General features: G+C 73.9%; 37 protein-coding genes. 16 read left to right on the top strand and 21 right to left on the bottom strand.

The features are described from left to right. Nucleotides 1–193 precede the first annotated feature (193 nt). From ACH47X_RS11325 to ACH47X_RS11315, 3 genes are read right to left on the bottom strand one after another with little or no spacing between them, the layout of a single operon-like run. Nucleotides 194–1,597: a UTP--glucose-1-phosphate uridylyltransferase gene (locus ACH47X_RS11325; protein WP_397404269.1), complete on the bottom strand. Its 1,404-nt coding sequence runs from the start codon at nucleotides 1,595–1,597 to the stop codon at nucleotides 194–196. 10 nt (nucleotides 1,598–1,607) lie between these two features. Next, on the bottom strand, nucleotides 1,608–2,228 hold the full coding sequence (locus ACH47X_RS11320) for an L-threonylcarbamoyladenylate synthase (RefSeq protein ID WP_036959699.1): 621 nt from the start codon (nucleotides 2,226–2,228) through the stop codon (nucleotides 1,608–1,610). Between the two features lie 10 nt (nucleotides 2,229–2,238). Beyond that, complete coding sequence (locus tag ACH47X_RS11315; RefSeq protein WP_397404266.1) at nucleotides 2,239–3,234, bottom strand: threonine/serine dehydratase; 996 nt, start codon at nucleotides 3,232–3,234, stop codon at nucleotides 2,239–2,241. Nucleotides 3,235–3,329: 95 nt separating this feature from the next. Between ACH47X_RS11315 and ACH47X_RS11310 the strand changes: the two genes are divergently transcribed. Next, nucleotides 3,330–4,250: a LysR family transcriptional regulator gene (locus tag ACH47X_RS11310; RefSeq protein ID WP_397404264.1), complete on the top strand. Its 921-nt coding sequence runs from the start codon at nucleotides 3,330–3,332 to the stop codon at nucleotides 4,248–4,250. Between the two features lie 48 nt (nucleotides 4,251–4,298). Continuing rightward, nucleotides 4,299–4,757, top strand: coding sequence for a hypothetical protein (locus ACH47X_RS11305; protein ID WP_397404262.1), 459 nt, complete (start codon nucleotides 4,299–4,301; stop codon nucleotides 4,755–4,757). 23 nt (nucleotides 4,758–4,780) lie between these two features. Here ACH47X_RS11305 and ACH47X_RS11300 read toward each other — a convergent pair whose 3' ends face one another. Further along, complete coding sequence (locus ACH47X_RS11300) at nucleotides 4,781–5,353, bottom strand: DinB family protein (protein WP_397404260.1); 573 nt, start codon at nucleotides 5,351–5,353, stop codon at nucleotides 4,781–4,783. Nucleotides 5,354–5,694: 341 nt separating this feature from the next. Here ACH47X_RS11300 and ACH47X_RS11295 point away from each other — a divergent pair, with 341 nt between their 5' ends. Further along, complete coding sequence (locus ACH47X_RS11295; RefSeq protein ID WP_397404258.1) at nucleotides 5,695–6,699, top strand: hypothetical protein; 1,005 nt, start codon at nucleotides 5,695–5,697, stop codon at nucleotides 6,697–6,699. A 15-nt stretch (nucleotides 6,700–6,714) separates the two neighbouring features. Here ACH47X_RS11295 and ACH47X_RS11290 read toward each other — a convergent pair whose 3' ends face one another. Continuing rightward, a complete protein-coding gene (locus tag ACH47X_RS11290; RefSeq protein WP_397404256.1) occupies nucleotides 6,715–7,677 on the bottom strand; it encodes a DMT family transporter in 963 nt (320 codons plus the stop codon). Between the two features lie 440 nt (nucleotides 7,678–8,117). Between ACH47X_RS11290 and ACH47X_RS11285 the strand changes: the two genes are divergently transcribed. Continuing rightward, complete coding sequence (locus ACH47X_RS11285; RefSeq protein ID WP_397404254.1) at nucleotides 8,118–9,995, top strand: HNH endonuclease; 1,878 nt, start codon at nucleotides 8,118–8,120, stop codon at nucleotides 9,993–9,995. Between the two features lie 79 nt (nucleotides 9,996–10,074). Here ACH47X_RS11285 and ACH47X_RS11280 read toward each other — a convergent pair whose 3' ends face one another. Then, nucleotides 10,075–10,821, bottom strand: coding sequence for a pyridoxamine 5'-phosphate oxidase family protein (locus tag ACH47X_RS11280; RefSeq protein WP_397404252.1), 747 nt, complete (start codon nucleotides 10,819–10,821; stop codon nucleotides 10,075–10,077). A 140-nt stretch (nucleotides 10,822–10,961) separates the two neighbouring features. Between ACH47X_RS11280 and pdxR the strand changes: the two genes are divergently transcribed. Then, nucleotides 10,962–12,290, top strand: coding sequence for a MocR-like pyridoxine biosynthesis transcription factor PdxR (gene pdxR / locus ACH47X_RS11275; RefSeq protein ID WP_397404250.1), 1,329 nt, complete (start codon nucleotides 10,962–10,964; stop codon nucleotides 12,288–12,290). 29 nt (nucleotides 12,291–12,319) lie between these two features. On the opposite strand, the gene ACH47X_RS11270 is transcribed toward pdxR, so the two are convergent. The 7 genes from ACH47X_RS11270 to ACH47X_RS11240 form a co-directional block, all read right to left on the bottom strand. Beyond that, nucleotides 12,320–14,179, bottom strand: a complete 1,860-nt coding sequence (locus tag ACH47X_RS11270) for an ABC transporter ATP-binding protein (protein WP_397404248.1) — start codon at nucleotides 14,177–14,179, stop codon at nucleotides 12,320–12,322. Next, on the bottom strand, nucleotides 14,176–16,116 hold the full coding sequence (locus ACH47X_RS11265; RefSeq protein WP_397404245.1) for an ABC transporter ATP-binding protein: 1,941 nt from the start codon (nucleotides 16,114–16,116) through the stop codon (nucleotides 14,176–14,178). Before ACH47X_RS11265 ends, ACH47X_RS11270 begins: the two co-directional genes overlap by 4 nt. Nucleotides 16,117–16,228: 112 nt before the next feature. Beyond that, complete coding sequence (gene ddaH / locus ACH47X_RS11260) at nucleotides 16,229–17,008, bottom strand: dimethylargininase (RefSeq protein ID WP_397404243.1); 780 nt, start codon at nucleotides 17,006–17,008, stop codon at nucleotides 16,229–16,231. Nucleotides 17,009–17,017: 9 nt separating this feature from the next. After that, a complete protein-coding gene (locus tag ACH47X_RS11255; protein WP_397404241.1) occupies nucleotides 17,018–19,690 on the bottom strand; it encodes a GNAT family N-acetyltransferase in 2,673 nt (890 codons plus the stop codon). Between the two features lie 8 nt (nucleotides 19,691–19,698). Then, on the bottom strand, nucleotides 19,699–22,272 hold the full coding sequence (locus ACH47X_RS11250; protein ID WP_397404239.1) for a GNAT family N-acetyltransferase: 2,574 nt from the start codon (nucleotides 22,270–22,272) through the stop codon (nucleotides 19,699–19,701). Further along, nucleotides 22,187–23,686, bottom strand: a complete 1,500-nt coding sequence (locus tag ACH47X_RS11245) for a lysine N(6)-hydroxylase/L-ornithine N(5)-oxygenase family protein (RefSeq protein WP_397404237.1) — start codon at nucleotides 23,684–23,686, stop codon at nucleotides 22,187–22,189. The genes ACH47X_RS11250 and ACH47X_RS11245 overlap by 86 nt, the downstream gene beginning before the upstream one ends. Next, nucleotides 23,683–25,368, bottom strand: coding sequence for a pyridoxal phosphate-dependent decarboxylase family protein (locus ACH47X_RS11240; protein WP_397404235.1), 1,686 nt, complete (start codon nucleotides 25,366–25,368; stop codon nucleotides 23,683–23,685). Before ACH47X_RS11240 ends, ACH47X_RS11245 begins: the two co-directional genes overlap by 4 nt. 210 nt (nucleotides 25,369–25,578) lie before the next feature. On the opposite strand from ACH47X_RS11240, the gene ACH47X_RS11235 reads away from it, so the two are divergent. Beyond that, nucleotides 25,579–26,493: an SDR family oxidoreductase gene (locus ACH47X_RS11235; protein WP_397404233.1), complete on the top strand. Its 915-nt coding sequence runs from the start codon at nucleotides 25,579–25,581 to the stop codon at nucleotides 26,491–26,493. After that, complete coding sequence (locus ACH47X_RS11230) at nucleotides 26,493–27,089, top strand: TetR/AcrR family transcriptional regulator (protein ID WP_397404231.1); 597 nt, start codon at nucleotides 26,493–26,495, stop codon at nucleotides 27,087–27,089. The genes ACH47X_RS11235 and ACH47X_RS11230 overlap by 1 nt, the downstream gene beginning before the upstream one ends. Before the next feature lie 42 nt (nucleotides 27,090–27,131). On the opposite strand, the gene ACH47X_RS11225 is transcribed toward ACH47X_RS11230, so the two are convergent. Together ACH47X_RS11225 and ACH47X_RS11220 are read right to left on the bottom strand one after the other, a co-directional pair. Beyond that, nucleotides 27,132–27,878, bottom strand: a complete 747-nt coding sequence (locus ACH47X_RS11225) for an SDR family NAD(P)-dependent oxidoreductase (protein WP_397404229.1) — start codon at nucleotides 27,876–27,878, stop codon at nucleotides 27,132–27,134. A 25-nt stretch (nucleotides 27,879–27,903) separates the two neighbouring features. After that, complete coding sequence (locus ACH47X_RS11220; protein WP_397404227.1) at nucleotides 27,904–28,830, bottom strand: alpha/beta fold hydrolase; 927 nt, start codon at nucleotides 28,828–28,830, stop codon at nucleotides 27,904–27,906. Between the two features lie 102 nt (nucleotides 28,831–28,932). Here ACH47X_RS11220 and ACH47X_RS11215 point away from each other — a divergent pair, with 102 nt between their 5' ends. Both ACH47X_RS11215 and ACH47X_RS11210 read left to right on the top strand, forming a co-directional pair. Continuing rightward, nucleotides 28,933–29,718: a TetR/AcrR family transcriptional regulator gene (locus tag ACH47X_RS11215; protein WP_397404225.1), complete on the top strand. Its 786-nt coding sequence runs from the start codon at nucleotides 28,933–28,935 to the stop codon at nucleotides 29,716–29,718. Continuing rightward, on the top strand, nucleotides 29,715–30,233 hold the full coding sequence (locus ACH47X_RS11210; RefSeq protein WP_397404223.1) for a GNAT family N-acetyltransferase: 519 nt from the start codon (nucleotides 29,715–29,717) through the stop codon (nucleotides 30,231–30,233). The genes ACH47X_RS11215 and ACH47X_RS11210 overlap by 4 nt, the downstream gene beginning before the upstream one ends. On the opposite strand, the gene ACH47X_RS11205 is transcribed toward ACH47X_RS11210, so the two are convergent. The 3 genes from ACH47X_RS11205 to ACH47X_RS11195 form a co-directional block, all read right to left on the bottom strand. After that, entirely contained in the window at nucleotides 30,212–31,150 is a 939-nt protein-coding gene (locus tag ACH47X_RS11205; RefSeq protein WP_397404221.1) for an aminoglycoside phosphotransferase family protein, read from the bottom strand. The genes ACH47X_RS11210 and ACH47X_RS11205 overlap by 22 nt on opposite strands. Further along, nucleotides 31,147–31,713 carry a hypothetical protein gene (locus ACH47X_RS11200; RefSeq protein ID WP_397404219.1) on the bottom strand — a complete coding sequence of 189 codons (567 nt, stop codon included), beginning with the start codon at nucleotides 31,711–31,713 and terminating at the stop codon, nucleotides 31,147–31,149. The genes ACH47X_RS11205 and ACH47X_RS11200 overlap by 4 nt, the downstream gene beginning before the upstream one ends. Nucleotides 31,714–31,818: 105 nt before the next feature. After that, nucleotides 31,819–33,852, bottom strand: a complete 2,034-nt coding sequence (locus tag ACH47X_RS11195) for a SigE family RNA polymerase sigma factor (RefSeq protein ID WP_397404217.1) — start codon at nucleotides 33,850–33,852, stop codon at nucleotides 31,819–31,821. An 80-nt stretch (nucleotides 33,853–33,932) separates the two neighbouring features. Between ACH47X_RS11195 and ACH47X_RS11190 the strand changes: the two genes are divergently transcribed. Together ACH47X_RS11190 and ACH47X_RS11185 are read left to right on the top strand one after the other, a co-directional pair. Further along, complete coding sequence (locus ACH47X_RS11190; RefSeq protein ID WP_397404215.1) at nucleotides 33,933–34,682, top strand: YqjF family protein; 750 nt, start codon at nucleotides 33,933–33,935, stop codon at nucleotides 34,680–34,682. A gap of 258 nt (nucleotides 34,683–34,940) precedes the next feature. Beyond that, nucleotides 34,941–35,780 carry a hypothetical protein gene (locus tag ACH47X_RS11185; protein WP_397404213.1) on the top strand — a complete coding sequence of 280 codons (840 nt, stop codon included), beginning with the start codon at nucleotides 34,941–34,943 and terminating at the stop codon, nucleotides 35,778–35,780. 25 nt (nucleotides 35,781–35,805) lie between these two features. On the opposite strand, the gene ACH47X_RS11180 is transcribed toward ACH47X_RS11185, so the two are convergent. Then, a complete protein-coding gene (locus ACH47X_RS11180) occupies nucleotides 35,806–36,033 on the bottom strand; it encodes a hypothetical protein (RefSeq protein ID WP_397404211.1) in 228 nt (75 codons plus the stop codon). Between the two features lie 82 nt (nucleotides 36,034–36,115). On the opposite strand from ACH47X_RS11180, the gene ACH47X_RS11175 reads away from it, so the two are divergent. After that, nucleotides 36,116–36,871, top strand: a complete 756-nt coding sequence (locus ACH47X_RS11175) for an alpha/beta fold hydrolase (RefSeq protein ID WP_397404209.1) — start codon at nucleotides 36,116–36,118, stop codon at nucleotides 36,869–36,871. Here ACH47X_RS11175 and ACH47X_RS11170 read toward each other — a convergent pair. Then, nucleotides 36,840–37,394 (bottom strand): DUF1990 family protein, encoded by a 555-nt coding sequence (locus ACH47X_RS11170; RefSeq protein ID WP_397404206.1) that lies wholly within the window; start codon nucleotides 37,392–37,394, stop codon nucleotides 36,840–36,842. The genes ACH47X_RS11175 and ACH47X_RS11170 overlap by 32 nt on opposite strands. Before the next feature lie 51 nt (nucleotides 37,395–37,445). Between ACH47X_RS11170 and ACH47X_RS11165 the strand changes: the two genes are divergently transcribed. After that, complete coding sequence (locus tag ACH47X_RS11165; RefSeq protein ID WP_397404204.1) at nucleotides 37,446–38,084, top strand: hypothetical protein; 639 nt, start codon at nucleotides 37,446–37,448, stop codon at nucleotides 38,082–38,084. 116 nt (nucleotides 38,085–38,200) lie between these two features. Further along, on the top strand, nucleotides 38,201–39,049 hold the full coding sequence (locus ACH47X_RS11160) for an alpha/beta fold hydrolase (protein WP_397404202.1): 849 nt from the start codon (nucleotides 38,201–38,203) through the stop codon (nucleotides 39,047–39,049). Here the strand turns inward: ACH47X_RS11160 and ACH47X_RS11155 are convergent. Beyond that, the gene (locus ACH47X_RS11155) at nucleotides 39,033–40,298 is read right to left on the bottom strand and encodes a hypothetical protein (protein ID WP_397404200.1); all 1,266 of its coding nucleotides are present in this window, start codon (nucleotides 40,296–40,298) and stop codon (nucleotides 39,033–39,035) included. The two genes, ACH47X_RS11160 and ACH47X_RS11155, sit on opposite strands and share 17 nt — an antisense overlap. 114 nt (nucleotides 40,299–40,412) lie before the next feature. On the opposite strand from ACH47X_RS11155, the gene ACH47X_RS11150 reads away from it, so the two are divergent. Together ACH47X_RS11150 and ACH47X_RS11145 are read left to right on the top strand one after the other, a co-directional pair. After that, nucleotides 40,413–41,849, top strand: a complete 1,437-nt coding sequence (locus ACH47X_RS11150; protein ID WP_397404198.1) for an FAD/NAD(P)-binding protein — start codon at nucleotides 40,413–40,415, stop codon at nucleotides 41,847–41,849. Nucleotides 41,850–41,898: 49 nt separating this feature from the next. Beyond that, nucleotides 41,899–42,963 carry a hypothetical protein gene (locus ACH47X_RS11145; RefSeq protein WP_397404196.1) on the top strand — a complete coding sequence of 355 codons (1,065 nt, stop codon included), beginning with the start codon at nucleotides 41,899–41,901 and terminating at the stop codon, nucleotides 42,961–42,963. The last annotated feature ends 132 nt before the right edge of the window (nucleotides 42,964–43,095 follow it).

Raw genomic sequence — 43,095 nt, 5'->3', positions numbered from 1 at the left:
CGCTGCCCGCGCGGGTCGCCGCGATGGCGGACACGTGGCGCACCCCCCCGCGGGGCGGACACCCGGTCCCGGGAGCGGAACCCGCCGAACAGGATGGTCGGTAGAAGGTCAGGTGGTCGGCAGCTCGAGCTGCCGACCACCTGACCTTCTACCGATCACCTGATGTCTCACCGACCGCACGCGCCAGCGTGAGTCAGAACCCGTCCGCGCCGACCGTCGCGCCGTCCGGGACCGTGCCGCCGTCGCCCGCGAGTGCCGCCTTGCCCTCGGCCCGCACACCCGACCCGAACGTCCAGTCGCCGCGCACGGTGAGCGAGTCGGCGTCGCGCAGCGACGGCGCACCCGCGGCGAACCGCTGCGTGAAGCCGTCGATGAGCTTGTAGTGCGCCTTGTCGAGGTCCACCAGCGGCGCGGGCGCCTGGGCCTCGAGCAGGTAGTCCGGCGTGAGGGTGTACACGTCGGAGCGGAGCACCAGCAGGTCGTTCGTGGTCTTGACCGGCAGGAACCGGGACCGCTCGACCTCGATGGCGGTGGCGCCCTCGAAGACGGCCACGGCCGCGCCCATGGCGGACTCGATCTGCACCACCGCGGGCGAGGACGGGTCGGAGGGGTCGACCGTCTTGTCGTTGCGGATCAGGGGCAGCTCCAGCACGCCGCCGGTCCGCTCGAGCTCGTCCGCGAGCGCCTGGAGGTCGAACCAGAGGTTGTTGGTGTGGAAGAAGGGGTGCCGGGTGGCGTCGAGCGACGCGGCGGCGTCGTCGGGGTGGGTCTGCGCGGTCTCACGCTGGACGATGCGTCCGTCGGCCTTGCGGACCACCAGCTGGCCGCCCTTGACGTCGGCGGCGGTCTTGCGGCACAGCTCGGCGGCGTAGGGGGCGCCGGAGGCGGCGAACCAGCCGGCGATGGTCGCGTCGGGCGTAGCGCCGAGGTTGTCGGAGTTGGAGACGCACATGTAGCGGAAGCCGGCGTCGAGGAGGGCGACGACGACGCCGGAGGCGTGCAGGGCCGGGTAGAGGTCACCGTGGCCGGGCGGGCACCACTCGAGGTCGGGGTCCTTCTCCCAGGTGACGGGGGTGAGGTCCGAGGCCAGGAGCTTGGGCTCGCGGTTCTGCAGGAAGTCGACGGGCAGGCCGTCGACCGCGAGGTCGGTGTAGCGCTCCAGGGCGGCCAGCGAGTCCTCGCGGGTGCGGAAGGAGTTCATGAACAGGAGCGGGAGGCGGGCGCCGGTGGCCTGCCGGGCGGCGCGGACCTGGCCCACGATGATGTCGAGGAAGGTGAGGATCTCGCCGCCGCCGGGTGCCTCACGGACGGGCAGGAGCGACTTGGCCTTGTCCATGCCCATGGACGTGCCGAGCCCGCCGTTGAGCTTGAGCATCGCGGTCTTCGCGAGGGCGGCGGCCGCGTCGTCGGCGCTGATGGTCAGCTCGGCGCGGTTGGGGATGTCGACGAGGGGGTCGATGTCGGTCTCGCGGATCAGGCCGGTCTCGCCGGACTCCAGGAGGTGGTAGAACCGCGTGAACGTGTCGATCGCGGCGGGTACGACGCCTGCCTGGGTCATCTTGGTGCGGGCCTGCTCGAGCCCGGTGGGGTCGGTCATGGCCCCCAGGCTATTCGAAACGGGTGGGGTCGCCGGCACCTTCTCGGACGACCTGTGGATAACCGTCGGACCAGTCGACGACCGTCGTCGGCTCGGTGCCGGCGTCGCCGCCGTCCACCACGGCGTCGAGCACGTGGTCGAGCTCCTCCTTGATGGTCCAGCCGTCGGTCAGGGGCTCGGCGTGGTCGGGCAGGATCAGGGTGGAGGACAGCAGGGGCTCGCCGAGCTCGCGCAGGAGCGCCTGGGTGACGGCGGAGTCGGGGATGCGCACGCCAACGGTCTTCTTCTTGGGGTGCGCGAGCCGGCGCGGTACCTCCGCGGTCGCGGGCAGGATGAAGGTGTAGGGCCCGGGCGTGGCGGCCTTGATGGCTCGGAACGCTGAGTTGTCGAGCTTGACGAGCTGGCCGAGCTGGGCGAAGTCCGCGCACACGAGCGTGAAGTGGTGCTTGTCGTCGAGCCGCCGGATGCCGCGGATGCGGTCCGCGCCGTCGTGGTAGTCCATCCGGCAGCCGAGGGCGTAGGAGGAGTCCGTCGGGTAGGCGATGAGCGCGTCGTCGCGCAGCATCGCGACCACCTGCCCGACCGCGCGCGGCTGGGGGTCGACGGGGTGGACGTCGAAGTAGCGGGCCATGCGGCCGAGCCTAGTCGGGTGCGGGCCCCTCAGCGCGCGCCAGAGCGCGGCGCAGTTCCTCGGCGCTGGCGTTCCCACCTGTGCAGACGATGCCGACGCGGCGGCCGGCGAACCGGTCGGGGTCGGCCAGGACCGCGGCGAGCGCGGCAGCTCCGGCGCCCTCGGCGACCGTGTGCGCACCCGTGAGGTACAGCTCCTGGGCGAGCGTGATCTGCTCGTCGGTGACGAGCACGAAGTCGGTCAGGTGGCGCCGCATCAACCCCTGGGTGACCTCGAACCCGCAGCCGACGGCGAGGCCTTCCGCACGGGTGGCGTTCGCCCGTTCGACGAGCGCGCCCGAGTGCCAGGAGTCGTGGGCGGCGGGCGAGGCTGCGGACTGGACGGCGATCACCTCGGTGCCCGGCGCGACGGCGGCCGCGACCAGTCCGGCGGCGGAGGCGCCGGAGCCGCCGCCGACCGGGACCACGAGCACGTCGAGGCCCGGTGCCTGCTGGAACATCTCGAGGTACAGCGTGCCGACGCCGGCGATGATGGCGGGCTCGTTCGCGGCGCCGACGAGCCGCGCCCCGGAGGCCTCGGCGAGCGCGGTGGCCCGCTCGCGGGCCTCGTCGAACGTGGCGCCCTGGAGCAGGACGTCGGCGCCCTGGTCGAGGACGGCTCGCAGCTTGACGGGGTTGGGGTCGTCGGGCATGACGATGGTGCACGCGGTGCCGGTCAGCCGGGCGGCGTAGGCGACGCCCTGCGCGTGGTTGCCCGTGGAGTAGGCGACGACGCCGCGGGCGCGCTCGGCCGCCGTCATCCCGAGCAGGAGGTTGCTGGCGCCCCGGGCCTTGAAGGCTCCGGTGCGCTGCTGGTTCTCGTGCTTGACGACCACGTCGGCGCCGGTGGCCCGGGTCAGGTCCGGGTACTCCCCCACGGGGGTGCGCACCACCGTGCCGTCCAGACGCGACTGCGCGGCGAGCACGTCGGCGATCGTGACGTCAGGACGGGTCTCGACGAGCTTCATGAACCCAGCGTGACCCGCCCATGACCCATAGGTCCAATACCTGTTACTTCGACTTTCGATCGATGGAGCCTATCTTTCTGCGCTAACCTGGGGGCATGACCGCAGAGCTCGACCTCACCCGGCTGCGCGTCCTCGCGGCGGTCGCCCGTACGGGCTCCGTCACGGCCGCGGCCAAGGAGCTGCACTACGCGCAGCCCTCTGTGAGCCACCACCTGTCCCGCCTGGAGGCCGACGCCGGCATCCCGCTGCTGCAGCGGCACGGCCGCGGCGTCCGTCTCACCGAGGCCGGGCGCCTGCTCGCCAACCGCGCCGAGGAGATCCTCGGCCGCGTCGAGGGTGCGCGCCGCGAGCTCGACGCCCTGGCGGGCCTGCGCGCGGGACGCGCCCGCCTCGCCGCCTTCCCCTCGGCGCTCGCCACCCTCGTCCCCGACGCCGTCGCCCGGCTCGTGCAGGAGCACCCCGGTCTGTCCGTGGGGCTCGTCGAGCACGAGCCACCGGACGCCGTCGCCGCCCTGCAGTCCGGCGCGGTCGACGTCGCGCTGGTGTTCGAGCACATGGACGTGCGGCACGCCCGCTCCATGGACGACCTGTCGCGATTCGAGGCGACGACGATCCTCGACGAGCAGGTCAACCTCGTCACGGCCGCGGACCTCGACGCCGCACCCGGCCCCGGCGTCGTCCCCGACCTCAAGGCCCTGGACGACGCCGACTGGATCGCGGGCTGCGAACGCTGCCGCGCCGACATGGTGGCCCGCTGCGCTGCCGTCGGCTTCGCGCCCCGGATCGCGTTCGAGACCGACGACTACGTGGCCGTGCAGGCACTGGTCGCCGCGGGCGCCGGCGTGAGCCTGCTGCCCGGGCTCACCCTGCTCGCGCACCGGCACCCGGGCATCGCCACGGCTCCCCTGCCGGGCGCGAAGCGGCGGGTCATGGCCCTCACCGTCGGCCCGCCCGCACCGCCCGCCGAGGCACTGATTCGGCAGCTCGTGGCAGCAGGCGCTAACGTCCCGGTGTGACCCCGGCCACCACACCGAGCCCCGAGACCTGAGGGCGGACCCGGTCCGATGCTGCTCGTCTCGACCTTCTTCTACTCGGCCGGCGCCGCCGTCGCGGCGTTCATGGCCCTGGAGGCCTACCTCGCGGTGGCCGCCGCCGACCAGACCTACCCGAGCGTCGTGCTGGCCGCGGTGGCCGCCGTCGGGCAGATCACCGGCAAGCTCCTCTGGTACTGGGCCGGCGCCGGGACCACCCGGTTGCCCTGGCTGCGCAGCAAGCTGGAGTCGCCCAGGATCGAGGCCGCGATGACCCGCTGGCGCGGCCGCACCGAGGGCCGCCCCGTCTACACCGGGCTGGTCCTGCTCACCTCGGCGTTCGCGGGGCTGCCGCCGTTCATGGTGATGTCCGTGGTCGCGGGCGTGCTGCGCGTGCGCATGTGGTTGTTCGTCAGCACCGGCCTGGTCGGCCGGTTCCTCCGGTTCTGGATCGTGCTGGAGGCCGCGGACCTCGCGTGGCTGCTGTTCTGACCCGGGCCCGGGAGCTTACGGCGCTACAGGTCGGTCGCGCCGTCCAGGGCCTCGCGCAGCAGGTCGGCGTGGCCCGCGTGCCGGCTGTACTCCTCGACCATGTGCACCAGGATCCAGCGCAGCGTGATGCGCCCGCCGTGGCCGGCATGGCCCGACGGCCGCGCGACCTCCTGGTCCAGGCCCGCGCCGACGACCTCGTCGAGGATTCGCTCGGAGGCGGCCACGGCGTCGTCGAACAGGGCGACCAGCTGCTCCGGGGTGTCCGCGAGGGCGCTGTTCCAGTCCCAGTCGCGGTCCGCGGACCAGTCGACCGTGTCCCACGGCGCCGCGGGCTCGCTGCCCCGCAGGCGTACCGAGAACCACACGTCCTCGACGTAGGCGAGGTGCTTCAGCATCCCGGCCAGCGTCATGGTCGACGGCGGGTGCGGCGTGCGCAGCTGCTCCGCCGTCAGGCCCGCGCACTGGCGCCGGATCGTGGCCCGGTAGAAGTCGACGAAGGACCGCAGCATCGTCACCTCGTCGGCCGCGGCCGGCGGGTCGGTGCGCTCGATCTGGTCGATCTCGGCGCGGGACGCGGGGCTGATCCTCGTGCTCATGCTGTCCTCCGTGCTGCTGGTCCCCACGCTGCTGGTCCCCATGCTGCCGGCCTCCGAACTCGAGCTGCTCTGCGAAGTCATGGGGCGACCGTACCGATCGCCAGCACGTGCTGGCTCATGTCCGTGGCACCGGGCGTCGAGCGCGAGCTGGCCGCTCGGGTGCCGGCCGTCGTGCCGCGCATCGTCGTCGCTGTCCACCATGCCGCGACGGTGGCGAGCGCCCTTCCGGGGTCGCCAGGTGTTTCCGGGAGGAAAACATTCGGGTGAAACCGATGAGCCGAATCGTTACATATCTAGTACGCCCCTTTTGCTCGGAGTGTGAGCATGGCAACATTCGCCAGGTGCACCTGATCCGAGAATTCGCACCTGACGCCTACGAGTTCGCGCTGTCGTCCTGGTCGTGGATAGGGACGGGTGACAAGACCCCGCGCTTCGCCTCCTGCTTCGGCGACCTCTTCCTGGAGTCGCACGACGGCTGGTGGTTCCTCGACACCGTCGAGGGCACGCTGGAGCGCCGGTGGGGCTCGATGGACGAGATGTTCGCCGACCTCGAGACCGAGGACGGCCGCGCCGAGTACCTCCTGGAGGAGACGCTCAACGCCGCGCTCGGCCAGGGCATGCGGCTGGGCGACGACGAGGTCTTCGCGTTCCTCCCGCCGCCCGCGGTGACGGGCACCATGTCGGTGGACTCGCTGGCGCCACTCCGGTTCGCGATCGCGGCCAACCTCGCCGGGCGGATCCACGGCGAGCTCAACGGGGTCCAGCCAGACGCCGGGGCGTCGGCGCTGTTCGCGGCGCAGAACCAGGCGGCGCAGGGGCTGACCGGGGCGACGCCGTCGTTCGACTCGCCGAACCCCCCGGCCGACCTGTGGCAGCCGGCCGCGCAGCAGGTGAACACGGGCGCCTACCCCGCCTACCAACCGGGCCACGACGCGCGGCAGGCGGCGGCGCATCCCGCCGGATACCAGACCGAGTACGCGGCCGGAGCCGAGCTGGACTACCGGGGCGGGCAGCAGGGCTACGACCCGGGGGCCTACGGCGCCGGGGCAGGTCAGGGGGCGTACGGGGCCGCGCCCGGTTCGCACGCGGCCGGCGCCGCGGGGACGCACTCGGTCGGCGCCCCGGACGCGGGTATGGCTGCGGCGCCCCGGGGATACGTGCCGGCAGGTCCCGACGGGTACCGCGCCTACGACTACGAGGACAACGCCCACACGCTCGACTCGGGCCAGTTCAGCCAGTACATCGCGGACCAGTACAACACCGGCCAGATCACCGCCGTCGACCACGAGACGCCCGTCCCGCCCCAGCCCAGGCTGCGGCAGGACGGGCGTTGGTCTTACGCCTGAGGTCCTGAGCACCGGCTACAGGTCCGGGCTGGGTCCTGCCGGGCCTGGTCCGTTGTGGGCGGGACGGTCCGGCTCGGGTTCGTCCAGGCCGGCCACCGCGGCGAGGATCAGGACCGACCCGGCGATTCCCGCCGGCCCGAGCCGCTCCCCCAGCACGACCGCCGCGGCGACGGCCGCCGTCACCGGCTCCACCAGGGTCGCGACCACGGCCGCACCGCTGCGGGTGCTGCGCAGCCCCGCATAGAAGAGCCCGTACGCGAGGGCCATCGTGAACACGCCGAGGTAGGCGAGGGTGCCGAGCGCGGCCGGGTCGCTCGTGACGAACGGTCCACCACCGGCCAGTGCCACCGGGACCAGTGCGACGGCGCCCGCCGTCGTCGCCACGGTGGTCAGGGCGAGCGGGTCGACGGCGGGCGACGCCAGCAGCGTGCCGCCCAGCGCCGTCGTCCCGGCGTAGACCGAGCCGGAGGCGACGGCCAGCAGCAGGCCGAGCACCGGCCGGCTCCCGACGGCGTCGGCCCCCGCGGCGGCGCTGACCAGCACCAGCCCGGACAGCGCCGCGGAGACGACCAGCCCGAGGCGCAGGGTGCTGCGCGGCGGGGCGGTCCGGCGTCGGGCCCGGACGAGGTCCGCCCCGGCGAGAAGGACCGGGGCGAGACCCAGGCTGACGACCGTCGCGACTGTGACGCCCGCGGTGGCCACGGAGCCGAAGTAGAGTGCCTGATAGGCGCCCGTCCCCACCCCGACGACGACGGCGCGCACCGGATGGGCCCGCGCCAGCGCCACGAGCTGCGGCCCCCGCCGCAGGACGGACGAGGCGGCGACCAGTGCGACGGCCGCGATCAGCATGCGATACGCGCTGACCGTCAGGACGGACATCGACGAGTGGTCGCGGAGGATTTCGAGGGCGAGGCCGCCGGTGCCCCACAGGACTCCGGCGAGGCAGACGAGCAGCAGCCCGACTCGAGTTGATGACATGTGTGCTCCTGGCCGGTCGCGCCTGGCACCGGCCCGTTCCGAGGGACTTCCGAGGACGGGGATCGTCACGGAGCACGCCTCGTCGCCGGCCCGTGCGGGCCGGTCGCGGTGCCGCTCCGGTCAGGCGACCGGGGGCGGGAGGACGGAGAAGTTCGGAGCCACGGACGGGATGCTAGCAGCGGTGTTGCCGGGTGAGGGTGGGTGTCTCGGGTGGTTTGTGGTGGGTGCGTGGGCGTCGGTTGGTGGCCGTGTCGGTGAGCACGCGTAGGGTCTCGTTCGGGTCCGGGGCGTGGCGCCTGGTTGCCGGCTGATCCGGACACTGCGGCTGCCCGGCCGGTTGTCCACAGCTTTGGAACTGGAGATGCGGCCAAGGCTGAATCGAACATATATTCGATGCTTGGAATCGCGATCGACAGCTTTGCCGGACGAAGGGGGTGTACATGGAACGGGATCTGAACGGCAGCGCGAGCGACCAGGGCGGGGTCGGCGTCGTGGAGCGCTCCTGGCGGCAAGCCTGCGCCGGGGATGTCGCACTGCACACCGCGACGGACAACGTTGCGGAGGGCAGCGGCGGTGGCGAGTCGACGATCTCGCTGACCCCCGGCCTGAACTGGGGTGTGCTCCCGGCGGACGGCGAGGGCATGTTGCCCGCGGCGAGCTTGACGTGGGTCGGCCACGGTGTCGTCACCGGCTCCGCGGTTGGCAGCCTTGGCAGCACCGGTTCAGACACTGCGGCCCCGACCGCTGTTTCGGCCGAGCAAGACATCTCCGCGTCGCCGATGGGTGCCGCGCTGGTCGCCGTCCTGGCCGATGTCGAGGTGGCGGATGCCGGTGACGGCGAGCTGGTGGACGTCGCGGCGCGCTGGCAGGAGGTGATCTCCTGGGCCACCGCGATGCAGTCACGCGCTGCCGGCGAGATCGCGCGACGCCGAGGATGGACGGAGGAACACACCACCGCGGCCGCAGAGGTCAGCGCGCGGCTACGCGTGCCACAGACCGACGCGAACAAGCTCATGGCCCGTGGGAGCGGCCTGGCCGAGCACCCCCAGGTCATGGACGCCCTGCACCAGGCCCAGATCGACGTCGCCAAGGCCGACATCCTGCTGCGCTCCGGCAACCCCCTGACGGTCGAGGAACGCGACCGGGCGATCACCCTCTACCTGCCCCAGGCGCCGGACCGCACGCGTCGATGGCTGCGCGACAAGATGAACCAGTACGCCACCCGCCTGCACGGCACCGCCGAAGTGGTCAGGCAGGCGATGACCCGCCGCGCGGTCTACCTCGACCCCGCCGACAACTCCATGGCCTGGATCAGCGCCAACCTGCCCGCCACCGACGCGGCCGCCGTCTGGGACGCGATCGACACCGCCGCGCACGTCATCCGCCGGACGCCCGGAACCACCCGCACCCTGGCCCAGGCCCGCGCCGACGCCTTCGTGGCGATCACGACCGGGCGGGTCGTCGTGCCGCCACGGGCCGAGTGCGCGCCCGAAGCCGCAGCGCCGGACCCGGGCGCAGGTCCGGCGGAGTCGGTCCTGCCGCGTACCACGATGCCCGCCACCGGCTGCACCTGCGGGGGTTGCACCTGCGACGGCACCTCGATCCGGGTCGTCGCGGTCAAACCTCAGGTCCGGGTCACCGTGCCGGCCACCATGCTGCTCGGCCTGGACGACTCTCCCGGTCACCTCGACGGCTACGGCCCGATACCGGCCGACCAGGCCGCACGGATCGCCACCGACGCGACCTGGCAGCGGATGCTGACCGACCCCGTCACCGGGATCCTGACCGACTACTCCACCACGAGCTACCAACCCGGCAAGGTCCTGCGCCAGGCAGTCACCGCGCGGGATCAGACCTGCTGTTTCCCGCAGTGCGACCGACCCGCACACCGCGCCGATCTCGACCACATCCAGCCCTACGACCACGCACCGGACCGCACCTCACAAGAGTCCGGCGCGCCAGGACAGACGCGCGCCGGGAACCTGCAGCCGCTGTGCCGCGCACACCACCTGGCGAAGACGCACGACGGCTGGGACGTCACTCGCGATCCCAGGACCGGAACCACCACCTGGACCGCCCCGACAGGTCACATCTACAACAGACCACCCGCCCAGGCTGGGCGCGCCATGGCTGACGCGAAAGCTGCCGCTCTGGACGCACCAGGTCCGACCGAGGCCGACGTCACCAGCCTCACCGACGACGTCCGACACTTGCTCGGGAACCGGGAGCAGCCCGCCCAAGGCCGCTCAGCTCACTCCCCAGCCGATCGAGCTGCCGGCCCCAACCCGCCCAACGTGTCGGACGAGCCGCCGTTCTGAACAGGCCCCCACATGAAGCCTTGACCCGCGCTCCAGATGGCCACGGGCACGCAGCCGGCACAAGTTCTTCCTCGCGCGGCTAGACCCGCCCGAGCTCCGCGGCGCGGCGCAGCACGAGCTCGGGCACCTCGTCGGAGACGTAGTCCTCGGTGACCGGCGGCGAGGCGACACGGCGCACCGGCACCAGCCCGGCCCACCCGTCGAGCTCCAGGTCGCCCGGCTCGAGGGTGGCCCCGCCCTCGCGCTGCTTCATGGAGGCCTCGGCCAGCGGCAGCGCGATCACGACGGTTGCCGCGAGCTCCTTGCGGGTCGGCGGCCGCAGGGTCGCGGACCGGCCGGGGACCATGTGGTCCACGATCAGGTCGAGCGCCCGACGCCGCTCCCCCTGGTCGGTCACCCGTCGCGGCCGGCCGATCACGACGGCCGACCGGTAGTTCATCGAGTGGTGGAAGCCGGTCCGCGCCAGGACCAGGCCGTCCAGCTCCGTGACCGTGACGCACACGTCGTGCTCGAGCGCAGGCGCCAGCCAGCCCGCCGCGACCGATCCGTGCAGGTACAGGGTGCCGCCGTCGTCGGGCCCGGCGGGGTCGACGCCGAAGGCCGTGGGCAGGACCACGGGGTGCGCGCCCGCCACGACGCCCAGGTGCGCGATGAGCGCGTCGTCGAGCAACGCCATGAGCCGGCGCCGGTCGTCGACCTGCCGGTTCCGGCCGCGGGTCGGCGTCGTCCGGGCCGTCGGCGAGAGCGTGTCGGTAGCCGGTGCGGCAGGAGGTTCGGCGCCGGGACCAGGCGATACGGAGACGGAGGAAGGCTGGGACGTCGTCATGCCGTTAGCCTGGCCCCGAAGTGGCCCACGCACACGGGCCAGTTCGCCACCACTTGAACAGGCCACTACCCAGCGACCACGGCCCCAGCGGCCCGCTGACATCGCTCCGCTCCCGAACCGCCCACGCCGAAAGCCAGCCCATGCTCCCCGTCCGGCTCGACCGCGCCCGCGCCGAACCCCTCCCCGCCCAGCTCGCGGCCGCGGTCCGCGCGCTGGTCACCGACGGGACCCTCGGCACCGGCGACCGCCTGCCCTCCAGCCGCGCCCTGGCGACCGACCTCGGGGTGTCCCGCGCCGTGGTCGAGCAGGCGTACGACCAGCTTCTGGCCGAGGCCTGGGTCTCGACCCGGCGCGGCGCCGGCACCTTCGTCGCTTCCGGGGAGACCCTTCCGACGCAGCCCAGCACTCACCGGCCCGCCTCCCGGGAGCCGCAGTACACCCAACTTGACGCGGGCACCCCCTGGATCGACCCGCGGCACCTCGCGGGCTGGCGCCGCGCGTGGCGGGAGGTCTCCATGGCCAGGCCACCCCGCGGCTATCCCGACCCGAGCGGTCTGCCCGAGCTGCGCGAGGCCCTGGCGGAGCGGCTCGCCCGCACGCGCGGCCTGACCGTCGCCCCGGACGAGATCCTGCTGACCGCCGGCTCCACCGACGCCCTGCGCCAGCTCCTGGGTGCGCTCGGCCCGGGAAACGTCCTGGTCGAGGACCCCGGCTACCGCGCCGCCGTCGAGTCGATCCGTATGTCGGGCCGCGTCGTCGTCGACCATCCGGCCCTGGCCCCCGTCACGGACCTGACCGGGTGCGCGGCCGCGTACGTCACGCCGGCGCACCAGCATCCCCTCGGCCGGGTCATGCCCGCCGCGGACCGGCTCGCCCTCCTGGCGGCGGCCCGGGCCGCGGGCACCGTGGTGGTCGAGGACGACTACGACTCCGAGTTCCGGTACGACGTCGCCCCCGTACCAGCCCTGGCGGCCCTCGACCGGTCGCAGGTCGCCTACGTCGGCACCGCGTCGAAGTCGGTCAGCCCGAGCCTGCGGCTCGGCTGGCTCGTCGCCCCGCCGGAGGTCCACGAGCGCCTGCTCCGGCGCCGGGCGATCACGCACGACACCCCGCCCTGGACCAGCCAGCGCGCCCTGCTGACCCTGCTTCGTGACGGCTGGGTCGACAAGGTGGTGCGCACCGCCCGCCGCGTCTACGCCGACCGTGCGCCCCGGGTCGCGGCGGCGCTGGAGCCGCACGCCGCGCTCGCCGGGCCGCTGGCCGGCATGTACTCGACCTGGCACACGAGCGCCGCGGCGGCGCGGACGGCGCGGACCTCCGCCCGCGCCGCCGGGTTCGACGTCCGGCTCCTTGCGGACTACTGCCGCAGCGCACAACTGACAGGCCTCGTGCTCGGCTTCGGCGGCGTGACCGACGCCGAGCTCGACCGGGCGCTGGAGGCGATCGTCAGCGGCCTGCGTGGCCGCTGACGATCATCCCCGGAGCCTGGACGAGCACCTCACACCAGCGAGTCCTGCCACGCCTCGTGCAGCCGCGCGTACCGGCCGTCGCCCGCGATCAGCTCTGCGGGCGTGCCGTCCTCGACCACTGCGCCGTGCTCCATCACGAGCACCCGGTCGGCGATCGCGACCGTGGAGAGCCGGTGCGCGATGATGATTGCCGTCCGGTCGGCCAGCAGGGTCTGCAGGCCTCGCTGCACCAGCCGCTCACCCGGCATGTCGAGGGACGATGTCGCCTCGTCGAGCACCAGCACCGCCGGGTCGGCGAGGAACGCCCGCGCGAACGACAGCAGCTGCCGCTGCCCGGCCGAGACCCGCCCGCCGCGCTTGTTCACGTCGGTGTCGTACCCGTCGGGCATCTCCATGACGAACTCGTGCGCACCCACGGCCCGCGCCGCCGCCTCGATCTCCTCCTGGGACGCGCCCGGCCGGCCGAGCGCGATGTTCTCCCGTACGGACCCGCTGAACAGGTACGCCTCCTGCGTGACCATGACGACGGCGCGCCGCAGGTCGGTCGACGAAAGGTCGCGCACGTCGATCCCGTCCAGCCGCACGGCGCCGGCAGACGCGTCGTAGAAGCGCGTGACCAGCTTCGCCACCGTTGACTTGCCGGCGCCCGTGGTGCCGACCACGGCCACGGTCTGCCCGGCCGGGATGGTGAGGTCCAGGTCCGTCAGCACCACGGGGCCCTCGCCGTACTGGAACCGCACGTGGTCCAGCCGCAGCTCACCCCGTGCCTGGCCGCCGGCCGGCGCGAGCGGCGTCGGGTTCGCGGGCTCGACGACGGTGGGCTCCTCGGCGAGCAGTCCGGAAACCTTCTCCAGCGCCGCCGTCGCGGACTGGAACGCGTTGTAGAACATGCCGAGCTGCTGCACCGGCTGGAAGAACCGCTTGCAGTAGAGCAGCACCGCCGCGAGCACGCCCACCTCGAGCGCCCCGTCCAGCACCCGCCAGCCGCCGACCGCGAGCGCCGCGACGACCGTCAGGTTGCCGATCAGGATCAGGCCGGGCTGGAACCGGCCGTTGACGCCGAAGATCTGCAGGTTGGCGTCGCGGTAGTCCTCGCCGAGCTTGCCGTAGTCCGCCTCGGTGGTGGGCTCGCGGCGGAACGCCTGGACGGCGCGCATGCCGGTCATGGTCTCGACGAACTTGACGATGAGCCGGGCCGACGCCGTCCGCTGCTCCCGGTAGTACCGCTGGGACATGCGCTGGAACCAGCGGGTCAGCAGCCAGGCCGGGATGAACGCGACGGCGAGCACGAGGCCGGAGCGCCAGTCGATGAGCAGCAGGCTCACGAAGGTGAACACCATGAGCAGCAGTGAGGAGACGACGCCGGTCAGGCCGCCGTCGAGCAGCTCGCGCAGCGCCTCCAGGTCGGAGGTCTGTCGGGAGATGATGCGGCCCGAGGTGTACGACTCGTGGAACTCGAGCGAGAGCCGCTGCGTCTGGCGGAAGACCCGGCGGCGCAGGTCGAGCAGCACGGCCTGGGCGATGCGCGCTGCGGCCCGCACGTAGGCACCGGCCGCGACGCCGCCGAGCACGGCCGCGACGAGGTACCCGGCCCCGGTCAGGACCAGCGGGGTGACCGAGCCGTCCTGCAGGGCGGGCACCGCCTTGTCGATCGCTACGGCCACGAGCCATGGCCCGGCCACCTGGCCGAGCGTGGACGCGACCACGAGCACGGCGGCCCAGGCGAGGGCGCGCTTGTGCGGGCGCAGGAGGTCGCCCAGCAGGCGCATGGACCGGGAGCGGACGGCGCGCGACGCCTCCTTGCCGAGGCGTGTCTCGTCGTCCGCGGCGGCGTCGGTGGGCCGGCGGCGACCGGACGTCGCGGTGGTGTGATCCGTGGTCGTGGTCATGACAGCGCCTCCTGGCTCTCGGACTCGGCGTTCCGGGGACCATCACTCCTGGGATCGGAGGGATCCGGCGGCAGGTTGTCCCCGTCGTGCGCCTCGTAGTCCTGTTCGAGGCTGGAGATGATGTACCGGTAGTGCGGGTCCGTCGCGAGCAGGTCGTGGTGTGTGCCGACGGCGGTGATGCGGCCGCCCTGCAGCACGGCCACCCGGTCGGCCAGGGCCACCGTGGACGGCCGGTGCGCGATGATCAGGCTGGTCGTGGCCTGCAGCACGTCCCGCAGCCGGGCGGTGACGGCCTCCTCGGTGGTGACGTCGAGGGCGGACAGCGGGTCGTCGAGCACGAGCACCCGCGGCCGGGCGGCGATGGCGCGGGCCAGCGCGAGCCGCTGTCGCTGGCCGCCGGACAGTGACATGCCTTCCTCGCCGATCCGGGTGCTGACGCCGTCGGGCAGGTCCAGCACGAACTGGGCCTGGGCGACCTCCAGCGCCTGGGTCATGAGCGCCTCGCGCTCGGCCTCGGGCAGGTCGTCGCGCACGCCGAGCAGCACGTTGTCCCGTACGGAGGCGGAGAACAGCGTCGGGTCCTCGAAGGCGACGGCGACGCGTTCGCGCACCTGGGCGCGCGTCATGTCGCGCACGTCGACGCCGTCGACCTCGACCACGCCCGCCGTGACGTCGAAGAGCCGGGGCGCGAGCATCGCGAGGGTCGACTTGCCGGAGCCCGTCAGGCCGACCAGGGCGGTGGTGGTGCCGGGCGGCAGCTCCAGGTCGACCTGGTCGAGCACGGGACGGGCCGCGTCGTCGTACCGGAAGGTGACGTTGCGGAAGGCGACGTGCCCGCCGGTATCGCCCGTGGCGGGCGGTAGGTCCGCGGGCCGGGCCGGGTCGGTCAGGGGGTTGACCGTCTCGATGACCTCGAAGAACCGGTCGACGGCGGTGCGTGCGTTGAGCGTCATCGACAGCGTCATGCCGAGGTCGACGACAGGCCCGTTGATCACGGCGGTGGTGGTGAAGAACGCGACCAGCGCACCGAGCGTCATGTCGCCCTGTGCCACCAGGTAGACGCCGACCACGAGCGCGACGCCCTGCGTGACCTCGGGGATCACGCGTAGCGCGGTGGTCAGGCCGGCGTCGGTCGTGGCCTTGCGGATCTCGGTCTCGCGCAGCTCGGAGGCCTGGTCGGTGAACGAGTCCAGGGCGTCGGGGCCGCGGCCGAACGCCTTGAGCACGCGGATGCCGTGGACGGACTCCTCGACGGTGGTGGCGAGGTCGCCCGACTGGTCCTGGGAGAGCCGCGAGATCTTGCGGTACTTGCGGGAGAACCGGAACGCCAGGATGGTCACGGGGATCGCGCCGCACAGGAAGATGATCCCGAGCCAGCCGCCGGTGGCCACCAGCAGGCCGACACCCACGACGATGGTCACGAAGCTGACCACGAGCTGCAGGATGCCGAACACGAGCCAGCGGCGCAGCAGGCCGAGGTCGCCCATGATGCGGCTGAGCAGCTGCCCGCCGGGCCAGCGGTCGTGGAACGCGACCGGGAGGTCCTGCAGGTGCTTGAACAGCGCCATGCGCATCACGGCCTCGACGCGGGTGCCGGGGAACATGACGAGCGTGCGGCGCAGGAGGATCAGCCCGGCCTCGCCCACGCCGAGCGCGGCGACGAGGACGACGGACCAGATCAGGCCCGACCAGTCGTGCTCGCGGGCACCGGCGGTCAGCGGACCGTCGGTGACCCACTGCAGCACGCGCGGGATGGCGAGCGCCATCAGGCTGGCGCCGAGGGAGGCCGCCAGTCCCCCGACCAGGCGCGGCAGTGCGGGCCGGACGTAGGGGTGGAGGCGACGGATCGACGCGAAGGTGCTGCGCTCCGCTCCGGGCGGGCTACTGGGGTCAGAAGAAGGATCGGATCGATTCGAGCGTTCGTCTGTGGGAGGCATCACAGCCATTATCCCGCCGGGCGCAAGTTGTTAGTTTCGGTAAGCACCTTTCCGGCTGTGACCTGCACCACAACAGTCCGGGCCGACGGCGGGGCGTCCCTCGGGCCCGGATTCAGCGCACGCGCACGGACAGGCAGGTCACGCAGCCCTCGAGCTTCTCGAACTCGCTCACGGGCGTGGTGCGCACGGTGAGCCCCCGCTCGCGCAGCAGCGCGGCGGTCCCGGGCGCCCCCTCGGACAGCAGGACGGTGCCCTGGTCCAGCACGACGACGGCGGTGCCCTCGGCCTCGGGCACCGCCAGGAAGGTCTCGAACACTGACGGGTCGTCGACCAGCGGTGGGTATCCGATCACGGTGCCGTCCGGCAGCGCGGTGACGGCCGTCTTCAGGTGCAGCGCCTTCGTGACCGGCACTTCGACGACGGTCCAGCCGCGCGGCTCGAGCAGCACCCGCAGCTGGGCCGCGCCCTCGGCGTTGGTGCGCAGCGTCCGGCCCACGTAGGCGGTGCGGCCGACCTTGAGGATGTCGCCACCCTCCAGGGTGCCCGGCTCGGTGATCTCGGCGACCTCGCGCCCGGTCGCCGCGGCCACGGGCCGCATGGACTCGATCTCGCCGCGCCGGGACAGGGCGCCGGGCCGGGTCAGGACCACCAGGTCGTCGAAGACCACCACGGTGTCCTCGACGAACACCCCGTCAGGGTGCTGGTCGGCGGCGGGCAGCTCGTGCACCGCCCAGCCCAGGTCGCGGAACACGTCCACGTACCGCGCCCACTGCGCCGCGGCCAGGGCCGCGTCGACGGGGACGCGCTCGAGGTGCGTCAGCTCGCCGTCGGCCAGTGCGGGCGACGGCGGGCGGACGAGCAGGGTGCGGTGCGCGGGCTCTGTGGTGACCATCCCGCGACGTTATCGCTCCAGGTACGCCATCCGCGCGACCTTGGGCCCCTGCGGCGACTCGAACGAGACCACCTCTCCCGCGGTGAAGCCCATGACCTGCATGCGGCGCAGCGCCTTCTCGTTGTGCGCGTCCGGCTCCCCCACCAGGCGGCGGGTGCCCGGCCCCGCGAAGAGGAACTCGCGCATGGCCGGCCCGAGCACGGTCCACGGGCCCTCGGGCGCGCCGTGCCGTGCGACCGGGCCGCGGCTGCCGAGGAAGAAGTGCAGCCCGAGGTCGCCCGGGCGCACGTCGTAGGCGGTGCCGATCGGGTCGTGCTCCGGGTGGTAGGCCTGCACGAGCACCACGGGCTCGTCGTCCCAGCGCACGAGGTAGGCGTGGTGGGTCTCCAGGGAGTCCACGAAGGCGTAGGTGTCCCGCACCTCGTCGCGGGTGTGCTCCCCCATCCCCCAGAACGCGGCGCGTGGCCGCGTGAACCAGCCGTGCAGCAGGTCGGCGTCGGCGTCCGGGTCCAGCACGTGGGCCGTGACGACGCCGTGGGCCCCGAAGTCGCGGCGCCACACCTCGGCGCCACGGGCGCCGTTCAGCAGGCGCAGGCTGGTGTCGGCCGGGCGCAGGCGCTCCCAGTCGGTGACGACGGCGGTGGTGCGGGCGTCGGCCCACGTGGCGTGCTGGTCGTCGAAGTGCGCTCGGCCCGGCCGGCCGTCGGCACCGAACGGCACGCCCCACCGGCTCTTCGTGCGGTCCGACAGGTCCCAGACGTACCGGGCCACCGAGGCGCGATAGGTCGTGAGCGCCACTCCCGGCGAGCCGCCCGTGCAGCGCACCGACTCGTTGTTCCCCGAGACGGGTGCGGGCCGCACACCGAGCGGGCGTCCCGGTACGTCAGGCGCCACCAGGTCGGGCACCGGCAGGAGCGGAGCCGGGACGTGCAGGTCGCCCCAGCTGGGTTCGGACGACGTGGATCCGGGCGGCGCGGCGGCCACCTCGGCCAGCGCCGAGCTTGCCTCGGCCGCCACGTCGATCCGCAGCCGCCGCCCGTCCGGCCCGTCGACGACGAGCCAGTCGGCGGCCAGGATGCGGGCGAGCCCCGCCCCGACGGCGGCGGCGACGTCGAACACCCCGCCGAGCACCGGCACGAGCTCCGGGTCCTGCCCGTGCGGCTCGTGCAGCCCGGCGAACACGGGGTGCCCGGCCAGGCGGCGGGCCAGCGCGTGGCGCCACCGCATGTAGAGTGCGGCGTCGGTCGAGCCGGCCTCCAGGTGGGCACCGTCGCCGACCCAGGAACGCAGCCGGACGGCGGCCGCGGACGTGTCGTGAGCCAGGTGCTCCACCAGGCCGGGCGCCCCGAGGTCACGGGTGTCGCCGTGGATCCGGGCCTGCGTGGCTGACGACTCCGGGGCCGTGCCGGCGGCGAGCAGCTGCCGGATCCGCTCGGCGCGGTGCGGGGCGTAGGACCAGCCCAGGGCGTGCGCCTCCCGGCCCGGCCGCAGGTCGCGCGGGCCGGAGCCCGGCCGGCCGTCGGCCCCGGCGGGCCGCTGGGTCGCCGGCCGCTCGTTGGCGTCGACGGCGACCTCGGTGACCGGTGCGGGCGCCGGGAGCTCGACGTAGCCGTCGGCGGGCTTCGCGGTGGGCAGCGCCAGCTCGGGCGCGCCGGCCGGGACGGCGGGGACCTTGCCCGCGGTCAGGCTCAGCACGTCGCCCGTGCTGTCGGCGGTGAGCACCCGGTTGACCGGGTCCACCCACCCGGCGAACGCGTCGGCGACGTCGCGGGCCGTGCGGGCGTGCAGCAGCGCGCGCCAGGCTCGCACACCGACGTCCGACAGCTCGCGGGCCGGCCAGTGCAGCCGCCAGCCCTCGAGGCCGGTGCCGTCCGCACCGTCGGCCACGACCTCCACGTGGTGTGCCGCGGCATTGGTGATGCCCCAGGCCACGGACGACTCCCGGCCCGCAGCGTGCACGACCGCCGACTGCGTCGCGTGCCCGAAGTGCGGCACGCCCGGCACCCCCGGGAAGGCGAACCCGAGCACGTCGTACGGCGCGGCCGGGTCGGTGCACGCGAGCCGGATCTGCTGGTAGGGACCGGGCAGCTCCAGGGTGCGGTGCGGGTCGCCCGCGACCAGCGGGCTGCCCGACTCGGTGAACCGCCCGTTGACGGCCCACGCGTTCGACCCGGAGCCGCCGTCTGCGGCGAACAGGCCCAGCACCCGGTCCAGCGGAACGCCCGGGACGTGCAGGTGCCGGGCCACGTGGGCGCGCCAGAGGATGCCCGGGAACCCGTTGAACAGCACGTGGCTCGCGAGGAACACCCCGATCGGCGTCCACGGCCGCCACGGCCGGAACGGCACCGCGGCCAGCTCCGGCACGTCCCGGCCACCGGCGAGCAGCCCGGCGCTGACGCCGTCGGCGTAGGCCGCCAGCCACGCGCGCTCGGGCCGCCCCAGGGCGTCGTGGATCTCGCGGGCCGTGGCGGCCAGCCGCTCCCGCGCGGCGAACCGGTCCCAGGCCGCGCCCGCGCTGCCGGCGATCTCGCCGTACCGCTCCTCGGCCCGCATCCGGTCCGCCTCGACCTGCAGCCCGCGGTCCTGGGCCGTCACCCAGCCCTGGCCGTAGGCCAGCGCCGTCTCCGTGGCGGCCCGCACGTGCGGGATGCCGAGGTCGTCACGAAACAGGTCGAAGTCCACGTTCCCCATCATCTCTCTCGCCGCGTCACCGGGTTGGCGAGCGTACCCGCATAGATCAGCGACTCGGACTGGTTGGTCAGGTCCACCATCTGCAGCGTGTTGCGCAGCTGCAGGCGGTTCAGGCAGGAGTGCGCGAACCGCGCGGCCCGCAGGTCGACGCCCGTCCCCGGCCGGGAGGCGCCGAGGTCCGGGTGCTCGGCCGCGTGCCGGTCGATGGTCTCGGCCACCAGCGCCCAGAACCGTTCCTCGCCCAGCACCCCGTCCTCGGCGAGGATGCCGGACAGGTGCCGCAGCACGCCGTCGAACACGTCGGTGAAGATCGCGAGCGCCTTCTCCTCGTCGTCCACGACGGCGCGGATGCGCTCGACGCCGGCGGGCAGGGCGCCGTGCCCGAGCATGGCGACCTCCTCGCCGATGTCCTTCATGATGGCGCGCCGCACGACGCCGTCGCGCAGCACCAGGATGAGGTTCTCGCCGTGCGGCATGAACGCGAGCTCGTAGGCGAGCAGGCAGTGCACCAGCGGGTAGAGGTAGGCGTCGAGGTAGGCGCGCAGCCACTGCTCGGGCGGCACGCCGGACTCGCGGACCAGGGCGGACACGAACGAGGCGCCGCTCGCGTCGCGGTGCAGCAGGCTCGCCATGGTCACCAGCCGGTCGCCCGGTTCCAGCCGGGGCACGGGCGACTCGCGCCACAGGGCGGCGAGCATCTTGCGGTGGGGGTTGGGCTGTGGCGTGCGGTGGTAGACGTCGCCCGTGTAGCCCACCGACGCCAGCTCGCGCAGGACGCCGAACCCGGCGCCGCGCAGGGTCGGGTCGTTCGCGACGAGCTGCGCCACCCAGTCGTTGATCTCCGGGGTGGCGCGCATGTACGCCGGGGACAGCCCGCGCAGGAACCCCATGTTCTGGATCGCGAGCGCCACCTTGACGTAGTGCCGCTCGGGGCGTGTGCGGTTGAACATGGTGCGGATCGACTGCTGGGGCTGGTACTCGTCCGACCCGGGACCGAGCGGCACGAGGTCGCCGCGCGCGACGTCGGCCGCGAAGGTCACGGCGACGCGGTGCTCCCACTGCCAGGGGTGCACGGGCAGGTAGAGGTAGTCCGCCGGGTCGAGGCCGCGGGCGGCGAGCCGGTCGGCGAAGGCGGCACGCTCGGCGTCGGACAGCTCGCCCGGGGTGCCGGGGACCCCGTAGTGGCCTGCTTCGGTCTGGTCTGCCGCGAGCGCCAGGTGGGTGTGCTCCCGGCGGGCGGCGAGCCACAGCATGCGCAGGCGCTCGCCGCGCTCGGGTGCGTAGGCGCGGTAGTCGCGCAGGGAGAAGCCGATGCGGCCGTTGTTCGCGACGAAGCTCGGGTGCCCCTCGGTCATGGCCGCCTCGACCTGCTGGAACGCCTCGGCGGTCGCGTGCGTGCCGGACGCCGTGCGGACTGCTTCCAGGAGGCCCGTCACCGAGGCGGTGGTGCCGTCGAGCTCGCGCTCGCGCTTCGCGGCGGCGCCGGCCAGGGTGGCCGACAGCTCCTCGAGGTACGTCGCCAGCAGGGCGTCGGGCACCTGGAGCAGCGGCTGCAGCTCGGCGATCAGCTCCAGGGCGTCCACGGGCAGGTCGACGACGCCGCGCAGCCCGGCGTCGGCCGTGCGCCGGATGGACGCCGCGTCGATCACCCAGTGCTCCAGGGCGTAGCGGCGGGCGGTGAACCGGTAGGTCACACCGTCCAGGTCGAGGCGGTAGGCGTCGGGGGCCGGGCCGTCGGCGCCCTCGGAGTCCCCGTCCCGGGCAGTCCCGTCCGGTTCCGGCTGGAAGAGCCGTTCGTGGGCGAGCTCCGCCAGCGCCTTGGCGGCCAGATGCCGGTGGGCGTGCTCCATGTGGCCTGACGTCAGGTGCGTGGCGACCATCGGGTCGGGCTGGTGGTTCACGGGCTCGGGTCGGGCCGCGAAGCCGTCGCCCAGGGCGGACGCCGCGAAGTCGGCGCGGGTCGCGACGCTCAGCGCCGCGCGCTTGGCGTGCGCGCCGCGGCCGAGGTCCACCTCGCGCAGCACGCGGAAGCCCGCGGCGGCGTTCTTGGCGGCGATCTTCCGGTTGCCGACGTCGGGCTCGACGACGACGCGCAGGGCGCCCTGGCCGGAACCGGCGGTCGTGCCGCCGCCCGACGGGACGCTCGACGGGACACCTGCCGGTACGCCGCCGTCGGACAGGCAGAACCGCATGACGGCGGTCATCACGGCGTCCGTCAGGCCGTGCCGGGGCGTAGCGGGTGGGGCGACGAGCAGGTGCATGCCGAGGTCGCCGGGCAGCGTGTCGTGCACGCCGTCGAGCAGCACCCGGGGGTCGTAGGTCTCCGTGAGGAACACGGCCTCGCCGTCCAGCCGCCCGAGCCAGGCGTTCTCGGCCGGGCGTGCGGCGAGGCCGGCCAGGTACTCGCGCACGTCGTCGACGTGCAGGTCGCCCATCTGCCAGTAGGACGACGCCGGGTGCGCGAGCCAGCCCTGCACGAGGCCTGCGTCACGGTCGGGGTCGACGGGTTCGATCGTGACCTCGCCGAGGCGGGTCGAGGTCGCGTAGACGTGCGTGGTCGTCGGGGCGCTCACCGGGCGGCCTCCATCTCGTGCGGGTCTGGTGGTCGGGCTGCTCGTCCGGCATGGTCCCGCCGGGCAGGCCGAACTGCTGGAAGGCGATCCGGCGCTCGACCGGGTACGGCTCGCGGCCCGTGACGTTCGCGAGGATCACCGAGTTGCGCCAGGGCCCGAACCCGAGGTCGGGCGCCGTGACGCCGTGGGTGTGCTCCTCGCCGCCCACGACGTGGATCCGCCGGTCGTCGTCGACGGTGTAGTCGCGGGCCACGGCGTAGCGGCCGCGCGCGTCGAGGTTGACCAGGCCCGGGGCCAGGAACGCGGGCACGGTGGCGGCGTAGCCCGTGGCGGCGACGATCGCGCCGGTGCGGTGCTCCACCGTCGTGCCGAGCTGGGCGTGGCGCAGGGTCAGCACGTACTCGCCCGCACCGGCCGCGTCCGGGCCGGCAGGTTCGTACCGGGCGGCCACGACCTCCGTGTCCGACAGCAGCGTGGTCGGCACCTCGGTCCCCAGCGCGGACCTGCGGTACAGGGTGTCGTAGATGTCGTCGATCAGGTCGCCGCTGATGCCCTTGTACAGGTTGCGCTGCTCGCGCCCCAGCACGTCGCGCTGCTCGATCGGCAGCGACACGTAGTGGTCGGTGTACTCGGGCGACGTCATCTCCAGCGTCAGCTTCGTGTACTCCATGGGGAAGAACCGCGGCGAGCGGGTCACCCAGTCGACGCGGTGCTCCCCCGGCCCGGTTCCGCAGTCCTCCAGCAGGTCGCGGTAGACCTCGGCGGCGGACTGCCCGCTGCCCACCACCGTCACCGAGCCCGCCGCCCGCAGTGCGTCGCGGTTCGGCAGGTAGTCGCTGGTGTGCACGACGGGGCCCCCGTCCTCCCCTCCCGCCTGGCCGGCCGGGCCGGTCAGGGCGGCGGGGAGCCGCGGCCGGGTACCGGTGCCGAGCACGAGGTGCTTGGCACAGTATTTCTCGGCGCCGTCGGCCGTCTGCGCCGTCACCTCGAACACGTAGCCGCTCTCCCCGGGACAGCCGGCCTCCGCCGCCGGGTCCGGCACCCGGACCACGCTCGTCACCTCACGTCCCCAGCGCAGCGTCGGGAGCTGCCCCGCGACCCAGCGGCAGTACTGGTCGTACTCGGCGCGCAGCGGGTAGAACGACTCGCGGATGTAGAACGGGTACAGCCGCCCCGTCTCCTTGAGCCACGCGAGGAACGAGTACGGCGACGTCGGGTCGGCCATCGTCACCAGGTCGGCCAGGAACGGCACCTGCAGCGTGGTGCCCTCGATGAGCATCCCCGGGTGCCAGGAGAAGCCGTCGCGCTGGTCCAGGAACACGGCGTCGACGTCGTCAAGGGGCTCGGCAAGGGCCGCCAGGCCCAGGTCGAACGGACCGATGCCGATGCCGAGCAGGTCGTAGGTGCGGGTCATCGGCTCTCCTCCACGGTCGGGGCGGCCTCTCCGACGCCGGCATCCCCACGACGAGGGTCCCCCGCAGCGCTCTCCGCCGCACTGCCCTCTTCCGCCCGCGCGAGCCGCGGGTGCACGTCACGGCACGGCGGCTCGTCGGTGTCAGCGAGCGCCTCCCCCGCGAGCAGCCCGTGGGCGGCGGAGCGGACGAGCTCGAGCACGCCGCGGATGTCGGCGAGCGTGGCGTCGGGGTTGAGCAGGGTGAGCTTGAGGCAGGGGCGGCCGTCGATGACGGTCTTGGCCACCAGCGCGCGGCCCGAGTCGAACAGCACGCGCCGCACCTGTGGCACGAGGGCGTCGGCATGCGCCGGGTCCAGGCCCTCGGGCTCGTAGCGGAACAGGACGGTGGACAGGTCGGTGGTGCCGACCAGCCGGAAGTCGCGGTCTCCGGCGAGGTCCTGGCGCACGGCGACGGTGAGGTCGCAGACCGCGTCCACCATGGCGCCGATGCCCTCCGCGCCGAGCGCGCGGAGGGTGACCCAGAGCTTGAGGGCGTCGAAGCGGCGCGTGGTCTGCAGCGACTTGTCGACTTGATTGATGTCAGGGGTGGGCTCGCCGGATTCCTCCGCCGGGTTGAGGTAGTCGGCGTGCCAGGCGACGGGCGCCAGGTCGGCCCGCTCGCGCACGACGAGTGCGCTCGACGAGACAGGCTGGAAGAACGACTTGTGGAAGTCGACGGTGACGCTGCGGGCCCGCTCGATGCCGTCCAGCAGGTTCCGGCGCGTGGGGCTGACCAGCAGGCCGCAGCCGTACGCGGCGTCGACGTGCAGCCAGGTGCCGACGGCGTCGCACAGGTCGGCGATCGGGCCGAGCGGGTCGATGCGGCCGCGGTCGGTGGTGCCGGCCGTGGCGACGACGGCGATCACGGTGTCGCCCGTGCGCTCGATGTCGACGAGGGTCTCGCCGAGGGCGTCGGCGCTCATCCGCCCCTCGGTGTCGGTGCCGACGGCGACCACCGCGTCGTCGGGCAGGCCGAGCAGCAGGGCCGACTTGGCGACGCTGAAGTGGCTGGCCGTGGTGGCGAGGATGCGCATCGACTCCAGGCGCGTGCCGGTGCGGCGCGCCCGCTCGCGGGCCAGGAACAGGGCCTGGAAGTTGGACTGGGTGCCGCCGGAGGTGAAGATGCCGTCGGCCCCGCCGTTCACAGAACCACCGGGCTCGTCGTCCACCGCGAAGCCGATGCGGCCCGCCGTCCACTCGACCAGGCGCCGCTCCATGAGCGTAGCCACGGTGGACTGGTCGTAGGTGTCGACCGAGGTGTTGATCGCGGCGAGCATCGTCTCGGCACCCACGGCCGGCAGCGCGACCGGGCAGTTCAGGTGGGCGGCGTAGGTGGGCTCGTGGAACCAGATCGCGTGCCTCGCGTACAGCTCGGCGGCCTCGCGCAGCGCCTCGGCCGTGCCCGACGGCGGGCCGTCCAGGTCCACGGCGTCCACCAGGCCCTGCAGCTCGGGGCGGCTGGCGCCCGAGAACGGCTGGGTGACGGACATCAGGCGGGCGGCGATGTCGTCTGCGACCGCGTGGACCGTGTCCGCATACGTGCTCGCGGTGGCCCCGCGCAGGAGCGCGGTCGTGTCGTGTCTCGTACCCGGCGAGGGTGCGGTGGGCACTGGCTGCGTCACTGCGGGCAGGCGTGAGGGCATGCGGAAGGCTCCTCGTGAAGGCGAAAGGAACGCCGCCCGGACCGGACGGCGTAGAGCAACTTAGGTTTGCCTGACCTAACTTAATCCTTGGGCGAACCGCGTCAAGCCATGGGGCACACCGGAAACGTGGCGCGGGTCACTCTCCCGCTCCCCGCGCCCTCGGCACGGACTCGGCTTGTTTATAAACGACCGTTCACTTATGGTCGGCGCATGACCACCAACCCCCTCCCCCTGGCCGGCAAGGTCGCCCTCGTCGCCGGCGCCACCCGCGGCGCCGGCCGCGCCACCGCGATCGAGCTGGGCGCGCTCGGCGCCACCGTCTACGGGACGGGCCGGTCCACCCGCTCGGGGCGCTCCCCCATGGACCGGCCCGAGACCATCGAGGACACCGCCGAACTCGTGACGGCCGCGGGTGGCGAGGGCGTCGCCGTCCGCTGCGACCACACCGACGCCGACGACGTCGCCCGGCTCGTGGGGCGCATCCGCACGGACCACGGTCGGCTCGACGTCCTGGTCAACGACATCTGGGGCGGTGACCCGTTCCTGAGCTGGGACCAGCCCGTCTGGGAGCACCCGCTGGACGCGACGCTCGGCGTGCTGCGCAACGGCGTCGAGACGCACCTGATCACCAGCCACCACGCGCTCCCGCTCCTGCTGGAGGGCACGGACGGCCTGGTCGTCGAGGTGGGCGACGGCAAGGAGGCGGTCCCCTACCGCGGGAACATGGCCTACGACCTGGTCAAGACGGCGGTCGTGCGGATGGGCGCCGGCCTGGCCCACGAGCTCACGCCCCGCGGCGTGACGGCGCTGACCGTCACGCCCGGGTACCTGCGCTCCGAGTCGATGCTCGACCACTTCGGCGTCACCGAGGAGAACTGGCGCGAGAACACCCGGGACGTGCCGTACTTCGAGCACTCCGAGACGCCCCACCTGCTCGCCCGCGGGATCGCCGCCCTGGCCGCCGACGCCGGCCGCGCCAGGTTCGCCGGCCAGTGCCTGGGCTCCTGGGACCTGATGCGCGAGTACGACCTGCACGACCTCGACGGAACCCGGCCCGACTGGGGCGCCGTCGACCGCGCGGCGCGCGACCTAACCCTCGTCGACGGCATGCCCGGGCCGGCCTGATGCCTCGCCCGCGCACCGTCAGCGACGAGGCGATCCTCGACGCGACGCACGACCTCGCGCTCCGGATCGGCCCGGCGCGCCTGACCTTCGCCGCGGTCGCCGCCGAGGTGGGGCTCTCGGCCGCGACCCTGGTCCAGCGGTTCGGCACCAAGCGCGACCTGCTCCTCGCGGTCGCCACCCGCGGGGTCGACCTCTGGGTCGGCGCCACGGACCGGGCCAGCGCGGGCACTCCCTTGGACCGGCTCGTGGCCGGCCTCGTGCTCGCCGTCGAGACCATCCGGACACCGGAACAGATGGCCAACTCGGTCACGATGCTGCAGCTCGACCTCAGCGACCCCGACTTCCACGCCCAGACCCTTCGCGGCGCCCAGGGCGTCCGCGCGGGCATCGAACGGGACCTGCGCGCCGCCGTCGACGCCGGTGAGCTGCGGTCCGACGTCGACGCGGCGACCCTGGCGGTCACCGTCGAGACCGCCTATCACGGGGCGATGATCAGCTGGGCGATCCACCGCGAGGGGTCGCTCGCGGACTGGATGCGCCGGCAGATCGAGGACGTGCTGCGGCCGTACCGGACGGCGGACGAGCCGGCCGGGTAGGGCGGCTGCCGGGCGCGGGCCGCCGGCACGGGACCGGCCCGGTCAGCGCCCGCCCGCCACGCGCAGGGTCTCGCCGGTGACGTACGAGGCGTCGTCGGACAGGAGGAACGCGACCGCGGCCGCGACGTCGTCCGGGGTGCCCACGCGGCCGGTGGGGTTGGTGGCGCCCACCCGGTCGGCGCGGCCGGGGTCGCCCGCGTCGGCGTGGATCCGCGTGGCGACCGTCCCGGGCGCGACACCGACCACGCGGATGCCGTCCGGGGCGGCCTCGAGGGCGAGCCCCTTGGTCAGGGCGTCGACGCCCGCCTTGGCGGCCGCGTAGTGCACGTACTCCCCCGGCGAGCCGAGGGTGGCGGCGGCCGAGGACACGTTGACCAGCACGCCACCCCTACCGCCACGGGCGGGGCTCATCGCGCGGACCGCCGCGCGCGCCACCAGGACGGCGGACGTGAGGTTGAGGTCGATCACCCGCCGCACCACGTCCGGCGGCGTGTCCGCGAGCGCCCCGATGTGCAGGGTCGCGCCGGCGTTGTTCACCACGGCGGTGAGCGTGCCGAGCTCGGCCGCGGCGGCGAAGGTCCTGTCGATCCCCTCGTCGGTCGTGAGGTCCGCGGGCACGACGACGCACCGCACACCGCGTTCCCGCACGGCCGCCCGGGTCGCGGCGGCGGCCTCGTCGTCCCGGGCGTAGCCGAGCACGAGGTCGTGCCCGGCGGCGGCGAGCCGCAGCGCGACGGCGGCCCCGATCCCGCGCGTGCCACCCGTGACGAGGGTCAGTTCGTGGCTCATACCGACATGCTAGGCACGCCGCCGGTCAGGACCGCCCCCGGGGCAGGGGCGCCGACCGGGCACCGTCGGCCAGTTCCCGGACGGCGCGCGCCACCTGCGGCCACAGCGGCTCGGGCAGGTCGTGCCCGACTCCGGGCCAGGTGATCATCCGCGCCCCCTTGATGCGCGCGGCTGTCGCGCGCCCGCCCGACGTCCGCAGGATCGGGTCGGCGTCGCCGTGCATCACGAGGGCGGGCCTGGCCAGCTCTCTCAGGCGGGGGCCGTGCCACCGTGCGCCGATCTGCCGGCTCTGCGCGGCGCGGTCGCGCGGCCCGCTGTCCACCTCGCGCTCGATCCACTCCCGCGCCGCCGACTCGTCGAACGGGTAGGCGGGCGACGCCACGCCGCGGGCCACGGCCAGACCGGCCGCGACGTCGCCCTCGCGCCCCTCCGGAAAGGTCATGCGGGCCAGTCGCGCCAGCAGGCCGAGACGCAGGTACCGGGCCACCCCGACACCGGAGACGTCGCTGGGCAGGGCGGCCGAGGACACCACGCCGCGCACCCGGTCCGGATGCCGCAGCGCGATCCGCTGGGCGACGGCGCCGCCCAGGGAGTGGCCGAAGACGTACGCGGCCGGCCAGCCCAGGTCGTCGAGGACGGCGACGGCGTCGTCGGTCATGTCCTCCGAGGTGTAGGCCGCCCCTCGCCCGCCGAACAGCGCCGCGAACGGGTTCCCGGTGCCGGACGGTGGCATGCGGGTCGACTGCCCGGCGTCGCGCTGGTCGTAGCGCACCACGCGGAACCCCTCGTTCGCGAAGGCCTGGCAGAGGCCGGTCGGCCACCAGAAGCGGGAGGTACCCAGGCCCATGACCAGGAGCAGCGGGTCTCCCTCTGCCCCGAGCAGCTCGTCCCAGGCGATCTCCACCCGGCCGTTCCGCGCGTGACGCGTCGGGCCCCACACCGTTTCGACCACGAGCAACTCCCTTCGTTTATGCGAACGGCGTTCGCATTTCCTGCAACCTACACTTCACGAACAGCGTTCGCGAAACCGAAGCCGCCAGGGAGGCGTGTCGAGATGCCAAGACCGGTCGAGCCGAGCTCGACGTCGTCAGGTCCGCCGTCGGCCGGCGCACCGGCACCGGCGAGGCCGTCCACGGCCACGCCCGCCCGTCCCCGGCGCGGCCGGGTGCCGGCGCACGACCGTCACGAGATAGCCCGCGCGGCCGTCGCGCTCGCCGACCGTGACGGGCTCGGTGCCGTGACGATGCGGTCGGTGGCGCAGTCCCTGGGCACCGGGCAGGCGTCCCTCTACCGCTACGTGAGCACCCGGGACGAGCTCGTCGCGCTCATGGTCGACGAGGTCACCGGCGAGCTCGGCCTCCACGGGCCCGACGAGCGCCCGTGGGCGGACCAGATGCTCGACCTGGCCAAGGACGCGCGCGCCGTCTACCGGCGGCACCCCTGGATGGTCGAGTCGCCGAGCACGGCGACGCTCGGCCCGAACGGGTACGCCTACCTCGAGCACATGCTCGCGGTGCTCGCACCGACCCGGACGGACGGCGCCACGATGCTGGAGGCCGTGGCCGTGTTCAACGCCGTGACCAGGCTGCTCTGCGCGGAGGAGCACGAGCGGCGCCGCACGGACGGGACGGGTCTCGGGACCGGGACGCACTCCACGGCCGGCGCCGCACTCGCCGACGCGCTGTCCGCCGGCTCGTCTCCCACGGGATCGTCCCCCGCCCATGCCTATCCCCACCTCACCGCCGCGCTGTCCGACGCCGACGCCTCGCCCGACCGCCAGTTCGAGCGCGTCCTGCGGCGGGTCCTGACCGGCCTGGTCCCAGAAGGAGACACCCGTTGAACCAGCTCCAGGAGATTCAGCTCCGCGAGGCGGACGCCGCGGACGACGCCGCCGTGCTCGACCTCATGACGCAGTACATGACGTGGGCCCTGGCCACGTTCGAGCGCACCTACGGGTTCGCCATGACGGCCGTGGAGGCCCGGCACACCGGCGCGGCGCTGGCCGCGTTCCGCAGGCCGTCGGGCCTGCTGGTCCTGGCCGAGGTCGACGGCGCGCCCGCCGGCGTCGCCGCGTTGCGTGCGCAGGACGACGGTGTGGTCGAGATCAAGCGGATGTTCGTGCGGCCGGAGCTGCAGGGCCGGCACGTCGGCTCGGCGATGCTGGACCGCCTCCTGGAGCAGGCCCGCGACGACCTCCGGGCACGGGTGGTGCGGCTGGACAGCAACAAATTCATGACGGACGCCCACCGCCTGTACGAGTCCAGGGGCTTCGTGGAGCGCGACCCCTATCCCGGGTCCGAGATCCCCGCCGAGCTGCAGCACCTGTGGCGGTTCTACGAGCGTGCGCTCGGCTGAGGGCCCCGCAGCGCCTCGGCCGTGACGAGCGCGGTGGGAGCGAGCGCGGGTTCGCCGTCCTCGATGTCCCACAGGGCGTTCTGCAGCAGGCGCCCCAGCGTCCAGCCGGCCGCCCGCTCCGGGTCGAGGCCGAGCACGCCGGTGAGCACGTCGAACCTCCGGCGCACCACCCGCCGGACGTCGCCGCCCGCCACGACGTCGTCCCAGCGGCTGTCCAGGGCCGGCCAGAGGTCGAAGCCCGGGTCGCCCACGAGGGGCTCCGGGTCGATCGCGAGCCACGGCTCGCGCTCCGCCGCGAGGACGTTGTCGTAGTGCAGGTCCCAGTGCAGCATCCGGTCGCCGGGCTCGGCGGCCAGCTCCGCGACGACCGCGGCCCAGTCCCGCAGGACGCACCGCTCGGCCGGGTCGGCCAGGCCCGTGACGGCTCGCGGGACCTGCTCCAGCATCGCGGCGGCGACGTCGCCCAGGTGGGGCAGCCCGGGCGCCGGCGGGACGGCGAGCAGCCTGGCGTGCAGCTCGGCGAGAGTCTGGATCGCGACGCCGTCGTCCGGGACCGAGGCGAGGGTGCGGGAGCCGTCCAGCCGCTCCAGGAGCATCGTGCCGCTGCTGGGATCGTGGTCGAGCAGCCGCACCGTCCCGCGCCCGTCCCATGCGCGCAGACCGGTCAGCGCGGCGGCGGTCTCGGGGCGGGGCGGCTGCAGCCTGAGCACCGCGCGGACGCCGTCCGACCCCGCCACGGGCACGACGAGCGACGCCGCTCCCGCCGACGTCGCGCCGTCGCGCCGCAGGTCCCAGCGGTCCAGCAGGTCGGCGACCAGGCCGGGCAGCGCGGCGGTCCACGCCCGGCCCTCCTCGCCGAGGCTCCGGGCGTACGACGCCGCGTGCGCCGCCGGGACCTCGATCCGTGGTGAGGTCACACGGGGGACCGGACGGCGGCCGCGAGCCGGTCGAGGTAGGCCTGCTCGGTCGCGGAGACCTTGACCCGCTTGCCGAAGAAGCCGCCCTCCCGGGTCCGGACGGCGCCGGCGACACGAGCGCCGATCCGCTGCAGCCACTCGGTGTAGGCGACGACGTCCTCCTCCTCCGCCCGCGCCCGCAGCAGCGTGACGACCGTCGCGGTCAGCTCGACCGCGTGCGCCGCCTCGGCCTCCGGGTCGCGCGGCCTGCCCAGCGCCGCCGCCTCCCGCGTGGCGGCGGCCGCCGCCGCCACCCCGACGCGCGCGGCGGGGTTCGCTGCCGCCTCGGCCTCGGCCGCGGCGTCCGCCTCGCCCTTGTCGCGCAGCGCGAGCGCCACGGAGCGGACGAAGTCGTTCTCGTGCTCCCGCGCCTTGCGGATCGCCAGGCTGCCGGCCGTGGCCTCCCGCAGGAACCTGATCCCGCCGTGCTCGCCGTCGACGACGGCCGCACCCTTGAGCACCGCGCCCGGGGCCTGGAGGATCTGGTCGAGCTCGTCGGCACTGAAGTCGAACAGGTTCGTCATGCGCACGCTCTCTGTCGGGGTCGTGTGCTGACCGAACGCCCCGGCCTGCCGGGTGGTTCCCGTGCCCGGCCAGGGTCGTCGCAGCTCAGGGCGCGTTCCGTGCGGTCACTCGCGCTCCAGAACCGGCACCACGACGCCCTCGACGAGCCACTGGCGGGTCACCGCGTCCTCGAGCCAGGCGATGCGGTCACCCGCCAGGCTCGCCGTCACGGATCCGCCCGGGAAGCGGGCCAGGTCCGGGCCGTCGTACCCGGAGGACGACGCCGTCGCGCGGTACAGGTAGGAGATGTCAGCAGGATTCTCCGACACGGGGTCCCTGCTGGTCCACGACAGGAGGCCGTCCGAGGCGCGGAGGTCGTCGACGACACCGCCGGGGAGCCGCACGACGCTGTCGCCGTCGCCGGCCCGGTCCAGGACGTAGAGGGCACCGGCGCCGGATTCCGGACCGGAGCCGGTGTCGGCGCCCGTGGCCAGGACCGTCCACGCGACGACGTCGTCCGATACGGCGAGGTCGGCGACCTCGGTCGCCGGGCCGTGCTCGACCTCGAGGAGCGCGGTGCCGGTCAGGTCCCCGCCCGACAGGCCGTCGAACAGTTGGATCGTCGTGGTGCCGGACCCACCGGCGCCGGGAGTCAGGACGGCGGCGACCACCTCGTCGTCGTCCGCGGCGAGCGCGGTCACCCCGGCCGCGAGCTCGACCGGTGTCCCGTCGCCGTCGAGGGTCGTCGCGTACAGGTGGGTCTCGTCGGCCGTGGGCCCGGCCGTCCACAGGGCGTGCTCCTCGGTGGTGGCGATCAGCCAGAGACGTTCGTCGGTGGTGACCAGGGGGTCGACCACGGTGGTCAGGGATCCGCGGGAGTCGATCAGGGTGCGGACGAAGCTCACGCGGGGCGAGGTGTTCTCGGCCGCGTACTCGCTCCACACCACCCGGTCCCCGGTGACGGTGAGATCGGTCGGGGTCACCGTGGCGCCCTGGTACGACGTCAAGCTGGTACCCGAGCTGCTTGTACCGAGCGCCCAGGAATTCTGCACGATGCTCGGGCTGCCGGTCCGGCGGTTCTCGCCGAACTGCCAGAGCAGGCCCGAGTTCGTCAGCCCCCGGGGCTCGGGCAGCGGCTCCCCGTTGGCGGAGACCGGCACCCCCGACTGGTCGAGATAGCCGGGCGTCGCCGGTTCCGCGTCGACGTCGTAGCAGCTCAGGGGGCGCGCATCGGCGGCGTCCACCACCACGGGTTCGGTCAGCGGGCCGACGTCCTCGCCGGCCTCCGGAGCACGGTTCGGCGTGGGCCCGGGAAGCTCGTCCGGACAGACGACCGGCGTGTCCCCCGCCGGGTCCAGGTCGGGCCGGCCGGTGTCGAACAGCGGCGCGATCAGGTCCCCGCCCGGCAGCACCACCGGCCCGATCCCGGGCAGCGGCACCGGCCCGCGGGTCAGCACCCCGAGCACCACCAGGAGCACCACGCACGCCGCCCCGACCACCTGACCCGTCCGGCGTCGCCGCAAGGCGGCGCGGCTCCGGTCGAGCACGGCCTGCTCGTCGACGACCACCGGCTCGACCACCTCGGCCTGCGCCACCAACAGGTCCCGCAACCGGGCCAGCCCGCGCGAGTTCGCCGCCTTGACCGTCCCGACGGCGATCCCGAGCTCCCGGGCGACCTCCGCCTCCGGCAGGTCCAGCAGGTGCCGCAGCACCACGACCCGCCGCTGGTTGACCGGCAACTGCGCGAGCCCCCGGACCAGCTCGTCACGCAGCACCACGTGCCCGGCATGGTCCGACGCCGGGGCCACCGGGATCTTCTCGTCACCGGGGAACGACTCCCGGCGCCCGTGCCGCCACCCGTCGATCCGGAGGTTGACCAGGATCTGGCGGGCATACGCGGTCTCCGTGCCCGGACGGACCCTGGCCCACGTGCGGTAGACCCGTTCGAACGTGGACTGGACCAGCTCCTCGGCACGGTGCCGGTCCCCGCACAGCAGGTACGCGGTGCGGTGCAGGTAGGCGCTGGACTCCCGGACGAACGTCGTGAAGCCCGCGTCACGGGAACCCGACACCTCGACCCGTACGTCGAGCGGCGCACCTCCGTCCGACGGCCCGCCCGCCCCGAAGTCGTCCATGGTCGCCCCGCTCTCCTGCCTCATGCCCTCCACTACGGAGAGTGTCCGCCAAAGGTTGCCCCAGCCACCGGAAGAGTTGGCCGGGGCTTGCTACGTTTCGTGGTGTGACCTCCGAGAACGCACGCCCGGGGACCGGCCTGTTCCTCGCCGCCGAGTGGCGCCGCCTGGTGATGCTCAGCTACGAGATCGACCCCGACGCGCTGCGCCCGCTCGTCCCACGCGGCGTCGAGCTCGACACCTGGGACGGCCGGCACCTCGTCAGCATGGTGGGCTTCCGGTTCCTCGACACCCGCCTGCTGGGCGTCCCGGTCCCCTTCCACCGCGACTTCGACGAGATCAACCTGCGGTTCTACGTGCGCCGCCGCACCGACGACGGCTGGCGGCGCGGCGTGGTGTTCGTCAAGGAGATCGTGCCCCGGTGGGCGCTGGCCACCGTGGCCCGGGTCGCCTACGGCGAGAACTACGTCGCGCGGCCCATGCGGCACCGGATCGACCTGCACGACGGCGAGGTCACGCCGGGCGGCCTGGTCGAGTACGCGTGGCGCGACGCCGGCGCCTGGCACCGCGTCGCCGCCACGGTTCGCGGAGCCGCGGAGCCGCTCGTGGCGGGCTCCCAGGAGGAGTACGTCACCGAGCACTACTGGGGCTACGCCGCGCAGCGTGGCGGCGGCACCGTGGAGTACCGCGTCGAGCACCCGAGCTGGCAGGTCCGCCAGGCCGGCGACGCCGTGCTGGCGTGCGACGTCGCGGCGGTGTACGGCCAGGCCTTCGCCGAGAGCCTGGGCGCCGAGCCGTTCTCGGCCTTCGTCGCGGACGGCTCGCCCGTCGTCGTCCGGCGGGGCGCCCGCCTCTGAGGCACGCTCCGGGCGTCGGAACCGTTGTGTGATGCCGAGGGTGAGACGCGTTCAGGACCACAGAACGACGCGCGCGTCACCGTTCTCTCCTGAGGTTCTGTTCAGACCACGAGCTCATGCCCGCAGGAACGGGCTTGAAACGTTGCAACATCGTGGCTTGAACAGAACCTCGGAAATCAAAGCACCAACACGCGCGACTGGCGCGCCACTCCCGCCGAGGTAGTCGACCTACAACGGGCAGAGCAGTACGTTTCCCCCATGAGCAGTGACAGCGACGCGCCTCGGGACGAGGGCGGCGAGAAGACCGAGCGCATGGACCGCCTCCGGGCTCTGCTGAACAAGCCCATCAAGATCCCGGAGTCGGCCTCGACCGGCACCGAGGACGCCGACTACGCCGCAGCCGTGGCAGCCGCCGCGACACCACAGGGGGCCAGCACAACGATGACACCCGAGGCAAAGACGCCCAAGGGCACCAAGGCACCGGTCGAGACGCCGCCCGCCGTCAAGGCGGCGGCCGAGGCGCTCGACCGCCTGACCGAGCAGGAGAAGGACGCCGTCGTGGAAGGCTCCGGCTCCGGGCGGAGCAAGTCGCGCCGCACCTGGGCCGACGCCTACCTCGCCAAGCCCGACAAGCCGCTGACCCCGGAGGAGGTCCGCGCCGACCTCATGGTCTCGCTCAAGGAGCAGGGCGCCGAGCTGCGAGAGCTGGTCGCCAAGCGAGGCATCGCACAGGAGAAGGCCCAGGCGACGGCGCTGGACGAGGTCCGCGCGGAGGTGCGCGAGCGGCTCGACGAGCAGGCGGCCGCGCAGACCGCCGCCACCGCGCAGGCCGCGACCTCCGCGCAGGAGGAGGCGAGCCGGCTCCAGGGACACGTCGACGAGCTCACCGCGACGAACAGCACCCTGCGCACCGACCTGGACGCGGCCCGCGCCGCGGCGGACTCGGCGACGTCGGCCGCCAAGGAGGCCGCGGCCGCGGCGTCGGCGGCCCAGCAGGTCGCGGACGCCGCGACGAAGAAGGCGGCCACGGCCACCACGCTCGCCTTCGTCGGCATCGCGCTGGCCGTGGTGGCCGCGGTGCTCGGGTTCGTGGTCTGATCAGGAACTAGCGTCTGACAAGGAACTAACGAGGATCGTCGAGGTCGGTGCCGGCGCGCAGCACGAAGCGCCGGGGCCGGGGCTCTCGGCGGTGCCCGCCGTAGTACGTCGGCTCCTCCAGGACCGGCGCGTAGGTGACCCGGGGGCCGGTGAACAGCTCGTCCAGCAGCGCGGCGAACGCCGCGTCGACCGGCGAGGACACCGGCTGCGCGACGGGCCGGCCGAGCGCCTGACCTTCCGTGGATTCGTACATGTGTTCGAGTATATCCGTCGCCCGGACCGGAGTCCATCGAATGCGTTGGCCATGGCCGAAGGACCGCCGTTACGGTCGGCGGATGATCCTCAGCCATGACTCCACCGGCTCCGGCCCCGCCGTCCTGCTCCTGCACGCCGGCGTCGCCGACTCCCGCATGTGGGAACCGCAGCGGGCTCCCCTGGCCCAGCACCACCGCGTCGTCCGCTGCGACCTGCGCGGCTACGGGGACACACCCCTGACCAGCGCGCGGTTCGACAACGCGAGCGACGTCAAGGCGCTGCTCGACTCGCTCGGCGATCGCCCCGTGGCGATCGTCGCGGCGTCGGCGGGCGGAGAGGTCGCGCTCCAGGTGGCCTCCGAGTGGCCCGACCTCGTGTCGCACCTCGTGCTCGTCAACTCCGCCTTCGACCTGCCGCCCACCCGTTCGGTGCAGCGGTTCGCCCGCCGCGAGGACGCGCTCCTGGAGGCCGGCGACGTCGAGGGCGCCACCGAGCTGAACGTGGCGACCTGGCTGGGACCCGACGCGGACGACGACGCCCGCGAGCTGGTGCGCACCATGCAACGCCACGCCTTCGAGGTACAGCTCGCGGCGGGCGACGACATCAACCAGGAGCCGGGCCCCCAGATCGACCTGGCGGCGATCACGGCCCGCACGCTGGTCGTCTCCGGCGGTCAGGACCTCGACCACTTCCGCGCCATCGCGAACCATCTGGCCGGGCAGATCGCCGGCGCCCGGCACACCCAGCTCGGCTGGGCGGGTCACCTGCCGAACCTGGAGCGTCCCGACGAGGTGACGAAGCTGATCAGCGAGTTCCTGGACGAGCCGCGCGGCTGAGCTCGCGGGCCGCGTCCAGGTAGCCGCGCGTCACGCGGTCCTGGACGCGGTGGGCAGCCGGCGGGACGGCCCGGGAGCCCCAGAAGTCGTGTCGCGCCACGGCGTGGATCTCGAAGACGAGGCCTTCCCCCGCGCGCCGCACGCGGAAGGACTCCACGCCCGTCTCCGGGTGATGCGGCAGCGTCGCGTAGGTGAACCCGGCCTCGTCGGTCTCCCGGACGACGTCGACCACCCGGCACGGGGCGGTGAACCACAGCGGCCCCACGTGCACGGCCTGCACCACGGTCACCCCGACGTCGACCGGTCCGGTCGGGGCGATCGTCAGCCCGGCCCCACGGTGCACGGCCCAGCCGAACAGGGCGTCGGCGGTCGACGTGAGCGACGCGCCCGGCTCCAGGTCCATCCGCTCGCGCAGCACACGGGCGCGCGGCGGCGGCGCGGCCAGCCAGCCGACGTCGGCCACGGGCCGGGCGGCCAGGGAACGCTCCAGGACACGGGCGAGGTCAGGGCGGGTGAGCTGCACACCAGCACCGTACCCGCAGGACGCGGCGCGGCCCGTGTACCTTTCACACCCATGGCGACCGACCACGACACCAGCGCCCTCGACGTCCCCGCGGGCGGTGTCCCCCGGCACGCCTCCGCCAAGGAGCGCAAGGCCCGCGGCCTGGGGCCCTTCCTGTCCGACCTCAAGGCCGAGGTCCGCAGCCAGCTCTCCCGGGCCGAGGTCCCGGGGCGTGTCCCGCAGGTCGCGGGGCCGGACCCGACCGGGCCGGGCGCGCCGGCCGCGCCGGTACCGGAGGCCGCCTATGCGGAGCCCGCCGAGCCCTTCGCCACCCAGCCGTTGACGCAGTCGCCCGACGACGCCGTCGCGCTGGTCGCGTCCGCGCTGGCCACGGCCGACCACGCGGGGGCCGAGGCCGCGGCCGCCCGCCGCGAGGCCGCCGCCGCCCGGGAGGACGCCGGTGCCGCCCGCGCGGACGCGGCCGCGGCGCGCGCCGAGGCAGCGAGCGCCCTGGCCACCGTGGCGCGGTCCGACGCGCAGCTCGCGGCCGCCCGGGCCGAGATCGAGGCGGCACACCGGGAGTTCGAGACGCTGCGTGCCGAGTTCGACGCCGCGCAGGAGACGGGCCGGCGGAACATCGTGGTCGCGTGGGTCGGTGCGGGTGGTGCGGCGGCGCTCGCCGTGGTCGCGCTGGTGCTGGCGTTCGTCTGAGCGCTGGGGCTCGTCCGAGCACCCGGGTGCGGCCGAGCGGTCTGGTGCGTACCGGTCGGTCGGTACCCGTCCGAAGCGGAGCGATGAGTTCGGAACCGTCCCGTCGTCGGCCCTCCATGACAGAGACCCTTGTCGACGTACCGGGCGCGTTGCTGTGCGTCGAGACCTTCGGCGACCCGGCCGACCCGGCCATCCTCCTGATCGGCGGCATCGCGGGCGCCATGGACTGGTGGCACCCGGACTTCTGCCGGGCACTGGCTGACGGCGGACGGTTCGTCGTCCGCTACGACCACCGCGACACGGGACGCTCCCGGACCGACCCGCCCGGGGCACCGTCGTACACCGGGGACGACCTGGCCCTGGACCCGGTGCGGCTGTTGGACGCACTGGGGATCGGGCAGGCGCACCTTGTCGGGGTGTCGATGGGCGGCGGCATCGCGCAGCAGACGGCGATCGAGCACCCGCTCCGGGTCGCGTCACTCACGCTGATCTCCACGAGCCCGGTCACGAAGGTGCCGGGCGCGCAGCTGCCCGGTCCGACGGCGCAGGCACGGGAGCAGTTCGACGACCCGCCTCCGGACCCCGACTGGGGCGACCCGGAGGCCGTCGTCCGCTACCTGGTGGCGGCGGAGCGGGCCTTCGCCGGCCCGGAGTACGACGAGCCGGCGGCGCTGGCCACCGCCCGGCGGGTGGTGCGGCGGTCGATCGACCCTGCCGCCGCGGCCAACCACTACCTGGTCGAGAGCCGCCCGGTGCGGGGCTCGCTCGCCGACGTCGCGGTGCCCACACTGGTGGTGCACGGTGACGCGGACCCGCTGTTCCCGCCGGAGCACGGCGCGGCGCTGGCCGCGGCGGTCGAGGGCGCGCGGTTCGTGCTGCTGCCCGGGGTGGGGCACCAGTACCCGCCGCGCGCCGTGTGGGACGTGGTCGTCCCGGAGATCCACGCGATCAGCGCGCCGGTCTGACGGGCCGGGGCACCTCGAACCGCACCGGCAGCTCTCGCGCCACCGACGACCAGAGCGTGCCGGCCGAACGCAGCGACTCGGGCGGCACGGTGAGCGACACCCCGCCGAGGCGGCGCAGTGCGGCGTCCACGGCGATCCGCGCGATCACCGTGGCCGGGCGGCGCGCCGGGCAGGCGTGCGGGCCGGCGCCCCACGTGAGGTAGGAGAGGTTGCCCGACTCCAGCCAGATGTCGTCCTCGCCGCCGCGCGACTCGGCGCTGGCGCCGAGGATGCCGGGTACCACGGCGTCGCCCGCAGCGATCGCGCGGTCCCCGAGCGTCGTGTCGGCCAGGGCGAAGCGGGGCGCCGCGTTCGGCGCGGGCGGCGTCGATCCGAGCACCGCCTCCAGCGTGTCGGACGCCGAGAGCCGCCCGCCCGAGCGGCCGTCGAACCGCGGGTCGGTGAGCCGCATGCGGAGCGCCTGCGTGATCCACCCGACCTCGAACTCGCTGCCCAGGATGAGGGTCGCCGACACGGCGCTCTGCGCGTCCAGGTCGGTGGGCGCGCTGGGGTGGCGCAGGATCGCGGAGGTCAGGTCGTCGGACGGCGTCCTGCGACGCTCGGCGATCAGGTCCGAGATGAGCGCGCGCTGTGCGTTGAGCGACTCGAGGCCCGCCGCGCCCTTCGCCTGGAAGACGCGCCGCGAGTGGCCGAGCATCGCACGGGCCTGTTCCGGGTCGAGCCCGAACATGGTGGACATCACCAGCAGCGGGACGGCCCGCGCGTAGTCGCTGACGAGGTCGGCCTCGCCCTGGGCCAGCACGCGGTCCAGCGCCAGGTCGCACCAGTACTCCACCGTGGACTTCAGGCGGTGCTCGTCGACGCTCTCGAACGCGTCGTCGACCAGCCTCCGCAGGTGCCGGTGGCGGGCGCCGTCCACGTAGTAGATGCCGTCGCGCGGCGCGAGCACGCCGCCGATGCCGCTGTCGGCGCGGACGGTGCCGTCCGTGAACAGGCCCCAGTTGCGCGCGTCGCGCGAGAACAGGCTCTCGTTGCGCAGCACCGTGACCAGCTCCCGGTGCCCCAGCACGAGCCAGGCGGGCACGCCCGGCTCCAGGAGCACGGGCGCGACGTTGCCCCAGCGGGCGCGCAGCCGTTCGTACACCTTGGCGGGGTCTGGGCTGCTCGTGGTCTCGCTCAGCGGCGTGAGGTCGGTCAGGCCCGCGAGGTCGGTCAGGCGCTCCGACCGGGTGGTCGTCGTGACTGTCATGGCTCCCCGGGTTCTGGGCGCGACGGGGCGCGCTCCACGTCTTTTAGCCGGAATGTACCTCATGTCCCATGCGCGGTAATACATCTGTCTGGTCGCAACCGTTATCCTCGGGCCATGCAGCGGACCATCGCCGTGATCGGCGGCGGCGCCGCCGGCGTCATCCTCTCGGCCCACCTCCTGCGTGCGGCCGCGCCCTTCGGGCCCGAGCGGTCCGTACGGGTCGTGCTGGTCGATCCCGCGGAGACACCCGGCCGCGGCCTCCCCTACCGGACCACCGACCCCCGGCACACCCTCAACGCGGTGGTCGCGCGCCTCAGCGCGCTCGACGACGACCCCGAGCACCTGTTGCGCTGGTGCGCGAGCGCCGGGGTACCCGCGGAACCGGGCACGTTCCTGCAGCGCGCCGACTTCGGCCGGTACCTCACCGAGCTGCTCGGGTCCGTCCCGGTCCCCGCGGGGTCCGAGGTGCGGCACGTGCGGGGCACGGTGGTGGACGTCACGGAGGTCGGGGACGACGCAGGGGTCGGGGACGGCACTGCAAAGAGCCCTGGCACAGCGGATGCGCCCGGCGTCCTGCTCACCCTCGCCGACGGCGGCACCCTGCACGCCGACGACGCCGTCCTCGCGCTCGGCACCCCGCCGCCCGTGCGGCTGCCGGAGTACGAGCCGTGGGGCGACCGGTACGTCGCCGACCCGTGGTCGCCGGGCCTCGACGCCCGCGCCGCCGGAGCGCGCCGGGTCCTGGTCGTGGGCACGGGCCTGACGACGCTCGACGTCGTCGCGCACCTGCACGCCCTGCTGCCCGAGGCGACGTTCACCGCCGTCTCCCGGGGCGGCGTCCTGCCCGCGGCGCACGCCGAGGACCCGCTGCCGCCTGCCGTCCGGGTCGACCTCGCCGGCAGGCCGGCCGGCACGTCGGCGGGCACGCTCGTGGGCGCCGTCGACCAGGTACGGCGGCACGTCGCGGACGAGCGGGCGGCGGGGCGCGACTGGCGCGCGGTGATCGACGCCATCCGCCCGCAGGTCAACCCGATCTGGGCCCGGCTCACGCCCGAGGAGCAGGCGACGTTCCAGCGCGAGCACGCGCGTTCGTGGGAGAACGTGCGGCACCGCATGTCGTACGCGATGCGCAGCCACGTCGACCAGCTGCTCGCCGACGGCGTGCTCACCCTGGGCACCGTGGACGAGGTCCGGGGCGCCGGCTGGGACACCGTCACGTTCGACCTGGTCGTGGGCGCCACCGGGCTGCCGGCCCTGACCTCCCCGGGCTGGAACCCGCTGGTGGACGCGCTGCTGGCGCGCGGCCTGGTGCGGCTCCACCGCCTCGGCACCGGTCTCGACCTGACCGCGGACGCCGCCCTGGTCGACACCGCCGGCGTCGGGCACCCGCGGCTGCGCGCCATGGGGCTGGCGCGGCGCGGCCTGGAGTGGGAGTGCACGTCGGTGCCGGACCTGCGGCGGCAGGCCGCGCAGCTCGCGGACGACCTGCTGGGCCAGAACTCGTCATCCCGCCGCCATGCGGCGGTCGCCCTACGGCAACGCATGGGGTGAAGCCTTCCCTCGTACACCCACCTGCCGGATCGAACGGGACGAGGGAAACATGCCTGGACCTGCACTGACGCACCCCCGCACGCCGACCCCCGCACGCACCCGCACGCTCGCCGCGGGCACGACGGCGGCCGTGGTCGCCCTGGGCATCGCGGCGGCGGGCACCGCTGCGGCCGTGCCCGCCGCTTCCGCCGCACCCGTACCCGCTGCGCCCGCCGCCGTGGCGGCCGTGAGCAATGCCGACCTGGCGCAGCGCTGGGCGCCCATCCACTACCAGGACGTGGACCAGACCGGCACCAATGCCCTGGGCGGCCGCTCGGACTACCTCGCGGCCTACGACTTCGACGGCGACAGAGACGCCCGCAACAACTGGGAGAACACGGGCAGCCACCCGCTGGCCGCCACCGCCTACTACTCGGTCATGGAGACGTCGAGCCACTGGTTCGTGACGTACATGTTCTTCCACCCGCGCGACTGGTCGGACTCGATCTTCGACACCGAGCACGAGAACGACGCCGAGGGCGTCATGGTCGCCGTCCAGAAGGACGGCTCGGCCTACGGGGTGCTCCGCGGCGCCGTCACCGTGGCGCACAGCGACTTCTACTCGTACACCCCGCAGGACAGCACGTGGGCGGCGGGCGCCGAGACCATCGACGGCACGCTGCAGATGGCGACCAGCCCGCACGACGGCCTGAGCCACCCGGTCACCGCCCAGGAGGCCAAGGGCCACGGGCTCAAGGCGCGACCCGGCTACGACATCAAGGGCGACGGCGTCATCTACTACCCGGCCGGCCGGGCCGAGGTGCCCGAGCACCCGGACGACCGGGACGTGTCCTACCGCCTCGTTGACGTCCACGCGCCGGGCGGCCTGTGGGCGCAGCGCGACGACTCCCAGCTCTTCGCGAGCGCCGGCACGTTCGCGGGCGACGCCTCCGGCTCGTGCGGCGACGGGGGCATCTCGTGCACGCAGAACTCCGCGAACGCGCCGTGGGGCTGGGACGACGGCGACGACGTCCCCGGCCGAGGCGCCCTGGCGACGGACCCGGCGGGCCTGTCGGCGAGCTACTTCCGCATCCCGGAGCCCCTGAACCGCACGTACGTCACCAACCCGTTCTGACCGGGGCTCCCGGCGTCGCGATGGTCGGTAGAACGTCGGGCGGTCGGCAGAAGGTCAGGTGGTCGGCAGCTCGAGCGGCCGACCACCTGACCTTCTACCGACCACCCGTAACTACCGACCACCCGAAACTGC

Origin of the sequence: Promicromonospora kroppenstedtii (genome assembly GCF_044389675.1) — a bacterium.
Lineage (GTDB): Bacteria > Actinomycetota > Actinomycetes > Actinomycetales > Cellulomonadaceae > Promicromonospora > Promicromonospora kroppenstedtii.
This window is presented reverse-complemented; position numbering and strand designations above follow the sequence as displayed.

What these genes read in the sequence shown, in the direction of transcription:
- ACH47X_RS11325 (WP_397404269.1), bottom strand. Translation starts at nt 1,597, where the DNA reads ATGACCGACCCCACCGGGCTCGAGCAGGCCCGCACCAAGATGACCCAG.
- ACH47X_RS11320 (WP_036959699.1), bottom strand. Translation starts at nt 2,228, where the DNA reads ATGGCCCGCTACTTCGACGTCCACCCCGTCGACCCCCAGCCGCGCGCG.
- ACH47X_RS11315 (WP_397404266.1), bottom strand. Translation starts at nt 3,234, where the DNA reads ATGAAGCTCGTCGAGACCCGTCCTGACGTCACGATCGCCGACGTGCTC.
- ACH47X_RS11310 (WP_397404264.1), top strand. Translation starts at nt 3,330, where the DNA reads ATGACCGCAGAGCTCGACCTCACCCGGCTGCGCGTCCTCGCGGCGGTC.
- ACH47X_RS11305 (WP_397404262.1), top strand. Translation starts at nt 4,299, where the DNA reads ATGCTGCTCGTCTCGACCTTCTTCTACTCGGCCGGCGCCGCCGTCGCG.
- ACH47X_RS11300 (WP_397404260.1), bottom strand. Translation starts at nt 5,353, where the DNA reads ATGAGCACGAGGATCAGCCCCGCGTCCCGCGCCGAGATCGACCAGATC.
- ACH47X_RS11290 (WP_397404256.1), bottom strand. Translation starts at nt 7,677, where the DNA reads ATGTCATCAACTCGAGTCGGGCTGCTGCTCGTCTGCCTCGCCGGAGTC.
- ACH47X_RS11285 (WP_397404254.1), top strand. Translation starts at nt 8,118, where the DNA reads ATGGAACGGGATCTGAACGGCAGCGCGAGCGACCAGGGCGGGGTCGGC.
- ACH47X_RS11280 (WP_397404252.1), bottom strand. Translation starts at nt 10,821, where the DNA reads ATGACGACGTCCCAGCCTTCCTCCGTCTCCGTATCGCCTGGTCCCGGC.
- pdxR (WP_397404250.1), top strand. Translation starts at nt 10,962, where the DNA reads ATGCTCCCCGTCCGGCTCGACCGCGCCCGCGCCGAACCCCTCCCCGCC.
- ACH47X_RS11270 (WP_397404248.1), bottom strand. Translation starts at nt 14,179, where the DNA reads ATGACCACGACCACGGATCACACCACCGCGACGTCCGGTCGCCGCCGG.
- ACH47X_RS11265 (WP_397404245.1), bottom strand. Translation starts at nt 16,116, where the DNA reads ATGCCTCCCACAGACGAACGCTCGAATCGATCCGATCCTTCTTCTGAC.
- ddaH (WP_397404243.1), bottom strand. Translation starts at nt 17,008, where the DNA reads ATGGTCACCACAGAGCCCGCGCACCGCACCCTGCTCGTCCGCCCGCCG.
- ACH47X_RS11245 (WP_397404237.1), bottom strand. Translation starts at nt 23,686, where the DNA reads ATGACCCGCACCTACGACCTGCTCGGCATCGGCATCGGTCCGTTCGAC.
- ACH47X_RS11240 (WP_397404235.1), bottom strand. Translation starts at nt 25,368, where the DNA reads ATGCCCTCACGCCTGCCCGCAGTGACGCAGCCAGTGCCCACCGCACCC.
- ACH47X_RS11235 (WP_397404233.1), top strand. Translation starts at nt 25,579, where the DNA reads ATGACCACCAACCCCCTCCCCCTGGCCGGCAAGGTCGCCCTCGTCGCC.
- ACH47X_RS11230 (WP_397404231.1), top strand. Translation starts at nt 26,493, where the DNA reads ATGCCTCGCCCGCGCACCGTCAGCGACGAGGCGATCCTCGACGCGACG.
- ACH47X_RS11225 (WP_397404229.1), bottom strand. Translation starts at nt 27,878, where the DNA reads ATGAGCCACGAACTGACCCTCGTCACGGGTGGCACGCGCGGGATCGGG.
- ACH47X_RS11215 (WP_397404225.1), top strand. Translation starts at nt 28,933, where the DNA reads ATGCCAAGACCGGTCGAGCCGAGCTCGACGTCGTCAGGTCCGCCGTCG.
- ACH47X_RS11200 (WP_397404219.1), bottom strand. Translation starts at nt 31,713, where the DNA reads ATGACGAACCTGTTCGACTTCAGTGCCGACGAGCTCGACCAGATCCTC.
- ACH47X_RS11195 (WP_397404217.1), bottom strand. Translation starts at nt 33,852, where the DNA reads ATGAGGCAGGAGAGCGGGGCGACCATGGACGACTTCGGGGCGGGCGGG.
- ACH47X_RS11185 (WP_397404213.1), top strand. Translation starts at nt 34,941, where the DNA reads ATGAGCAGTGACAGCGACGCGCCTCGGGACGAGGGCGGCGAGAAGACC.
- ACH47X_RS11180 (WP_397404211.1), bottom strand. Translation starts at nt 36,033, where the DNA reads ATGTACGAATCCACGGAAGGTCAGGCGCTCGGCCGGCCCGTCGCGCAG.
- ACH47X_RS11175 (WP_397404209.1), top strand. Translation starts at nt 36,116, where the DNA reads ATGATCCTCAGCCATGACTCCACCGGCTCCGGCCCCGCCGTCCTGCTC.
- ACH47X_RS11165 (WP_397404204.1), top strand. Translation starts at nt 37,446, where the DNA reads ATGGCGACCGACCACGACACCAGCGCCCTCGACGTCCCCGCGGGCGGT.
- ACH47X_RS11160 (WP_397404202.1), top strand. Translation starts at nt 38,201, where the DNA reads ATGACAGAGACCCTTGTCGACGTACCGGGCGCGTTGCTGTGCGTCGAG.
- ACH47X_RS11155 (WP_397404200.1), bottom strand. Translation starts at nt 40,298, where the DNA reads ATGACAGTCACGACGACCACCCGGTCGGAGCGCCTGACCGACCTCGCG.
- ACH47X_RS11150 (WP_397404198.1), top strand. Translation starts at nt 40,413, where the DNA reads ATGCAGCGGACCATCGCCGTGATCGGCGGCGGCGCCGCCGGCGTCATC.
- ACH47X_RS11145 (WP_397404196.1), top strand. Translation starts at nt 41,899, where the DNA reads ATGCCTGGACCTGCACTGACGCACCCCCGCACGCCGACCCCCGCACGC.